Genomic DNA, 56,031 nt, shown 5'->3' on the forward strand with positions numbered 1-56,031 from the left:
TCCATACAGAACGCTGATAATCTTCCGACCATGTGGTTTTGGTAGTGAACCAGCTTTTGGCGACGGTTTTGAAAGCGCGGGTGTTGTTACGCTTCTCTTGAATGGTTTTGTTGTCAGCCTGCTTTTTAGCGCTGGGGTCTACTCCAGCGGCTAACAGTTTTTTTGCCTCATCCCGGCGTTGTCTTGCATCAGCCAGTGAAACAGCAGGGTAGACGCCGATGGAAAACACCTTCTGTTTCCCTTCAAAACGATAACCTAACTGCCAGTATTTTGAACCGTTGGGATGTACCAGCAGGTAGAGGCCGAACCCGTCAGTCAGCTTCACCGCCTTTTCTGACGGCTTGGCATTTTTTACTTTAGTATCAGTAAGTGACATGACGGTTCCCTCTGATTGCTGGTAAAAACGCAATCGAACTACCATTACCAGTATTTTTACCAGCAAAAGGGTATGGCTTCGAGTGGTTTTTAGTGGACGAGGGTGAACCTGAAGAAGGGGATAACCAATTGATTAAAAGCAAAAAAGCAGACGTTAGTGAACGTCTGCTTTCTCTAAATTGGCTCCTCTGACTGGACTCGAACCAGTGACATACGGATTAACAGTCCGCCGTTCTACCGACTGAACTACAGAGGAATCGTGTGAACGGGGCGCATGATATCCGGCACCCGCAATGCTGTCAACGGCAAAATCGGCGTTATCGTCTGACTGTTTAGGCCGTGTACAATTCTGCCTTTATTCCGGTCAATAAATCACAGGGGCGTTGTAGTGTGTGCTGTCTTGCCAGTCTTTAAGTCGTCCCAGCGGATCCTGATGATAGAATCCCTGGAAACATTGATACAGTGCCGGGAACCGTTCCGATAACAGTTCTGGCGCGCTGAAGAAATATTCGGAAAGTACGGCAAAACATTCGACAGGATCCTGTGCGGCGTAGGGATCCATGCTGGCGGCATCTTCACCCACTAAATCAATTTCTTCCTGCAACGCATCCATCGCAGCATGCAAATGCTGTTCCCATGAAGCGATATCTCGCAGGGAAATCGCAGGAACGCCTGTGGCGATGCCACCGCTGCGAACGTCCAGTTTGTGGGCCACTTCGTGAATGACGAGATTGAAACCGGACAGATCAAACGAATCCTGAACTTCCTGCCAGTTGAGGATCACGGGGCCTTGATCCCAGCTTTGCCCCGACTGCACAATTTTACCGGTATGCACCAGCCCGATGTCGTCTTGCCATTCATCATTAACGATGAAAGGACCGGGATAAATGAGCACCTCGTGAAAGCCGTCCAGATATTCTATACCCAGTTCCAGTACCGGCAGGGAAAACAACAGCGCGATACGTTGCTGCATAACCTCGGTTAACACCAGTTCCTGTAACGGAATCAGGCGCTTTATTTTCAGAAACTGTTCAGCAATCGGTACCAGCTTCTTTCGTTCCGCGTCACTCAATGGGGCTAAAAGGGGAATCGACATTGCTGGTTGCCAGTGTTCCAATGTCTCCATAGGACATTCATTTGTCTTCCACGGCCATTTAATCATCGCTGTTGCTCGCTAAGTCATCACTTGAATTTAAAGGCGAGAGCTAATGCTGTTAAAATGCCGCAAAAGCGGGCATCATAGCAACCGCTTAAACGGAGAGATGCCGGAGCGGCTGAACGGGACGGTTTCGAAAACCGTTGAGGGAGCAATCCCTCCGAGGGTTCAAATCCCTCTCTCTCCGCCATTATTCAATCACTTATAGCCATTCTATTCTGTGATAAAAATCCCGGTGAGAAAATCATCTATCAAACCATTTTTTCTTCTGTAATCCTGATGCACTGTCGTTGATCTTCCCTTGTAATGCTGACAAATCGCGTTACCTGTACTAGGGTCATAAGTAATCATTACGTTACGGAGACTGATATGGGTTTTTGGCGAATCGTATTTACCATCCTTTTACCGCCTTTGGGCGTGTTGCTGGGGAAAGGGGTTGGCGGCGCATTTATTCTGAATATTATTCTTACCTTGCTGGGGTATTTCCCCGGACTGATCCATGCGTTCTGGGTTCAGACCAAAACGGATAGTATTTAAAACGAATAGTATTTAAAAATGAATAAAATTTAAGGAAGCATCCCGGGTACAGCATGATACCGGATGACTTATTATTTTAAACAATGGCAGGCGGGTGTCACCGGTGGTGAGGTCTGCTTTATTTTATTCTGCCGAATATTTATACCTTTCGATTGCGTCCGTTAATTCAATGTATTAAAACCTATTCGCTCCCGGATACGTCTGATCCCAATGGTATCGGGGTATCTCTTTATTATTTCCCCGTATTCAGAGGTTGTTCATGTCGGATACTCAATTTACCCGTTTGCCAGAACCGCCTTATTTTGCGGTTATTTTTTCATCTCAACGCACCGAAGGGGATAATGGGTATGACGCTATGTCGCTTCGTATGGTTGAATTGGCGATGGAGCAACCCGGTTATTTGGGGGCGGAAAGCGCACGCGATAGTCAGGGATTTGGCATAACCGTCTCTTACTGGGACTCGCTTGAAGCCATCAAGCGGTGGCGGAACCACTCAGAGCATCGTATTGCGCAGGAATTTGGTATCACAGAGTGGTACAAACGCTATGAGTTGCGCGTTTCTGAAGTGAAGTATGCCTACGGAAAACAGATGAAGTAATGTATTCCCGCCAGCGACCTGATTCTCTCTGGCGGGAGTAAAAACAGCGGATGTTGAAACGTGTGCGGATTTAGCCATTATTCTGATTTAACGACTATTCTGATTTAACAACCCGATTGCGTCCTTGCTGTTTCGCCTGGTAGAGCGCAATATCCGCTCGATTAATCATCGAATCCAGTGTTTCATTGTTCTGATACTCCGCGACGCCACCACTGATGGTAATTTGAATCGTGTCGCTTTCAGCCCGAACTTTCGCCGATTCAATCTTTTTACGCAACGAGTCGGCCCGCAGTAATGCGTTATCGAGGTTACAGTTGTCCAGCAGTATGACGAACTCTTCTCCGCCCCAGCGGCAGGCCTGATCGCTACGTCGAATGGTTTGCTGTATCAGGCCGGCAATATGTTGCAAAACCACGTCGCCAACGCCATGACCATAGTGGTCGTTTATCTGTTTAAAGTGGTCAATATCAATTAACAGAATGGCGACGGGCTGGTGATGAGATATTCGCCTGGCCAATAAACGTTTGAAAAAGTAATCAAAGGCCTGTCGATTCATAATGCCGGTCAGCTTATCCGTGGTTGCCATCTGCTCCAGGCGTCGCTGGTAGCCGCCGATAGTCAGCCATAGCAGAAATAAGAACAGCATACTAACGACAATACTGACGCCGAGGTTTTTCATCAGCGTGGCATAGAGGCGTTTCTCGCTGGGATGATTACTTTGCTCTACCATCAGATACCAGCCAAACTCGGGCAGCAACCGCGTGTTCAGGAAAACCTGTCTGCCGTTTGAGAAATATTCATATGCGCCGCCGGGAACCGTCAATATTGAGGTGGTCAACGAGGACAGGCCGGGCTGCTCCTGAATTTTCAATGGGCGATTGTAGGTGTTTCCATGCAATGCCACGTTACCCGTTTTATCAATAAAATAGATGGTTCGGTTGTAACGCTGCTCGTATTTTTCAATCAGGTTTTTTACCCGTTCAACGGGGATCCCCACTCCCGTAATTCCAATGAAATTATTGTTATAGTCCATCACCCGGTGATTGATAAAGATGTCCATGCGCGTACGGTCTTCAGGGTCAACGGAAATATCTATAGCATAGGGTGTCTCATCCGACAGCGTTCTGGCCTGAAAGTACCACCGATCGTCGGGGGATTGCTCTGAGACGGTTTTCAGAATGCGTTGAGGGTCGTAGTAACGTTTGGTGTTATCCGAAACGAAAAAAGAGAATATGGTATTGAAACGGTTATCGATTTCTTTCAGGTAACGGATCATCGCCAGTGGATCGCTTTCGCCATTGATAACCCAGTCACGCAAAAATGTGTCGTGCGCCATCAGTGATGAGATGAATATCGGCTTGAGCAAATCCTGCTGGATTTCGGAGTACACATTGTCGCTGGTGAGAGGCAGGGTGTTTTCTTTTATTTCTTCTTCCAGTGACTCTTTGGCAACTTCATAGCTGGTCCAGCTAATAACCAGAAACGCAGTGAGGAGCATCGCGGCAAACAGGATTATTGCCCGGGGTTTATTCAACCAGCGTGAGCTTGTCATTAGTCCGATCCGCAAGACATTGTCCTCAATGTAGTCATCAAATGATAAGGCAATTCAAAATCCATCGCTCATCTAACGAATATCGCAGAGCATCTTACTGAAGTTAAGCAGTCGCGCCAAGAAACATCAATGTGTTGATGTGCAAAGAAATGCGACCAATTAGCCTATGCGATGCGCCGTTCTTATTGAACCGGAGAAAAAATAGGCAGGAAGCTGCAACGATTTATTCGGAGTATTTGCGCCGAGATAAGATGAAGGCGCGTATTGCTACTTGGACGTTTTAATTATGAGAAGGGGGAAGCATGGTTAAAAAAGGGGACGCATGGCTGCGTGGTCCCTTTTTTATATTAAGATCTATGGATCAACGGATTATTTGAAAATACGAAAACGTTCTTCATCCGGGATATAGGTTTTTTCACCCGCGGGTTGTTCAATTGAACCGAATGGCAATTGAGCGCGCAGCTTCCAACTGGCAGGCAAATTCCACTGTGTTTTCACATCGTCGTCAATTAGCGGATTGTAATGCTGTAGCGATGCGCCGATTTTTTCCTGCGCCAGAGTGGACCACACGGCGAACTGGGCAATCCCGGTAGAATGCTCCGACCAGACAGGGAAATTATCCGCATACAGAGCAAACTTCTTCTGGAGATCTTCGATGACTTTTGTGTCTTCAAAGAATAAGGCGGTGCCCGCGCCGGCGGCAAACGAAGCCAGCTTCTGCTCTGTGGCCGCGAATGATCCTTCAGGAACAATCTTCTTCAACTGCTGCTTAACGATATCCCAGACTTTGGCATGCTGTTCACCGAACAGGATCACCACGCGCGAGCTCTGCGAGTTGAAGGATGAAGGACTTTGCTTAACGGCTTCGGTAATCAACGCGGTGACCGCATCCTCGGAAATGGGTAATTTATTCCCGATGGCATAGATGGAGCGGCGGGCTTTGATGGCTTGCAAAAAAGCATTACTCATGGTTCGTACCCCTTTACATGGTTGCTTATTTATACACTGTGGCACTGATATCTATTGCATACAAGAAAATAGTAGATTGATTTATATATGTAAATTTACTAACGATGGATGAATTCGAGATAATAACGCGGTTGTTATCTCCACCTCACCGTTGAGGCAGGCACGTATTTAAAACGTGCCTGTCTAAAACATGTCTGCCTAAAACGCGTTTGCCTAAAATAATGGAATCGGCCGGCCTTCATCATTCACTGCAACAAAATTGAACTGTCCTGATATCACCTTGGTCCGGCCTTCCGCGTACATCTGTTCCAGAAAAACATTAACATCAACGGTCAGGCTGGTTCTTCCCACCCGGCTGACCTGTCCGATAAGTTCGATAATCGTGCCGGAAGGAATCGGCGTATTAAAGTTAATCTTTTCTGTGGAAACCGTAACCAGTGGTTTATGGCAAAAACGGGTTGCGGTAATGAAAGAGATCTCGTCCATCCACGACAGCGCGGTGCCGCCAAACAAGGTGGAGTGATGATTGATATTGGTAGGAAAAACGACTTTGGCGACCTTGGTGATAGAATTTTGGATTTTTTCGTCAATAGAAAGCGGTTGGCTCATAGTATGTCTGACCTGCTTAAGCATCGAACGAACATTTTACACCTTAAATATACACAAAGTCATAACAATATGAATAAGATATCACTCAGGGGCCAACCGTCCCTGGTGGGCAAATGTGGAGCGCGGTTCTGTTTCCCGATGGAATTGGCGCCGATACGGTTAATTAACCGCCACACACCTCACAGGCGGGATTTTTCGGCAGCTTGATTTCGCGAAATTGCAGCGTCATGGCATCAAACATCAGCAGACGACCCGTGGCGACGTTGCCGTAACGGGTCAGTAGTTTGATGGCTTCCAGAGCTTGCAGACTGCCGATGGCGCCGACCAGCGGGGCCATCACACCCGATTCCACACAGGTCAGCGCGTTGTCGCCGAACAACCGGCTAAGGCAACGGTAACAAGGCTCATCCGGCTGGTAGGTAAACACGCTGATCTGGCCTTCCATACGGATTGCCGCGCCGGAAATTAACGGCTTTTTCAACTGAAAACCAAGGCGATTCAGCCTGTCGCGGACAGCAACATTGTCGGTACAATCCAGTACCGCATCGTGTTTTTCCATCAGGACGCCGAACGCTTCGTCATCCAGACTGGCGTTTACCGTATCTAAAGAGAGATGGGGGTTGAGTTCTGTCAGTGCGATCCGCGCTGATTCGACTTTCGCCATGCCAATACGTTCATCACGGTGTAATACCTGACGCTGCAAGTTGGAAAGCGAAACGGTATCAAAATCCAGCAGCGTCAGGTGGCCGACGCCCGCCGTAGCCAGATATTGTGACGCCGCGCAGCCAAGCCCGCCCAGTCCGACAATCAGTAAGCGCGATGCTTTCAGTTTTTCCTGTCCGTCAAAGTCAAAGCCGCGCAGCACAATCTGACGATTGTAGCGCAGCGCTTCGGCATCACTGAGTTCCGGCAGCATGATCAATGTCCCAACAGCGAATTGAACGGTTCTATTTCAACCCATTCACCTGCGGCGACCGGTCCTCGTTCGGCTTCCAGCACGATAAAACAGTTCGCGAGGCTGAAGGAACTGAAGACATGCGAACCCTGATGTCCGGTAGTTCTGACCTCCAGTTCACCTTGTGCGCTACGGTTGAAGATGCCACGCTGAAAATCTGTGCGGCCGGGCGTCTTTTTCAGTGCGCTGGTTGTTTTTACGCGGATACGGTCAGGTAAATGCCACTCTGTATACCCGCCTAAACGAGCCAGCAGGGGCTGAACCAGTTGATAGAAGGTGAGGGCCGCGGAAACCGGGTTGCCCGGCAGGCCGCAGAACCAGGCATGCTGTAACTTGCCGAAGGCAAACGGCTTACCGGGTTTGATCGCCAGTTTCCAAAAATGGATATCGCCTAATTCATCCAGCATCTGTTTTGTGTAATCCGCTTCACCGACGGAAACGCCCCCACTGCTGATAACCAGATCGGCGCTGCTGTCCGCCCGGTGAAAAGCGTTGCGCAGGGCGACAGGGTCATCGCCAATGATGCCCAAATCGTTAACCTCACAGCCGATTTGCTCCAGCATCAGGCGCATGGCGAAGCGGTTAGTGTCATAGATTTGTCCGGTCTGAAGCGGGGTGCCGACGGGCTGAAGCTCATCGCCGGTTGAAAAGATGGCCACTTTCAAACGACGGAACACATTGATTCGGGCGATCCCCAGCGAAGCCAGTAACGGCAATTCCGCTACGCTTAATTTTCTTCCTGCTGGTAGAACAACCGCGCCTGCACGGATATCCTCACCAGGCCGACGGATATTTTGCCCGGGCTTGACGTCATGGGTAAAGCGCACGCCGGCGTCGCTGACTTCTGCCTGTTCCTGCATGATAACCGCGTCGGTACCTTCAGGAATGGGGGCGCCGGTCATGATGCGGATACAGGTTCCGGCGGGCCATTCCCCGTTAAATGGCGACCCCGCAAAGGCTTTGCCCGCTACCGGTAGCGGTTCTGACGCACAGAGATCGGCGCAGCGAACGGCATAACCATCCATTGCAGAATTAGCGAAGAGGGGAACGTTTATGGGGGACGTTATCGCGTCGGCGCTAATCCGGCCGGCGGCATCATACAGCGAAACATTTTCTGTTTCCGATATCGGTGATACCTGAGCAAATATCGTGGCCAACGCCTGTTCGAGGGGCAATAAGCCTGAGGTCATGCTTTTCATCTGCACTCCATGATAGGTTTCGCCGGGGGAGGTCTGCGGGCGAAAACAGGGATCGTATGCCAATATTATGTCAGAGAACGCCGGCCCGGAGAATGTGCATGGGTCAAGGCGTTGGGTAATTGTGAGGGGGTATTACGCCGGACTTGGGGGTTCGCTGGGCTGTCGGTGCATTTATATCGTTATGGTTATTTTTATTAACTATATGTTATAAAAGATTTTTTATCAAAATGCCGGTTAAGTTTCCGCTTTACATCATACCCTGCGCTAAATATAGTCAAAAAACGCGGGTGATAATGAGGCGGCTTCTGGCGCCGAATGCGGTCATAGTCATGCGCACAGTAATGAGTATATTTAATATCAATGCGTTAATCATTCGTCCCTGATCGCACCGTCGTCGTCGCGGCCCTTGTTTATATGGAGATTCACTGTTAATGGTATTAACACGGCATCATGCTGCATCGCCCCTTATCCCTGTCCCTGCGCCCAGGATTTCCCTGCCTGACGAGCGGGTATTGGCGGTTCGCGATCTGAGCGTTTATTTTGAGCAGCAGGGACAGCGGACGGATGCGGTACGTGATTTAACCTTTGCTGTCGATCGCGGTGAGACGCTGGCTATTGTCGGCGAATCCGGGTCGGGGAAATCGGTGACGTCACTGACGGTGATGCGCTTGATTGAACAGGCCGGCGGCGTGATTCATCAGGGGGATATGCTGTTTCGCCGACGTAATGGTCAGGTTCTGGATCTGCGGGAAACCCATCAATCGCTGATGCGGAAACTGCGCGGCGCCGATCTGGCAATGATTTTTCAGGAGCCAATGACGTCGCTGAATCCGGTCTTTTCGGTCGGCGAGCAGATTGCCGAATCCATCCGCTTGCATCAGGGGAAGGATCATCGTGCCGCGCGGCGGGAGGCTTTACACATGTTGGATCTGGTCCGCATTCCTGAAGCGCGTAACGTACTGGATCGCTATCCCCATCAGCTCTCCGGCGGCATGCGGCAACGGGTCATGATTGCCATCGCGCTCTCCTGCAAACCGTCGCTGCTGATCGCTGACGAGCCGACGACGGCGCTGGATGTCACCATACAGGCCCAGATCCTGCAACTTATTCGCGTGTTGCAACGGGAAATGAATATGGCTGTCATCTTCATCACCCACGACATGGGCGTAGTCGCGGAAGTTGCTGACCGGGTGATGGTGATGTATCGCGGAGAAAGCGTGGAGACAGGGGACGTCAATCAGATTTTCAATACGCCGCAGCATCATTATACGCAGGCCTTGCTGGCGGCGGTGCCGACGTTGGGTTCCATGCGGGGGCAGGCGTTTCCGGCAAAATTTCCGCTGTTGAATCACGAGACGCCGCAGACTGTCGACAGTGCGCCGCAGAATACTATTCCCGTGAATGCTGCGCCTATTTTGCAGGTGCAGAATCTGGTTACCCGGTTTCCGGTGCGCAGCGGCCTGTTGAACCGCGTAACCCGTCAGGTTCACGCGGTTGAAAAAGTGAGCTTTGACCTCTATCCGGGGGAAACGTTGTCGCTGGTTGGCGAGTCAGGCTGCGGCAAATCCACAACCGGACGAGCGTTGCTGAAGCTGGTGGAAAGTCAGAGCGGAACGATTGTTTTTGGCGGCCAACAGATTAATCAACTGCAAGGGGCGGCGTTGCAGCATTTGCGCAGGGACATTCAGTTTATTTTTCAGGATCCTTATGCTTCGCTGGACCCGCGCTTAACCGTCGGATTTTCCATTATGGAACCGTTGCTGGTGCACCAGGTCGGGAGCAGACGGGAAGCGGAACAGCGTGTTGCATGGCTATTAGCGCGGGTAGGGTTGCAACCTGAACACGCCCGCCGTTATCCGCATGAATTTTCCGGCGGACAGCGTCAGCGTCTCTGTATCGCCAGAGCATTGGCGTTGAACCCCAAGGTCGTTATTGCGGATGAGGCGGTTTCCTCGCTGGATGTTTCCATTCAGGCACAAATCATCAATCTGATGCTGGATTTGCAGCGCGAATTCGGCATTGCGTTTTTATTCATTTCGCATGATATGGCGGTGGTTGAGCGGATCAGCCACCGGGTTGCGGTAATGTACATGGGGCAGATTGTGGAAATCGGCCCGCGTAGCGCGGTGTTCGAGAATCCCCGCCATCCTTATACCCGTAAGCTGATCGCTGCCGTACCCATAGCCGATCCTTCACGCCGCCATCGTGAACAGGTTTTACTGGTTGATGAAATGCCGAGCCCGATTCGGGCAATAGGCGATGAACCTACCATCGCGCCTCTGGTTCAGGTTGGCGAACGGCATTTTGTCGCTCATCACCCGATTGCCGGCGCTTACTGACAGGGACTCACAAGGAGAACGTAACACGATGAATGTTATTACTTTAAAGCGTAACTGGTTAGTCGCTGCCGGTGTCGCAGCGGCCATGGCGACAGCACCCGCCTGGGCGGCGAAAGATGCGGTGATTGCGGTGGGATCCAATTTTACCAGTCTTGATCCGTACGATGCCAATGACACGCTGTCACAAACGGTTGCCAAGTCGTTCTATCAGGGATTGTTTGGTTTCGATAAGGATATGAAGCTGGTTAATGTCCTGGCGGACAGTTATGACACCAGTCCTGATGGTTTGGTTTATACCGTCAAACTGCATCCGGGCGTGAAGTTTCACGATGGCACGGATTTCAATGCCGATGCGGTCAAAGTGAATCTGGATCGCGCCAGCAACCCGGAAAATCGTCTGAAACGCTATAACCTGTTCAGAATGATTGATAAAACCGAGGTCGTTGATGCCCAGACGGTGAAAATCACGCTGAAATCGCCGTTTTCGGCATTTATTAATAATCTGGCGCATCCTGCGGCCGTGATGATTTCACCTGCCGCGCTAAAACAGTATGGCAAAGAGATCGGCTTCCATCCGGTAGGGACCGGGCCATATCGTTTTGTGACCTGGAACCAGACGGACTATGTCAAAGCCGAGAAATTTGCCGGTTACTGGAAAGCGGGACTACCGAAGCTGGATAGCATCACCTGGCGTCCGGTCGTGGATAACAATACGCGAGCCGCGCTGTTGCAAACCGGCGAAGCGCACTTTGCCTATCCGATTCCGTTTGAGCAGGCCAGCGTGCTGGAGAAAAATGACAAACTGGCGCTGGTGGCATCGCCTTCGATTCTGCACCGTTACATCAGCCTTAATGTGACGCAGAAGCCGTTTGATAATCTCAAAGTTCGTCAGGCGATCAATTACGCCATCAACAAAGACGCGCTGATTAAGGTGGCCTTCTCTGGCTATGCCACGCCGGCGGAAGGGCCGCTGCCGCCCAGTATTGACTATGCGGAGAGGTATCAGCCGTGGCCTTACGATCCGGCGAAAGCCCGCGAGCTATTGAAAGAGGCGGGGTATCCGAATGGTTTCACCACCACGCTGTGGTCATCGCATAACCACAGTACGGCACAGAAAGTGTTGCAGTTTACGCAGCAGCAGCTGGCGCAGGTGGGCATCAAAGCGGAAGTGACGGCGATGGATGCCGGTCAGCGTGCGGCGGAAGTTGAAGGAAAAGGCGTGAAGGAAACCGGCGTGCGCATGTTCTATACCGGCTGGTCCGCCTCCACCGGCGAGGCCGATTGGGCGTTGTCTCCGCTGTTCGCCACGGCATCCTGGCCGCCAGCGTTGTTTAATACGGCATTTTACAGCAATTCACAGGTTGATGAGGATTTGACCAACGCGCTGAAAACGACCGATCGGACGGAGAAGCAGAAACTGTACAAAGACGCACAGGATAAAATCCGGGCCGATGCGCCATGGGTTTTCCTGGTAACGGAAAAGCTGGTTTCGGCTAACAGTAAGAATCTGACCGGATTCTATGTGATGCCGGACACGGCATTCAGCTTTGACGATGCGGACCTGAAAGAATAAGCCGATGATTTTCCGCGTAATCAGGGAGGCCAGACTGGCCTCCCTGCTCTTTGACATCGGGGGAGGATAGGTGGTGGGAACCAATCCATGCTGAATTATTTTATCAAACGATTATTGGGGCTGATTCCCACGCTGTTGATCGTCATGGTGCTGGTGTTTCTGTTCGTCCATTTGCTGCCGGGCGATCCGGCGCGCCTGGCGGCCGGACGGGAAGCGGATGCGACGGTGGTCGAGTTGGTCCGTCAGGATCTGGGTTTGGATAAGCCGCTGCCAGAGCAGTTTTGGCATTTTTTTACACGCAGTCTGCAAGGGGATTTGGGTACGTCAATGGTATCCAAAAGACCCGTGGCGGATGAGATCGCCACCCGCTTTATGCCGACGTTCTGGCTGACCGTCAGCAGTATGGTCTGGGCAGTGATTTTTGGCATGGCAATTGGCGTGGTGTCGGCCGTGTGGCGCAATGGCTGGCCGGACCGGATCGGCATGACGCTGGCGGTGTCCGGGATTTCGTTTCCCGCCTTTGCGCTGGGTATGTTGCTGATGCAGGTATTTTCCGTTGAGCTCGGCTGGCTACCCACCGTCGGCGCGGATACCTGGCGGCACTATATCCTGCCTTCTATTACGCTGGGCGCCGCAGTGGCGGCGGTCATGGCCCGCTTCACCCGGGCGTCTTTTGTCGAGGTGATGCAGGAAGATTATATGCGTACGGCGCGGGCGAAAGGCGTACGTGAATCGTTGGTGGTGGTAAAACACGGCTTACGCAATGCGCTGATCCCGGTCGTAACCATGATGGGGCTGCAATTCGGTTTTCTGTTGGGCGGCTCGATTGTGGTGGAAAAAGTATTTAACTGGCCGGGACTGGGGCGGTTGTTGGTCGATTCAGTGGAGATGCGTGATTATCCGGTGATTCAGGCCGAAGTGTTGCTGTTTTCGCTGGAGTTTATTCTGATCAATTTGCTGGTCGATATGCTGTATGCCGCGATCAACCCGGCGATTCGTTATAAATAAGGAAAGGGAATGAGAAACTGGCGACGTAAGGCGGCGTTATCCACTCTGCCGGTGCTCAGAGAGAATCAGGTTCGCACGCCGTGGCGCGAGTTCTGGCGGCGCTTCCGTCGTCAGCATGTGGCTTTGCTGGCGGGCATGTTTGTGGTTTTGCTGATTCTTATTGCCGTGCTGGCGCCTTACCTGATCCCCTATGATGCCGAAAACTATTTTGATTACGATCGGTTGAATGAAGGACCGTCCGCGGTGCACTGGTTGGGCGTGGATTCGCTGGGACGGGATATTTTCAGCCGTATCCTGGCGGGAACGCGTATTTCGCTGGCGGCAGGGATCTTCTCCGTGCTGGTCGGGATGCTGATCGGCACGTCTCTGGGGATGTTGGCGGGTTACTACGAAGGCTGGTGGGATCGCATTATTATGCGCATCTGCGATGTGCTATTTGCGTTTCCCGGTATTCTGTTGGCGATTGCCGTGGTAGCCATTATGGGCAGCGGGATGGCAAATGTGATTGTCGCCGTGGCGATCTTCAGTATTCCGGCCTTTGCCCGCCTGGTCAGAGGCAATACGCTGGTATTGAAACATCAGACTTACATTGAGGCGGCCCGCAGTATTGGCGCATCCGACTGGACCATTGTTTTCCGGCATATTCTGCCCGGTACGGTGTCGTCGATTGTGGTGTATTTCTCCATGCGCATTGGCATGTCGATCATTACCGCGGCCAGTTTATCCTTTCTGGGGCTTGGCGCTCAGCCGCCGACGCCGGAATGGGGGGCGATGCTCAATGAAGCGCGTTCCGATATGGTGATTGCGCCGCACGTGGCGATTTTCCCCAGTCTGGCCATTTTCCTGACGGTACTGGCGTTTAACCTATTGGGCGATGGGCTGCGTGACGCGCTGGATCCCAGGATAAAAACCTGATGGACAGAACGTTGCTAAACGTTTGGTCTCCCGGAGACAACGGCCTGCAAAAGCGCAGCTGATTGCGAAACGGCGCCAAAGATCCCACCCTCGTTGAGGGTGATATCGATGGTGGCCTGATGCAACAACGGATCACCGGCAGCACAGCAATCGGCGAGCAGCAGACAATCGTAACCGCGATCGTTGGCTTCACGCATGGTGGAGTGAACGCAGACATCGGTAGTCACGCCAGTCAGTATTAACTGATTAATCCCTTTGCTACGCAGTATCTGATCCAGATCGGTGGCGTGAAACGCACTGTTACCCGGCTTGTCGAGCAGAATATCGCCGTGTAGCGGAGCCAACTCAGGTACGATATCCCAGCCGGGTTTTGCCCTGCATTGTCTGTAGTTTCGTTCCTGTCATGTTAGCCAGCGGGTGTGACGCCGATGCATATAGCAGATCCTGCTCCTGATACAAAGGTTGGTATTCCAGCTCTTGCAGACAATGGGTAAAAATACCGATGCCGATATCAGACTGGTTATCCAGTACCGCCTGCTCAATCCGAGCTGGCGCGGTAATATCAATGAAAAACTCGACCTGATTATGTTCTCGCTGGGAAAAACGTTGCAGAGTAGCGGTTAGCGGGCAGGTATCGTCAGTAAGCAGATTATCGATCTGAGCGATGCGGATAGGGCCACTCAGTTGCCTTCGCATTGCCAGGGTATCTTGCTCGAAGTGTTTGGTTACCGTAAACAGCTCCAGCGTCCGGCGATGTATGGCTGTACCTTCATCCGTCAGGGCGAAGCCGGAACGCCCTCGTTCGCATAAGCGGAACCCCAGTCGGCCCTCAAGTTGGGTTATCTGTTTACTGATGGTCGAGGCATCTCTCCCCAGTGCAGCCTGGGCATTACTTATTCCCCGGGCGTCAACCACGGCTAAAAATACGCGCAGGAGCCGGAGGTCAACATCGGTTATATTCATAACAAAAATGACATCATTGGCAATGGGGATTGGCTGGTTATCTTGCCATAGTTGTATCGCCGGGGGATAGTCTGCGTCAGCCATTCCGGCATAAACAGGCGTGATTGTCTTTGAATAAAACCAGTGAAAAAGTTTGCTTAAATATAATAAACGGTGATCAGGCATCTCAAACCCGGCAAGCCGGGTTTGAGATGTTGGTGCTCAGAATTAGAACGAGGTACGTTTGTAGCTACGATATTGCGGCTGCCAGAAGTTGTGCGCAATCGCTTTCGCCAGAGCATCACCGGACGTCACGACTGCGACGCCTTGCAGCTGTGCGGCTTTACCCACTTCCAGCGCGATGCGTCTGGAGACGTCCTGAATATCCGCGATGTCCGGCAGTAGCGCCCCATCACCGCTGTTGGCCATGGGGGAACAATCGGCCAATGCGCGGCTGGCCGCCATCAGCATGCCATCGGTAATGCGTTTTGCCCCGGAAGCCAACACGCCCAACCCAATACCCGGGAAAATAAAGGAGTTGTTGCATTGGGGAATCGGGTAAACCTTATCCTTATAGGTTACCGGGTTAAACGGGCTGCCCGTTGCCACCAGCGCGGCACCGTCGGTCCAGCGAATAATATCTTCCGGACGCGCTTCCACACGGGAAGTCGGGTTAGATAACGGCATGACGATCGGGCGGGCGCAGTGTTTGTGCATTTCACGGATAATTTCTTCCGTAAACAGACCCGGTTGACCGGAAACCCCAATCATGATGGTTGGTTTGGCGTTGCTAACCACTTCCAGCAGAGAGATCGCGTCGCTGGTCACGTCCCAATCAGTCAACCGTTCGCTTTTCTGCACCAGTTTGCTTTGGAAATCGAGCAGGTTCGGCAATTTATCGGTCAGCAGACCGAAACGGTCAACCATGAAAACGCGGGCGCGGGCCTCATCTTCGCTCAACCCTTCGGATTTCATCTGCGCAATGATTTGTTCGGCGATGCCGCAACCGGCGGAGCCCGCACCGAGGAACACCACGGTTTGATCGCGCAGCTGGCTGCCGGCCGCACGGCTGGCGGCAATCAGGCTGCCCAGCGCCACGGCGGCGGTGCCCTGAATGTCATCGTTGAAGCTACAGATTTCATCACGATAGCGGTTTAGCAGCGGGGTTGCATTTTTCTGGGCGAAGTCTTCGAACTGCAACAGCACGTTCGGCCAGCGGCGTTTGACCGCCTGAATGAATTCGTCAACGAACGCATAGTATTCGTCATCGGTAATCCGCGGATGGCGCCAGCCCATGTACAGCGGATCGTTCAGACGCTGCGGATTATTGGTGCCCACATCCAGAACAACCGGCAGGGTGTAAGCCGGACTAATGCCGCCACACGCGGTATACAGCGACAGTTTACCGATCGGAATTCCCATCCCGCCGATACCCTGATCGCCCAAACCCAGAATACGTTCACCGTCAGTGACAACGATGACTTTTACATTCTGCTTGGTGGCGTTTTGCAGCATATCATCGATATGTGCGCGGTTTGGATAGGAGATAAACAACCCGCGCGCCCGACGATAGATATCGGAGAAGTGCTCACAGGCTTCACCCACGGTTGGCGTATAGATAATTGGCATCATCTCGCTCAGGTGAGCGTCCAGCAGGCGGTAGAACAGCGTTTCATTCGTATCCTGAATGTTACGCAGGTAGACGTGCTTATCAATATCATTCTTGAATTCCTGATATTGACGCCAGGCTCGTTCGGCCTGTTCTTCAATGGTTTCGACAGCTTCAGGCAATAGACCATGCAGGTTAAAGTTGGCGCGTTCTTCTTCTGTAAATGCACTGCCTTTATTCAGCAACGGAAATTCAAGCAAGATAGGGCCAGCATAAGGGATGTAGAGGGGACGTTTACTTTCGTATTCTAATTCCATGACTTTTTTACTCTTCGGGTAACAGAAACGAATTCAGTTTAATAACCAATAAAAACTGAAGCGGATCTTAAATTACCCGAGGAATATGTACAGAAAATGTTAATTAAAATAGTTACAGATGGCTTGCATCTGAGCACTTAAATAAGGTTAATCGATTCACCTCTAAAATTTGACCGCTATTCGGCAATGAAACGGCGGACAACGTCGGTGCATCCGAGTTCATCCAGCATGATTTGCGAGATGGTCCATTGGCTGATGGCGGCATCCCGACGTTCGACGATGGCGGCGCGACGGATATCGGTTTGCGCTTCACCGGAAAGATTCATCAGATTCAGCGCCGCTTGCAGCGGCGGCAGGCTGGGGTTGAATGCGGCGTTTTCCGCATAGCGGCCGGTATAGAGATGGCCGTTCACCGTTTCCAGCGCGATGCCGCTGATGGCATGGCTATACGGCGCATGGCTGCGGTTGGCTGCTTCCAGTGCCTGCAACGTTAGCGCATCCGCCTTCTCCAGCCGATAGCCGTGGTTCACTTCATCCAGCAATAACGTCTTGATTTGCAAATCAGCCGGACCAAATGCGTCAGGTAGATAGTGGCTGAGCAGGGCAGGCTGGCGTCCCGGTAGCTGGATGCGAAGTGAAGGCGCGCTGTTCAGTTCATTCATGAATTGCCGACAGTGGCCGCACGGCGTGTAGTTCACCGTGATGGCGCTTAATCCTGTTTCATTACGCAACCAGGCGTGTGCAATCGCGCTTTGTTCCGCGTGTACGGTTTGCTGCAACTGCACGTGAGCAAACTCCATATTGGCGCCGAAATAGAAATTGCCACTCAGGCCTTGTGCAATGGCGCCGACCTGAAAATGGGAAATGGCGGCCTGCGCGCAAGCCGCCGCTAACGGTAATAAGGCAAACGCCAGCGCATCTCGCTCCATCTGGCTGGCACGGCACAGGCTCTCTACCTCATCGCTCGTCAGCATGGCGGAGAACGCCGCCCGATTCAGGATCGGCGCGAGCGCAGACTGTAGGTTGGCGGGTAATTGTTGAAAGGCGTTATCAAAACGTGGATGCATATCGGCTTGCTCTTTTTACCGGTCAATAAACCTATGTTAGGGAGCAGAGTAGCAGTAAATTGTGATATGTATCACTATGTGAATGAAATTGATGAAAATTAAATGTTAAATGCGAGATGTATCTCAAAAATTTAGTCCGGCTAAATGTGACATTTAAGGGGACATAATCATACGATAATGCGTTGCTGACGCGCGGTGTCCAGTAGTGCTTCAACATCTTGTATGAGTTTTACTGTTTCTTTTACCACCGCGAGTGCACTGATGCCCGATTTGCTGGCGGCGATTTTCCAGGTTACCCGGCGGGATTTACCCAACTCTGGATAGCGTTCAATGAATAGCTGGCGAAGATCGTCAATGTTGCAATGGTTGTGTGATAAATACTCTTCAGCCCATATCAACAGAACGGTAAAGGTAGAATCGGTACCATTTTCACGGGCTATGTGTATATAAAGCGGCCAATACCCATCTCTCCTGAGAGATAAGCGACAATAAGGCTGGCGTTGAAACACTCATCCACGCTCGACTGACTTGCAGATGTTCCTCTGTCAATTGAGTCAGGTGTTTTCGCAAACTGACCTGAATGCCTGCTATGCCGCAGCTCCAGCAGTTGTTCATCCTTGAGAAAGTCGTAAAAATCCTGTTCGCGTATTTCCATCTTTTTCCATTGATTGCATGCGGTCACTTGCTGAAAAACTGCAATAGTATGGGGAAAACAAAAGGCGCGATCAGCGAGGTGATAATCCCGCAGATGACTAATGCCAGTGAACTGAATGCCCCTTCCTGAAAATCCACTTCGACACAGCGCGCCGTGCCTAAGGCGTGTGAAGCGGTTCCCATCGACAGGCCACGCGCCGCTTTGGTTTTGATCCCGATGCGATTGAACAGGCTGTGTCCTAACACGGCCCCCAGAATACCGACAAAAATTACGCAGACGGCGCTGATGGCGGGAATACCGCCGATAGAACTGGCGACGGCCATGGCAATTGGCGTGGTGACGGATTTAGGCAATACAGACGCGGCAATCTCCGGCGATGCCCCCATCCACAGCGCGACCAGCGTACCGGACACGATGGCGGTCAGGCTGCCGATAAAACAAACGCTGATAATCGATTTCCAGCGGGCGCGAATCTGGTGAAGCTGCTCGTATAAGGGAAAAGCCAGCGCGACGACCGCAGGTTGCAGCAGGTCGTTGAGCACTTCGCTGCCCTTGAAATAGCGATCGTATGGAATGTGCAGTAGCAGCAGGAGCGGGATGATGATGACCATTGAAATCAGCAACGGATTCAGCAACGGCATTTTGGTCCAAATCGCCAGCTTGCGTGCGACAAAAAAGACAAACAGAGTCAGCGGCAGAGACCACCATAAATAGGCCAGCATTATTCTTTATCCCCACCTTGCAGACGGCTGTCTACGATGATCTTTTCACGTTGCATGATCTGTGTGCTGAAACCGACGACGATCATCACGATAAACGTGCTGATTATACAGGAAACGACAATCGGGCCGAACTGCTGGCTGAGCAGGTCATAATAGTTCATGACGCCCACGCCAATCGGTACGAACAACAGCGCCATATAGCGGATTAACAGGTGGCAACCCGGCTTAACCCATTCGGCAGGCAGGATTTGCGAGGCGAGCAGAGTGAACAGAATCAGCATACCAATGATGCTGCCGGGAATGGTCAGCGGGAGTAACGCGGATATCGCATTGCCTGCCAGCAGGCAGAGATAAATCAATGCGAAAGCGCGTAAATACTGCCAGCATAGTATGATCGTATTACGCATGGGGAATTCCTGATTAACTGAGGGGCTTATCATAACGCTAATAGAATTAGCGTGCCACAGCTCACAGGTTTTCCGTGCGAGATGTCCGTCTTACCCTCTCCTGATGTGATTCAGACGTCATTGCTAAACAGGCTGGCGTCCGCAAGCGCTTCACCGATAGCAGTGATAAGCAGATGCAACTGCGCAGGTTGAATGATAAAGGGAGGCATCAGGTAAATCAGCTTGCCGAATGGACGGATCCAGACGCCGCGTTCAACAAAAAATCGCTGTAGCCGTGCCATATTCACCGGCTGGCGGGTTTCCACGACGCCGATCGCGCCCAGCACCCGGATATCGGCGACCCGTTCAGATGCGGCGAAAGCCATAAGCCCTTGACGTAGCTGTTGTTCAATCGTTTTTACCTGCTGCTGCCAGCGATTTTCCGCCAGCAGCGACAGGCTGGCATTGGCGGCGGCGCAGGCCAGCGGATTGGCCATAAAGGTCGGACCGTGCATAAAGCATCCCGCCGCGCCGTTACTGATGGTTTCGGCAACCGGGCGGGTGGTCAGCGTGGCGGATAATGTCATATAGCCGCCGGTTAACGCTTTCCCCAGACACAGAATATCCGGCGCGATCCCCGCGTGCTCACAGGCGAACAGCTTACCGGTACGGCCAAATCCGGTCGCAATTTCGTCCGCTATCAGCAGTATGCCGTACCGGTCGCACAGTTCACGTACCTGTCGCAGATACGTTGGATGATAAAAACGCATGCCGCCCGCGCCCTGTACGATCGGCTCCAGAATGACGGCGGCGATCTCGTGCGCCTGTGCGGCCAGTGTGGTGCGCAGCGGGGCAATATCGGCGTCCTGCCAGTCGGCGTCAAAGCCGCATTGTGGCGCGTCCACAAACAGATGATCGGGGAGGTAGCCCTGATACAGACTGTGCATGGAGTTTTGCGGGTCGCACACCGACATCGCGCCAAAGGTATCGCCATGATAGCCGTGGCGCAGGGTAAGAAAACGCTGGCGCACTTCGCCACGCGCCTGCCAGTATTGCAGCGCCATCTTCAGCGCCACTTCAACGGCAACCGACCCCGAATCAGCCAGAAAGACGCACTCCAGTCCGGCCGGCGTGATTTCCACCAACTGGCGGCAAAGCGCAATGGCCGCCGGGTGCGTAATGCCCCCGAACATCACATGCGACATTTGCGACAGCTGATGCTGCACCGCCTGATTAATCACCGGGTGGTTATAGCCGTGAATCGCCGCCCACCAGGAGGACATGCCATCGACCAGTTTGCGCCCGTCATCAAGTTGCAGTTCGACGCCATTGGCTGACACCACCGGATAACAGGGGAGCGGATGGGTCATTGACGTGTAAGGATGCCAGATGTGGCGCTGGTCAAATGCCAGGTCTTGCGGAGTCATAATGTTTTATGTAAACCAATTTGAGTTTGATTTGGTTGACAGTATATCGGGTTAATTTAAACTGATAAAACGATTTTATTTTGGAGATGCCGATATGGCTGACCGCATTTACTGGACGCTTGAGCAAGCACAAAACCTATTCAATAAACCTTTTCTGGAGTTGATGTTTGAGGCCCAGCAAATCCATCGACAACACTTCGATCCCCGCCAGGTGCAGGTGAGTACGCTGCTGTCGATTAAAACCGGCGCCTGTCCTGAAGACTGTAAATATTGTCCGCAAAGCTCCCGCTACCGTACCGGGATTGAAACGGAACGGCTGATGCAGGTGGAGCAGGTGCTGGAATCGGCGCGTCAGGCAAAAGCGGCAGGCTCGACCCGTTTTTGTATGGGCGCGGCCTGGAAGAATCCCCATGAACGCGACATGCCTTATCTGGAACAAATGGTGCTGGGCGTCAAAGAACTGGGGATGGAAACCTGCATGACGCTCGGTACGTTAAGCGGCGATCAGGCGGCGCGTCTGGCTTCCGCCGGTCTGGATTTTTATAACCATAATCTGGACACCTCACCGGAATTCTACGGCAATATCATCACCACGCGCAGCTATCAGGAACGTCTTGATACGCTGGATAAAGTGCGCCACGCAGGGATCAAAGTCTGTTCCGGCGGGATTGTCGGGCTGGGCGAAACCGTGCGCGATCGGGCTGGATTGCTGGTACAGCTGGCCAACCTGCCGACGCCGCCGGAAAGCGTTCCGATCAATATGCTGGTCAAGGTGAAAGGCACGCCGTTGGCCGATAACGACGATGTCGATCCGTTTGATTTTATTCGCACCATTGCCGTCGCGCGTATCATGATGCCGTCTTCCTATGTTCGGCTATCCGCCGGGCGCGAGCAGATGAACGAACAAACGCAGGCTATGTGCTTTATGGCGGGGGCCAACTCCATTTTTTATGGTTGCAAACTGCTGACCACGCCGAATCCAAAAGAAGATAAGGATCTGGCGTTATTCCGTAAGCTGGGGCTGAATCCTCAGCAGACCGAAGTCGAGTATGGCGACAACCAACAGCAGCAGCGACTGACGGATCAGCTGATTCATAGCGACAGCGAGCAATTTTACAATGCGGCGGTTTAAAAGCGTACGGTCGTGTAAACCGCGTCTGTCATCGGTATTGCAGGGCAAGATAACGCGGAGCGACGAAAGATGAGCTGGCAAACCCGTGTTGAACAGGCGCTGATGCAGCGGCAACAGGACGATGCGTATCGCAAGCGGCAGATCAATCAGGGGGGCAGCGGACGCTGGCTGAGACAGGGCGATCGCTGTTATCTGAATTTTTCCAGTAATGACTATCTGGGGTTGAGCCACCACCCTGAGATTATCCGGGCCTGGCAGCAGGGCGCGGACCGATACGGCGTCGGCAGCGGCGGTTCCGGCCATGTGACGGGATATACCGATGCGCATGCCGCACTGGAAACTCAACTGGCCGACTGGCTGGGGTACCCGCGTGCCGTACTGTTTATTTCCGGCTATGCGGCGAATCAGGCGGTTGTCGCGGCCTTAACCCAACCGGGCGACCGCATTCTGGCTGATAAACTGAGCCATGCTTCCTTGCTGGAGGCGGCGGCACATTCACCGGCGACGTTACGGCGTTTTCAGCATAATCAGGCAGATAGCCTGCAACAGCTGCTGGAAAAACCCTCAGAAGGCCAAACGCTGGTGGTGACCGAAGGCGTATTCAGCATGGACGGTGATAGCGCGCCGTTAGCGCAGTTACATGCGCAATCGAGAGCGCACGGTGCGCTGCTGATGGTGGATGATGCCCACGGCATTGGCGTGTCGGGGGAAGAAGGACGCGGAAGCTGCTGGCAACAGGGCGTAAAGCCGGAACTGCTGATTGTGACGTTCGGCAAAGCCTTTGGCGTTAGCGGCGCGGCCGTGTTGTGTGACGAACCGCTGGCGGAATACTTCTTGCAGTTCGCCCGTCATCTGATTTACAGCACGGCCATGCCCGCGCCGCAAGCTTGCGCACTGAGCGCCGCATTACACTATATCCGTAACGAACCCGCACGGCGGGATAGGTTGCAATGCAATATTGCTCAGTTTCGTGCCGGTTTTTCGGCGTCTTCGTACCAACTGATGAATTCTCTGAGCGCCATTCAGCCGCTGGTGGTGGGGGAGAATGCCCGCACGTTGGCGTTAACGGCGGCGCTGCGTGAGCAGGGGCTATGGGTGAGCGCGATGCGTCCTCCCACCGTGCCGCCCGGCAGTGCGCGTTTACGTATTACGCTGACGGCCGATCATCAGCCGGAAGATATCGAACGACTGCTGGCGGTGCTGCATCATGCTCGCTGATACATACCATAAGCAGGCGATTGCGCAGGCGTTCGGACGGGCGGCTGCCAGCTATGATCGTTTTGCCGAATTGCAACGCACCTGCGGGGAGCGCCTGCTTGATTTAATTCCGCCGCACGGGGGGACCCAGGTTCTGGATGCGGGCTGCGGGACGGGTTATTTCAGCCGCTATTGGCAACAGCAGGGGAAACGCGTTACCGCATTGGATCTCTCTCCGGCCATGCTGAGCCATGCCAGCCGACATCAGGCGGCTGAACGCTACGTGCAAGGTGATATCGAACATCTGCCGCTGGAAGATGGCTGCGTGGATATTAGCTATAGCAATCTGGCGGTGCAGTGGTGTGATGATTTACCCCGCGCGCTGGCTGAGCTGTATCGGGTCACGCGATCGGAGGGGATCATCGCGTTTTCTACGCTGGCGGAGGGGTCACTGAGCGAACTTTCTCATGCCTGGACGCAGTTGGACGGCACCCGTCGTGTGAATCATTTTCTCTCCGCTGGCGCGATCGAAGCGGCTTGTCAGCCTTATCGTTATCAGCTTCGTCAGGAGCGTATCACGTGTTACTTCCCGGATGTGCTGACGTTAATGAAGTCATTAAAGGGGATCGGCGCGACCTGGTTGCATCAGAGGCGCGCACCGGGGCTGTTGAGCCGTTCCCGCTTAAACGGATTATCGTCGGTTTATCCGCGGCGCTCAGAAGGCTATCCGCTCAGCTACCAATTGATTTACGGAGTGATCTATCGTGATTAAACGCTGGTTTGTCGCGGGTACGGATACGGAAGTCGGCAAAACTATCGCCAGTTGCGCACTGTTGCAGGCCGCGAATCACGCCGGATACCGTACCGCCGGTTATAAGCCGGTGGCGTCCGGCTGCGACATTACCCCCGACGGCGTGCGAAACGGCGATGCGTTGGCGATTCAGGCCAACAGCAGCGTGGCGCTTGACTATCAGGCGGTGAATCCGATGGCGTTTATTGAGCCGACGTCGCCCCATATTATCAGTGCCGAGGAACAGCGGCCGATTCATCTGACCGTGTTGTCCGAGGGGTTACGGATGCTGGAGACGCAGGCTGACTGGCTGCTGGTGGAAGGCGCTGGCGGCTGGTTTACCCCGCTGTCGGCGCGAGAAACGTTTGCTGATTGGGTTTGTCAGGAGCAATTGCCGATCATTCTGGTGGTGGGGATTAAGCTGGGCTGCATTAATCATGCATTATTGACAGCCGGCGCGATTGCACAATCGGGATTGACATTGAGCGGCTGGATTGCCAACGACATCGCGCCGCCGGGCAAACGGCACCAGGAATACCTGAGCAGTTTACAGCAGCGGCTGTCTGCCCCCATGCTGGGAGAAATACCGCATTTGGCGGAACCTCAACGGCAACCTCTGGGACAGTATATCGATCTGACACGCTTGAATTAATCGCTTTTATGCAGGCAAAGCGCAATGAGTCTCTCTTATGCGGGACTCATTGCGTTAATGGCAAACGCCGATCTTTATCGCTAAGATTGGTAATAAGCGTGCTAATTGCCGTCTTCAATAGAAAAAAGCATCTTGAAATTTCTGGTAAGCCCTTGCTACGCCTGTATAGCGGCGTCTGTTTTTAGTATTTTTCCGTCTAATACTTATAAGATAAATCGCACAAAGAACGTGAAAAAAATCCATATCAATCACGATATAAGATGAAGGTAGTATTTCAGCAACTCAGAGCGGGTGCGGTGTTGTGAGAGTTATCCACCATTTCTGTGGATAACTGTGTGCATTAGGGATAGAAAAATCGCGCCAGACGAGAGCCGGCGCGGGTTGTCGCCAGGTTGGCGCTATTCTCTGCTTTTTAATTAATTCTTTAAAAATCATTGCATTAATTAAAATCAAGTCTCTTATTAAGGCCTGGCGCGTAGTTGCATAAATTCACAACACTGGTAATACCTCTAGGTTACAGGAATCGTGAGATTGGGGATAAATAATCCTGATATCTGCTAGCCGATTATCCCCGAATGTGCTAGCCGATGTCTTTGTTTGATAATCATCCAATCCGGCAATAATTTTCTTGATGCTGTTTTTATATCCAGTATCATGGCGGAAGTAAAGTTCGCGATTGTTTCCCATAATAGTTAAGTGTCAAGGAAGCGCCATGGCGTTCCCTCTGCTTGCCATTGATCGTCCATTCATGAGTAGCGTGTTTAACTATGAGTAAAGTCTTTAAACTGAAGTCCGAATTTCAACCGGCAGGCGACCAGCCTGAAGCCATTCGCCGTTTGGAGGAAGGGCTGGAAGATGGGTTGGCGCATCAGACGCTGTTGGGTGTGACGGGTTCCGGCAAAACGTTTACCATCGCGAACGTGATTGCCGATTTGAATCGTCCAACCATGGTCCTGGCGCCGAACAAGACGCTGGCCGCACAGCTTTATGGTGAAATGAAAGCGTTTTTCCCCGATAACGCGGTGGAATATTTCGTCTCCTACTATGATTACTACCAGCCTGAAGCCTATGTTCCAAGCTCCGATACGTTTATCGAGAAAGATGCGTCGGTGAATGAACATATTGAGCAGATGCGTCTTTCGGCGACCAAAGCGCTATTGGAACGCAGGGACGTGGTGGTCGTGGCCTCGGTTTCCGCGATTTACGGCCTGGGCGATCCCGATCTCTATCTGAAAATGATGCTGCATCTGACGCAGGGGATGCTGATTGACCAGCGCGCCATTTTACGGCGGTTGGCGGAGTTGCAGTACACCCGTAACGATCAGGCGTTTCAGCGCGGTACTTTTCGCGTGCGCGGCGAAGTGATCGACATCTTTCCTGCCGAATCGGATGACGTGGCGCTGCGTGTCGAACTGTTCGATGAGGAAGTCGAGCGGCTATCGTTGTTTGACCCGCTGACCGGACAGGTTATCCAGACAATGCCGCGTTATACCATCTATCCTAAAACGCACTACGTGACGCCACGCGAGCGTATTTTGCAGGCGATGGAGGATATCAAGGTTGAACTGGCCGACCGCCGCAAGGTGCTGCTGGCGAACGATAAGCTGGTGGAAGAACAGCGTCTCAGCCAGCGCACGCAGTTCGATCTGGAAATGATGAACGAGTTGGGCTATTGCTCCGGTATCGAAAACTACTCCCGGTTTCTGTCCGGGCGTGGTCCCGGTGAGCCGCCGCCGACGCTGTTTGACTACCTGCCTGCCGATGGGCTGCTGGTGGTGGATGAATCACACGTGACCATACCGCAGATCGGCGGGATGTACCGCGGCGACCGGGCGCGTAAGGAAACGCTGGTGGAATACGGTTTCCGCTTGCCTTCCGCCCTGGATAACCGCCCGATGAAGTTTGAGGAATTTGAAGCGCTGGCGCCACAGACGATCTACGTTTCCGCTACGCCGGGTAACTACGAGCTGGAGAAATCGGGCAACGAAGTGATCGATCAGGTGGTGCGTCCGACGGGGCTGTTGGATCCGGTGCTGGAGGTCCGTCCGGTTGCGACGCAGGTGGACGATCTGCTGTCCGAAATACGCCTGCGTGCCGCGGTGAATGAGCGCGTGCTGGTGACGACCTTGACCAAGCGCATGGCGGAGGATTTAACCGAGTATCTGGAAGAGCACGGCGAACGCGTGCGTTACCTGCACTCGGATATCGATACCGTCGAACGGGTGGAGATCATTCGCGATTTGCGTCTTGGCGAATTTGATGTTCTGGTGGGGATCAACCTGCTGAGGGAAGGTCTGGATATGCCGGAAGTGTCGCTGGTGGCGATTCTTGACGCCGACAAAGAAGGTTTTCTGCGTTCGGAACGTTCGCTGATTCAGACCATTGGCCGTGCGGCGCGTAACCTGAATGGCAAGGCGATTCTGTACGGCGACAAAATTACGCCGTCAATGGCTCGCGCGATTAGCGAAACAGAGCGGCGCCGTGAAAAACAACAGGCCTACAACCTGAAATATGGCATTGTGCCGCAGGGGCTGAACAAGAAAATTGCTGATATTCTGCAAATTGGTCAATCGAGTAACGGCAGAGGCCGAGGGCGTGGCAAGAAAGCCGCCGAACCGTCGGCCAGCTATGCATTGCTGACGCCGAAGGCGCTGGATCAGAAAATTCGCGAGCTCGAAAGCAAAATGATGATGCACGCGCAGAATCTGGAATTTGAAGAAGCGGCCAGTCTGCGTGATGAGGTACAGGCGCTGCGCGCGCAATTTATTGCCGCTTCCTGATAGCGGTCATTCACAGCAACTTTTTAAGAGGTCATTATGGATATCGCCATACCCGGTGTGCAGGTGCTGTTTATCGCAGGCTTTGGTCCCATCGTTACATCGGTCCCGGCCAGCTATGCGCTCTATGTTGAAACACTCGGTCTGCCATTAAAGCCGCTGGAGGGCAACCCTGATTATCTGGTGACGGATGCGCTGGAAGGGGTAAAACACTTTTCGCTGTGGCCGCTCGAACAGGCCAGCCAATCCTGTTTCGGACAGGATCCGTGGCCGTCAGATTTACCGGTGCCGCAGAGCTGGCTGGAGTTTGAGGTTGCCGATATGGACGAGGCAACGCAGGCGATTAAACAGCAAGGCTATGCGCTGCTGGTGGAAAACCGGCTGGAACCCTGGGGGCAGCGGGTAACCCGTTTTCTCAGCCCGGAAGGGATGCTGGTCGGGGTCACGCATACCCCCTGGCTGCGCGAAACCGTTGGGTAAACACCTCAAAACCCCACCGCCTGACCATCCCGCCGGCTGTCGCTGGCGGCGATATAGCCGCGCTCGACATCATCAGATAATCGCCAGATAAACTGACCGGCACCGAAGTCCATATAGGGATCGTTAACCGATTTCAGCCGATGGCCGAGCTGGGCCAGCCGGTTCACAGTATCCGCTGGCATGGTTGATTCCAGATCCAGCGAAAAATCGCGGCTCACTTTCTTTGCCGCAGCCTGAAGGGCCGAGCAGCGTCAGAATTTCTCCCTGAATGAGCGCTAAATCAATGTCGCGTAACACCTGAAGCGAACCGAACGCTTTACTGATGCCTTTGGCTTGCATCAGCGTAGCGTTCTGTTCCGGCATAGTGTTTTGTACTGACATAGTGTTTTGTACTGACATAGAGTCTTGTACCTGCATGGTGTCCTGAACCAGAATGCTCATTGCTGTAGCCTCCGTTCCAGTATGGGCAACACGGCGCCGTCCCGGCTCAGCGTGGCGTAAACCTTTTCCAGCGTCATCGCCTGAAAGGTTTCGATATGGCGGCGGGCAATCAGTTCAACCCGCTTGCTGTCGCCCTGGCTGAAAGCTTCGATCATCGCATTATGATCGTGCTTGATTTCCGGTTTGGTTCCCTGCACGTTAAAACCGAGCGCGACCAGACGTGACATTTCATCCATCAGGCTAGATAGCGTACGGATCAGATGGTTGTTGCCGGAGGCATGAGCGATAGCCAGATGAAAGCGTTTATTGGCGTTCATGAATATATTGATCTGCTTGGACAGCGGGGCGTGAATCTCTTCCCGGCAGTCGGCCTCCAGACGGCGCAGTAAATCGATATCCACCCGGCCCACGGCCAATCGGGCGGCCAGCGGCTCCAGTTGCGCGCGGATAGTAAAGATCTCTTCCACGTCCTGAACGGTGATCGGCGCAATCTGATAGCCCTTACGCGGACGCGACTGGATCAGGTTTTCGTGGCACAGCCGCGCCAGCGCCACGCGGCAACTGCTTTTACCTATCTCATAACGTTCCATCAGCATCTGTTCGGTAACCATGGCGCCAGGCAATAGCCGGCAGCATAAAACGTCATGGCGAATGCGGAGCCAGGCTGTGTCGCCTTGCGACAAGGTGGCGTTTTTTTCTGATGAACGCGTAACCATTTGAGAATCCTTAATACGTACTGTGAGCAGCTCACAGAGGAAAACTAGGATGCTTAACTGAAAGTAGTTTATGAAGCAGGCTAATAATTAGCCAATAAGAAATTTGGCTTTGGATATGAGGAAAAAACATCAACTGGGCAGCCTACGGCCGGGAAAGTCAGTGAGGGAGGCGGTTTCTTATACGCAAATTTGCTGATGAAAAACTAGGCAAGTTCAGCGCAATTTCGTGCACGGGAAGAGAGATATTGTCATGCGCCGTGTTTCTTTCTGAAGGGGGGCTGAAAGACAGAATAAGGGGAGGATGTCAGGTACCTCCCTGGCTGCGGGGCTGAATTATCCCAGCCTTTGTAACACGGTCTCTATCGCCTGACGCAGTAGCTGACGGTCATGGTGATGCGGCACATCTTCTGCGGCCAGCGCCTGCTGTACCACCACGCGATCGTGTATCTGGCTGACGTTGACTTGCGGGCTGACGATAACGGCATCAATGACCTGCCGGTCAATTTTTTCTTCCATCAGCTCCAGTTTTTCTCTGAGTGACAGTCTGGCGGCGGCCTGACTCTGTTCCTCACCTAAATTGCCGATGTAAACCATAGGGGCCTGGGCCCGACGCAGCGCACGCGTGAGATCGGTGAGCAACAGCAGCGGCATCAGGCTGGTCAGAAAGCTGCCGGGGCCGATCAGAATCAGGTCGGCTTCCGCAATGGCGGTGAGCGCTTCCTGCGTCGCCTGCACTGGCGGGAACAGCGTCAGTTCCTGTGGCAGGTTCGATAGCAGATCGATAGCGACTTCGCCGTAAACGGGGTTTCCCTGCTGATCCGTTGCCTGCAAATCAACGGGCTGTTCGGACATCGGGATCAGAAAGGCATCAACTTTTAGCAGATTACGAACCAGGTTGATCGCTTCGAGCGGGCGGACGCTCAGATGATCGAGCGCTTTCAACATCAGATTGCCCAGGTTATGCCCGGCCAGTTCGCCATTACTGTTAAAACGGTATTCAAACATGGCGGAAGCAATACTGGGGGTGGTAATCAACTGGTTCAGACAGTTGCGGGTATCGCCCCAGGCGATACCGCCTTCCGAGCGGCGGATCCGGCCAGTCGAACCGCCATTATCGGTTGTTGTGACAATGCCCGTTAGCCGCGATCCCAGAGAAGAAAGGGAAGACATGACACGGCCCAACCCGTGCCCGCCGCCAAGGGCGACAACCCGGTCAAGGTCGGCCAACGTGCGATTGCGCATAGTAATCCTTAATTGCTGAAATAACTGAACTGAAATGATAACGGAATTGAAACGATCTTTGCTGCGGTAAGGTAGCCGATTTTTACTTAAAAGGCGAAAAATCCAATCTCAGGTATGATTTAAGACAAGTTATGCCGTTGGTTTTACGGTATGTTATTCAACATAAGATATTGAAAAATCGTTATATATTAGTTTATATACCGGTTTTTTAAGTGACTGCCCGCCATGATTGGCGGTAGACTGAATAGTGAAATCACGATTCCCGTTCTGCATGGACTGGCGTATTGGCCGGTGCGCGGTCGGGAATCAAACTCCTAGCCTTGGTGCCTAAGTGATGCGTCGACAACGCATGATACGGTGCCCTGGCCGTGACCTGATTGGTCGCCAGGGTGCGAGGTAGAAATGCCTGCATCTCCCGTATTTGGAAAGGTGTTTATGGTGAGTCAACTGACTGATGCGTTTGCGCGCAAGTTCTACTATTTGCGCCTGTCGATAACCGACGTCTGCAACTTTCGTTGCACCTATTGTTTGCCGGATGGCTATAAGCCAAATGGCAATACTCCCCATCATTTTTTATCACTCGACGAAATCCGCCGTGTCAGCCGGGCGTTTGCTGAACTGGGAACGGAGAAAGTCCGCCTTACCGGGGGAGAGCCTTCTCTGCGCCGCGATTTTGTTGAAATTCTCGCGGCGATTCGTGAAAACCCGGCTATCCAAACGTTGGCGGTGACCACCAACGGCTACCGCTTGGCGCGTGATGTCGCCCAGTGGCGTGAGGCTGGTCTGACGGCGCTGAATGTCAGCGTGGACAGCCTGGATGCCCGACAGTTTCATGCCATCACCGGGCAGGATAAATTTCGTCAGGTAATGGCGGGGATTGATGCCGCGTTTGCGTGTGGCTTCGCTAAAGTGAAGGTCAATACCGTACTGATGCGCGATGTCAACGATACCAGTCTGCAAACCTTTCTTGCATGGATCAAACATCGCCCGATTCAACTACGCTTCATCGAGTTGATGGAGACCGGAGAGGGCGGTGCGCTGTTTCAGCGGCATCATATTTCCGGTGACGTGATCCGCCGACGTCTGTTGCTACAGGGTTGGGAGCAGCAGACCCGGGGCCGCAGCGATGGGCCGGCACAGGTGTTCCGGCATGCCGACTATCAGGGCGAAATCGGGCTGATCATGCCTTACGAGAAGGATTTCTGCCTGAGTTGTAATCGTCTGCGCGTGTCGGCCACGGGCAATCTGCATCTTTGTTTGTTTGGTGAACAAGGGATCCCATTGCGCGACCTGATGGCGGACGAGCGGCAACTGGAGGCATTGAAAATGCGTATTTCCGGTGGGTTGTCAGCCAAGAAACGGACCCACTTCCTGCATCAGGGCAACAGCGGCATCACGCAGAATCTGTCGTTTATTGGTGGCTGAAGCCCCTTAACGTCTATCCGTCAGGAGTTTGGTATGAGTAAAGTCAGCAGCGAATTTATTCCTCTCAATATTGCGGTGCTCACGGTATCTGAGCGACGTACGGAAGCCGACGATACGTCGGGCGACTACCTGCGCGAAGCCGCACAGTCTGCCGGGCACCAGATTATTGCCAGCGGTATCGTCAAAGAGAATCTGTACCGGATCCGAGCGCAGATCTCGGCCTGGATCGCCAGTGACGATGTGCAGGTCATTCTGATTAATGGTGGAACCGGGTTTACCGCCGGCGATCTGGTGCCGGAAGCGATCGGCGTATTGTTCGATCGTGAAATTGAAGGGTTTGGCGAACTGTTCCGCATGGTGTCGTATGAAGATATCGGTACTGCCACGTTGCAATCCCGGGCGGTGGCCGGACTGGCCAATCAGACGGTAATTTTTGCCATGCCGGGTTCGACCCGCGCCTGCCACACTGCCTGGGAGCGCATCATTCAGGAACAGCTGGATGCGCGTCAAAAGCCCTGTAATTTCCACCCCCATCTGAAAAAGTTGGCCTGACTATGTCGCAACGAATCATGGCACAACCCGCGATGCCACAGTTAACCCATCTTAACGCCGCGGGTGAAGCGTCTATGGTGGATGTCTCCGCCAAAGCAGAAACCGTGCGTGAAGCCCGGGCGGAAGCCTTTGTCGAAATGGCGCCGCAGACGCTGGCGATGATCATGGATGGCAGCCACCACAAGGGCGACGTCTTTGCCACGGCGCGCATTGCCGGTATTCAGGCGGCGAAACGTACCTGGGAACTGATTCCGCTTTGCCATCCTTTACTGCTGAGTAAGGTGGCGGTAGAGCTTGCGGCGCAGCCTGAGCATAATCGCGTGCGCATTGAATCGTTGTGCCGTCTCACCGGTAAAACCGGCGTGGAAATGGAAGCGCTGACGGCGGCATCGGTGGCGGCGCTGACGATTTATGACATGTGCAAAGCCGTGCAGAAAGATATGGTGATTGGCCCGGTGCGGCTGCTGGCGAAAAGCGGCGGCAAATCCGGGGATTTCCAGGCGGAGGCTTCATGATTAACGTACTGTTTTTTGCACAGGTACGGGAACTGACCGAAACGGATAACCTCGCCTTGCCGGCGGAGTACTCCACGGTTGACGCGTTGCGGCAGGGGCTTTGTCAGCGAGGCGCTCGCTGGGCGCTGGCGCTGGAATCCGGCAAGCTGCTGGCGGCGGTGAATCAATCGCTGGTGGAAATGCACCATCCGCTACAGGATGGTGATGAAGTCGCTTTTTTCCCGCCGGTAACGGGAGGTTGAAGATGACGGAAACCCGTATTCGCGTCGGCGAAGAAAATTTCAGCGTCGGTGATGAATATCAATGGCTGGCGCAATGTGATGAAGATGGGGCGGTCGTCACCTTCACGGGGAAGGTGCGCAACCACAATCTGGCCGCTGATGTCAGCGCATTGACGCTGGAACACTATCCCGGCATGACCGAAAAGGCGTTGGCGGAGATTGTCGAGCTGGCGCGTGAACGCTGGGCACTGCCCCGCGTTAGCATTATTCATCGGGTGGGGGCGCTCTATCCGGGGGATGAAATCGTGTTTGTCGGCGTAAGTGCCGCTCACCGCAGCGTCGCATTTGATGCGGCGCAGTTCATTATGGACTACCTGAAAACCCGCGCGCCGTTCTGGAAAAGGGAAGCGACGTCAGAAGGGGAGCGCTGGGTCGAAGCGCGGGATAGCGACCGGCAGGCGGCGAAACGCTGGTAGCGGGCGACCTCAGCTGAACTAAGATTTATGTGTTACGATAAAAGCAGGTGAGACACGGTCTCTTCAGGTTGCAGGCAGTAAAGCCTGAGATATCGGGTCTCTTACGTATAACTCAATGCAAAGGTAAAATCATGGATAGGTATCCACGCTCGAGTGATTCGATTGTTGAACGCGCTCAATCCGGCCTTCAGGCCTATATGGCACAAGTCTATGGTTGGATGACCTGCGGGTTGCTGCTGACGGCGTTTGTTTCCTGGTATGCCGCCAACACGCCGGCGGTGCTGAATTTTGTTTTCTCCAGCCAGATTACGTTCTTTGGTCTGATCATCGCGCAACTGGGGCTGGTTTTCGTCATTTCCGGCATGGTGCAGCGTCTGAGCGGCGGTGTGGCAACCAGTCTGTTTATGCTCTATTCCGCATTGACCGGGTTGACGATTTCCAGCATTTTCATCATGTATTCCGGTGAGTCCATCGCCAGCACTTTTGTGATTACCGCCGGGATGTTCGGCGCCATGAGCCTGTATGGCTATACCACCAAACGGGATCTGAGCGGCTTCGGCAGCTTGTTGTTTATGGCGCTGATCGGCATTGTATTGGCTTCGCTGGTGAATTTCTGGCTGAAAAGCGAGGCGCTGATGTGGGCCGTGACCTATATCGGTGTGGTGGTGTTTGTTGGCCTGACGGCCTATGACACCCAGAAACTGAAACGGATGGGGGAACAACTGTCTGTTGATGACAGGGATAATTTCCGCAAATATTCGATCGTCGGCGCGCTGACGCTGTATCTGGACTTCATCAACCTGTTCCTGATGCTGCTGCGTATTTTCGGCAACCGCCGTTAAGCCCGTCGTTATTACGATATCCGAAACAGAGGGTAATGCTCTGTTTCGGCATGTCGCCGCCATGAATGTTGTTTCTTTCAGAACCGGCTCTAAATACCGGTTTATTTGATACTTAGCCATTTTTTCTCCAGCGCATCGATTTCCATCACTCCTTAGCCGCTGAAGGCGATAGCAACTTTCTTTAACTCATTCCTTTCGTAAACAATAGCGCAATAGTGCGTCCCTGATGCTTTGTCGGGTGCTTAACAAAAGCATGCCCAGCACACCATCATCCGTATCGTTAATGCGATAAATGATGCGTAGCTGTTGTTTGGGATCAACGTAATCATGGTAACGGGTTAAGCCAAATTCGGCTGTTTCTTCACAAATTGGCGCGCTCGCGGGATGAGCGGCAATGCGCAATTCAAAATGACGGATAAAGCTTTCCAACGTCTTTTGTGAGGCTTCAGGGCTGATATGTCTGGCCAGATAATGGAAGCGGTCATGAAGAAGACTTTCGAAGACCTGGGTATAGTCAATCTTACTGTTCGTCACGCTTGGCAAGCCCTTGCAGACCCTGAAAAAGATCGGCAGAGGAAACGATTCTGCCTGCCTTAACATCTTTTTCTGCAAACGATAAAAGGCGCATCAAGGCCATCTGTTCTTGTTGCATTTCAAATTGAACCGGATCCTGAACAACATAAAGTGGTTCGCCGTTCTGAGTGACGATCACCGGCTCGGATACATCCATTCCTGCCAGTTCTTTTTTGAATGCGGAAACCGTGGTAACCCGCAAATGGGATGAATGAGACATATCATTTCCTGCTAAATCGCGTGAGTGATGAAGATAAGCATAGATCAGTCCAGTGTCGATGTCCAAATATGGCCTTAATATGGCTTTACGCAATATTGCGCCGGAAAATCGCATAAGCGGCGGTACCAGTGGTGGCGGTGATCACCAGTAACGGCCACAGGCTTCCCCAGATGATGGAGAAGTCGGCATCTTTCAGGTAGATCTGCTTGGTAATATCGGTGAAGTGGCGAATCGGGTTAATCCAGGTCATCTGTTGTAACCATTCCGGCATGTTTTCCACCGGCGATACGTAACCGGAGAGCAGAATTGCGGGCATAAGAAACACAAATACACCGATGAATGCCTGCTGCTGCGTGGAGCAAAGCGAGGAAATCAGCAGGCCAAATCCAACCAGCGATAAACCATAAATCAGCATGGTGGCGTAAAACAGTAATAGCGAGCCGGCAAAAGGGATTTGATAGGCGAATATCCCAGCCAGCAGAACAATGGTGGCCTGAAAGGTGGCGACGATCAGCGCCGGGACCGCCTTGCCGACAAAGATCTGCCATGTGGATAGCGGTGAAACCAGAAGCTGTTCCAGCGTACCTTGCTCGCGTTCGCGTGCGACCGACAGTGCGGTAACGATGAGGACGCCGATGGTGGTGATCATGGCAATCAGGGACGGCACCACAAACCATTTATAGTTGAGGTTCGGGTTGTACCAGTGGCGAATAACCAGTTCGCTATTATTTTGCCTCGGCCGATCGCCCAGCAACTCCAACTGATAATCGCGCACGATTTGCTGTACATCATTAGCGGCGATCTGGGCGCTGTTAGAACGGCGTCCATCCAGAATAATCGGCAGCGAGGCGGGATTACCGCTGGCAATATCGCGGGAAAATTGCGCGGGGAAACGGATGAGCAGCAGCGCTTTCTGATTATCCAGCGTCGGGATAATCTCCTGCGGACTATGCAGCATCACGATGTTGGAAAAGGACTGCGCTTTGGCGAAACGCTGCGTCAGTTCAACGGAGGCGTGGCCGTTATCCTCGCTGTAAATAGCAATGGTGGCATTCGTCACGTCCAGCGTCGCGGCAAAGGGAAACAGACAAACCTGAATAATCACCGGCAGAATCAAAATAGACCGCGTTTGCGGCTCACGCAGCAGCGACTGTAATTCTTTGACAATCAATGTCCACAGACGATGAAACATGCGAACTCCCTAATCCAGCCTGCGCCGGGTTTTCCAGGCCGTCAGACCGATAAAGACGATGGCTGAAGCGATAAGAAACATCAGGTTAACCAGCAACACGCTGCCAATATTGCCTGCCAGGAACAGCGTTTGCAGCGTACTGACAAAATAGCGGGCAGGAATAATGTAAGACACGGCACGAACCAGCGCGGGCATACTGTCGATCTCGAAAACAAAGCCGGACAGCATGACGGCGGGCAGGAACGCCGCATTCAGCGCCACCATGGCCGCATTAAACTGATTTCTCGTCAGTGTGGAAATCAGCAGCCCCATACCCAGCGTACTGATCAGAAACAGACTGCCGATGCCAAACAATAGCAACAGCGATCCCCGGTACGGCACATGCATAATAAAAATGGTAACCACGAGGCACAGCGCCATCACCATCATGCCGAGGACATAGTAGGGGATCAGCTTGGACAACAGCAGCTCGCTGCGGGTGACCTGCGTCGAAAGCAGGGCTTCCATGGTGCCGCGTTCCCATTCGCGGGCGATCACCAGCGAGGTGAGAATGGCGCCAATCACCGTCATGATAATGGTGATGGCGCCGGGCATGATAAAGTGCTGGCTGATGGCGGCAGGGTTAAACCAGTAGCGTTGCTGAACCTCAATCAGCTGTTCGAATTCTTCTCCCCGATCGCTGGCGCGTTGTTGCTGCCAGATAAGCCAGACCCCCTCGGCATACCCGCGAACGAAATTGGCCGTATTGGGTTCACTACCGTCGGTGATGACCTGTAGCGGCGCCTGCGATGCGGTTCGGGCCATGCGTTCGGCAAAATCATTGGGAATGACGATCAGACCGCGGATGGTGCCTGCCTGCATCATCTGAATCAGTTGTTGCCGGTTATCGCTGATGGTGGGTTCAACGAAGGGAGACGCGATGAAAACATTTGCCAGATTGCGGGCGTCCTCGCTTTGCTGTTCCATCAGAATCCCGACGTGTAAACGGCTGGAGTCCAGATTAATGCCGTAGCCAAAGATAAAGAGCAGCAGCAGCGGGATCACCACCGCGATCAGCCCGCTGCTGGGATCGCGCAGAATCTGACGGGTTTCCTTCAGGCACAGGGCGTGCAGGCGACGCCAGGAAAAATGGATACTGCCGCGCTGACTAGTCATTACCCGCCTCCCGATCGTAATCCTGTATCAGTGCGATAAATGCCTGCTCCATGGTGGGAGAGGGGATTTTTTCATCCGCCGCCTGCTGTTTTAAATCATCAGGCGTACCGCTGGCGATGAGTTTGCCGCGATAAACCAGTCCGATGCGATCGCAGTATTCGGCCTCATCCATAAAATGGGTGGTGACCATCACGGTCACGCCCCGGTTGACCATCCCGTTGATATGTATCCAGAACTCCCGGCGAGTGAGGGGATCGACGCCCGAGGTCGGTTCATCCAGAAACAGGATATCCGGCTCATGCATCAGTGCGCAGGCCAGCGCCAGCCGCTGTTTGAATCCTAACGGCAGAGCATCGGGCGTCTGACGGTAAATGGGGCTGAAGTTGAAGGCCTCGGTCATTTCGGCCATTTTATCGCGCTGAGCTTTGCCCGATAATCCATAAACGCCAGAGAAGAAACGCAGGTTCTGCTCAACCGTCAGATTGCCGTAAAGAGAGAATTTTTGTGCCATATAGCCTAAATGTTGGCGCGCCTTGCCCGAACTGGTTTTCAGGTCCATTTCCAGCACCAGCGCTTTACCGGCCGTCGGGACCAGCAATCCGCACATCATTTTGAATGTGGTGGATTTCCCGGCTCCGTTCGGCCCCAGCAAACCAAAAATTTCACCGCGCTTAACCTTGAAGCTGACGTGATCGGTGGCGGCGAAATCACCGAATTTTTTGGTTAACTGCTGGGCTTCGATCACGGTTTCTTCACTGTTGGCCTCAATCTTGGGCATGATCTTCGCCAGTGACGATTCACTGGCCGGGCCGCCGCCCAACAGATCAATAAAGGCATCTTCAAATCGCGGCGCCGTCTTTTGCAGGCTATCTTCTGGCAGATGGAGGGCGGATAACAGTTCATCTTGCGCCGCGTCTTGTTTCAGAATCAGCCGCACGTATTGGCCCTGAATAACACCGTCGCTGACCTGTGGCAGACGCAACGCCTGCTGTAGTAATTTTCGGTGGCTACCGGTACTCGCGCTGACCAATACGCTGCGCCCGGTCATACGTTCGGTAAGCTCACGCGGTTCGCCACGATACAGCAGTTCGCCTTCATTCAGCAGCAAGACATCGCGGCACTGTTCGGCTTCATCAAGGTAGGAGGTGCTCCACAGAATCAGCATGCCGTCATCAGCCAGCTCATGCACCATTCGCCAGAGTTCGCGACGGGAAATAGGATCGACGCCGACGCCGGGTTCATCCAGCAGCAGTACCTGTGGCTGACCCACCAGAGTACAGGCCAACCCCAGTTTTTGTTTCATCCCGCCGGACAGTTTGCCGGCCAGCCGCTCGGTAAAGCGGGTCAGATCGGTAAACGACAGCAGACGTTTGAACGTCTGCTGCCGCACCTCGCCGGTAATACCCCGTAAGTCGGCATACAACGTCAGGTTTTCCATGACGGTAAGGTCTTCATACAGCCCGAATTTCTGCGGCATATAGCCCAGAATCGCATGCAACTGGCGATCTTCTTTAATGGGATCCAGACCGATAACCTTCATGGTGCCGTGACTGGGGGTTAACAATCCTGCCAGCATTCGCAGCAGGGTGGTTTTACCGGCGCCGTCCGGGCCAACCAGCCCCGTCACCGCGCCGCTGCGAATCTGTGCGGTGAGGCTGGCGAGCGCCGGTTTATCCTGTCCGGGAAAGCGTTTTTCCAGCGCATTGAGTTCGATAAGCTGGAGGGTGTCATTCATGGCGCGGCTTATCCTGCGTTTCCTGGGCAAAGCGCAGCGTGACCGGCATGCCCTGGCGAAGCTGGTCGTCGGCATCGTTGACAATAATCCGCAGGCGATACACCAAATCGGTACGCAGATCCTCCGTTTCGACGTTTTTCGGCGTGAATTCGGCGCTGGGTGAGACAAAACCGATCTTACCGTGGTAAGGCGTGTCCGGACGGCTATCGGTGTAAATCAGGATCTCGCTGCCGGGAACGGCGCGGCCTAAATCCCTTTCGCTGACATAGGCGCGGATCCAGACCGGGTTGGTCAGTGACAGAGTAAAGACGGTACTGCCTGCGCTGAGCATGCTGCCTGCTTCCACCGCTCGGGTCAGAATCACGCCGGCAGACGGGGAATACAGTTCGGTATCTTTTATATCCAGTTCGGCCTGCGCTTGTGCGGCCTGTGCCTGTGCCAGCGCGGCCTGTGCCGCTGCGATTTCCTGTGGACGATTGCCGCTTTCATACTGGCTCAGTTTGTCTTTAGCCGCCTGTAGCGTCGCCAGTGCCTGGTTGCGTGCGGTTTTGGCGTCTTCCAGCGCATCGGCGGAAATTGAGCGTTTTGCCCAGAGCCCTTGCTGGCGTTGATAGAAGCTGTTGGCGTAATCGTAAGCGGCCTGACTCTGCACCAGCTGCGACCGCACCTGTGCGATCTCTTCGCGACGATACCCTTCCTGTAATAATCCAAGCTGCGCCTGCGCGCTGGCAACATTGGCCTGCGCCTGATGCAGCGCGTTTTGGTAGGGGTCGCTATCCAGTGCTGCCAACTTTTGTCCCGGTTTGATGTCATCGCCTTCGTCAACATCCAGCGCGGTGAGCCGTCCTCCCACACGGAACCCCAGATTCACCGAGCGAATATCAACATTGCCATACAGCGTGAGCGGCTTATCCTGCTGCTGTCGATAGTGAACGATGCCGTATGCCGCGGCTGCAATCAGAATGATGATAAGGCTGACAATAGCCAGTTTTTTCTTATACATAGCGTATTATTCCTTCCTCTGTCGGGTATCATCCCGCTGTTGGGTATAGATATCCCGCAATCCGTTAAGAAGAATTTCAAGGTGTTCTACCAGAACCTGTTGGATAAGCGTGGCTTCTTCCGTACCGATATCCTGCCAACCCGCACGCAGTAAAATGGTCTCCCGGGCGACGCGGAACGACAATACTTCGCCAAGCAACGCATGAGTATGAATGACGGCCTTGCGATCGCTATCGTCCAGCCCGGTGTAGCGGGCAACCAGCTGTGTCATCATCCGGTGCATCGGTTCGATAACCTGCTGATGAATTAGCGGATAGGCCGCCGTGGGCGAAAGCTGTTCACGCGACATGATCCGGCTGAGATTCAGCGTTTCAGAGCGGGTCATCAGACGGCCGAGATAGAGCAAAGCCTGCCGCAGATAGTCCATGACCTGATCGGTTGACTGTTCATGCGGCGGACGCTGCATGAACGCGTCAATTTCCACCATCAGAGGACGATAGGTTTGACGGATATAGTCTGCAATCCAATTGGCAACCGCCAGATACAGTCCGTCTTTGGAATGAAAATGGTAGGCAATGGTGGCAATGTTATGTCCCGCACGATTGGCAATTTCACGTGTCGTCGCCGCCTGGAGACCATATTCGCCAAAAACATCCAGCGCTGCATGGATCAACTGCTGGCGGGTTTGGTCGCCCCGGCTAATTGGTTCGTTTGCCATACCCTCGTCCGGTTAATGAGTTAATCAATCATATGATTAACTTTAGGCTATTTTTTGCATTTTGATGTGATTTGATTCGCAAAAATAAGGCTATTTTCTGGAACAGGCGCTTAAGACCGTAATGGCAAGGGAAACGACCGGAATAGCCTCACCGCCGCAGGTGTACTGCTCCGCTCTGGCTTTACGGTTACGTCCTGAAAAAGAAAAACGCGGGACGAGGGAACCGTATCAGGATAAACATGGCTCATTACAGATAAAAATCCCATAACGTCCGGAATCTCTGCTACAATCGTCGGCAGTTACGCACCGTAGTTGTGCCCGTTCATCGTGGTTGTTGCTTATGTCGTTATTGTTGAGTTAATGGTGGCCCGGCAAACCCCGTCTTATCATCCCTCTGAAAACTACACCGGTCGTTATCCGGTCAGAGCGGATCTGGAGTTGTTTCCTATTATGTCATTTGATTCTCTCGGCCTGAGTGCCGACATTCTGCGCGCTGTTGAAGAACAGGGCTATCGTGAACCGACGCCTGTACAACGCCAGGCGATCCCGGTGGTGTTGGCCGGCCGTGATTTGATGGCCAGCGCACAAACCGGAACCGGTAAAACGGCGGGGTTCACCCTGCCTTTACTGCAATTGCTGAGCAGCCGCCCACCTCAGGCGAAAGGTCGTCGTCCGGTACGGGCGCTAATCCTGACCCCAACCCGTGAACTGGCCGCGCAGATTGATGAAAACGTCTGCGCCTATAGCAAATACCTGCGTTTACGTTCGCTGGTGGTATTTGGCGGCGTCAGCATTAACCCGCAGATGATGAAGCTGCGCGGCGGTGTGGATATTCTGGTGGCAACGCCGGGTCGTTTGCTCGATTTGGAACATCAGAATGCGGTTGACCTGTCTCAGGTTGAAATTCTGGTGCTGGATGAAGCGGACCGTATGCTCGACATGGGTTTCATCCATGATATCCGCCGTGTTTTGGCCAAGCTGCCGGCGAAACGTCAGAATCTGCTGTTCTCGGCCACCTTCTCTGATGAGATCAAAACGCTGGCGAACAAATTACTGACTAATCCGGCTTCTGTTGAAGTGGCGCGTCGCAATACCCCGTCTGAACTGGTCACGCAGCACGTACACTTTGTGGATAAGCGTCGTAAGCGCGAACTGTTGTCTCAGCTGATTGGCGAGAATAACTGGCAGCAGGTGCTGGTCTTTACCCGCACTAAACACGGCGCCAACCATCTGGCTGAATTGCTGGAAAAAGACGGCATCACCGCCGCGGCGATCCACGGCAATAAAAGTCAGGGCGCGCGTACTCGTGCGCTGGCGAACTTTAAAGATGGCGGCATTCGCGTACTGGTGGCGACCGATATCGCGGCCCGTGGCCTGGATATCGATCAGTTGCCGCATGTGGTCAACTATGAGTTGCCAAACGTGCCGGAAGACTATGTTCACCGTATCGGCCGTACCGGTCGCGCGGAGGCGACGGGGGAAGCACTGTCGCTGGTGTGTGTAGACGAACACAAGCTGTTGCGTGACATTGAACGTCTTCTGAACCGTGAAATTCCACGCATTGCCGTGCCGGGCTATGAGCCTGATCCGTCGATTAAAGCCGAGCCGATCATTAATGGTCGTCAGGGTAATCGCGGTGGCGGTCGTTCCGGTGCGCCGCGCGGTCAATCCGACCGTGGCCACGGCGATCGCAAACCTGCCGATGGTGCCCGTCAGCCACGTAAATCGTCAGGCAATAGCGCCGGCCCGTGGAGTAGTAATGACGGCCAGCGGCGTTCGCCGCGTCCGCAAAACCGCAGCAAACCATCTGCGGTGCGATAATCCAGACTGACTGTTACCCCCTCTCCCTTGCAACGAAAGTTGAGGGAGGGGTTAACAGTGAACCTCCTGACGTTGTCTTAGCCAGCGCTCTTTTTTATCGGCGACTTTACCGGCGCGGCGTGTGTTACCCGATGGTGCGGGCGGTAGAACATGACAGCGTTGCCTGCCAGAATCATCAGCAAACCAAAGATGGCATTTGCCTGCCAGTGGTAGTTCTCAAACAGAGTAGAAATGGATAGCGCAATCAGCGGAAACAGCAGGGTAGAGTAGGCGGCCTGACTGGCGCCGATACGCCCCACCAGAATGAAATAGGCGCTGAAAGCAATCACCGAACCAAATACCGCCAGATAAAACAGCGAGCCAAGGTAGCGAGTCGTCAGCTCCAGCGTAAAATCATAGCCTTGAAACAGACTGAATAAGCCCATCCATAGTGCGCCATAGCACATTCCCCAGCCGTTGGTCGTCATCACATCGCGTCCCTGCCGTTGATGCTCGGTACTGATCATATTGCCGAGTGAGAAACAGTAAGTCCCCAGCAGGCTCAAGCCTGCGCCCCAGAGAAAGTGTGGCTGCGAATCCATATCCAGCAAATCATGCCAGAATAATGCCACAATACCGATGAGTCCCAGCGGCGCCGCGATAACGACATTGCGTGTCAGACGCTGGCCGAAGAAGAGTCGGCTGTTGAACGCATTGAATAGCACCGCCATGGAAAAAATGACGGATTCCAATCCGCTCGAAATCCATGCGATAGCGTGGTAAAAACAAAGAAAGTTAATACCGAAAACGCAACCCCCCTGAACCATGCACAGCAGGTGTGCCCGTCTGGACAGAGGACGCAGGCGACGGGTGAGCGCCAGAAACGCCAGCAAAATGGTGGAAGCGAGCAGGAAACGCCAAAAAATGGAAACTTCGGCGGCAACCGTGCCCTGTTGCAGACTGATGGCGATCCAGGTAGTGCCCCAGATCAGCACGACGGAAAAATACAGCAAAATATTCATCAGCAGACTCTCATGGTTATCCTGTCTGGCAGTATGATATTTTTGTTTTGATGCTGGCTTTCAGCGAGTTGCGGTCGATAACATAATCTTGCGGTTTATTGAGAGGAGGCGGTGATGCATCAGTATCAAGTGTTCGATACGCTGCAACATTATAAAACTCAATTGCGTGATACCGTTGAGCTGACGTCTGGCGTGCGGCTGGCGTCCTGGTTCAACCGCTACGATCGCGTAACCGTGGAAAATGGCGACCATCACACCCTTAGCCTTTATATTGCCGATGGCTACGAGAGCTACCATAAAACGCCGGACGGCTGGCACAATGGCGGCGGTCCCGATCGCTTCTGTCTGATGCCGAAAGAGAGCGTATCAACCTGGGATATTCGCGGCGATCTCTCCTTTGTTCATCTGTACTGCGACGATATGCATCTGCGACAGTTGGCGGAACAAACCTGGGATCGCAGTCCGTCTTCCATCTGCACCGAAGAACGAACGTTCTGTGAAGATCCGCAAATCACCGTGCTTTATCGTCAGTTTCTGCTCAATAACAGCTGGAAGGATCCCGCCAGTCATCTGGTGCTGAGCAGCGCCGCCACGCTGTTGATGATCCATATGCTCAGACAATATACCCAGTTGCAGTGGACGATGCCGGATGTGCGCGGCGGTCTGGCGCCCGCGGTACGGCGGCGGATAAAGGAACAAATTGAGAACCGTCTCGGTGAGTCGCTGACGCTGGCGGATCTGGCGGTGGAAGCCGGGCTGAGTGAGTTTCATTTTGCCCGTATGTTCCGGCAAAGCGAGGGCATGGCGCCGCACCAGTATGTGCTGAAACAGCGGCTGGCGCGCGCCGAAGACATGCTGCGGCATAGCACGCTATCGATCACTGAGATTGCTCTGGCCTGTGGATTCAGCTCTGCCAGCCACCTCAGCCATCGGTTCAAAAGCGAGCGCGGTCAGACGCCATCGGCGCTACGTCGGACGCTGGCGCGCTGAGATTTTTACTTCTCTTCTCATTCACGTATCAATGACGCCGGCAGGCTGCGATTCGAACCGGTGTCATAGCGTGTTTGATAAATGACAACGCCGATGCAATCCTGTGTTTTTCCATTGCGTTGCGTTCATGATGAACAGTACCATGGCGTGCTGTTTTTAACCGAGTTGCGTTATGCGTGTTCTGCTTGCCCCGATGGAAGGTGTTCTCGATGCATTAGTACGGGAATTGCTGACCGAAGTTAACGATTATGACCTGTGCATCACCGAATTTTTACGGGTGGTGGATCAGCGCCTGCCGATTAAATCGTTCTATCGCCTTTGTCCTGAATTGCATTATGCCAGTCGTACCCCGTCGGGAACGCGGGTGCGTGTTCAACTGCTGGGGCAATATCCGCAATGGCTGGCAGAGAATGCGGCACGGGCCGTGGAACTGGGATCTTACGGCGTTGATCTGAACTGTGGCTGTCCTTCCAAACTGGTGAACGGCAGCGGGGGCGGCGCGACCTTGCTCAAAGATCCTGAACTGATTTATCAGGGAGCCAGGGCCATGCGTGAAGCGGTGCCCGCGCACCTGCCGGTCACGGTGAAAGTGCGTTTGGGCTGGGATTCCGGCGAACGTCAGTTTGAGATTGCGGACGCCGTGCAGCAGGCCGGCGTGAGTGAACTGGTGGTGCACGGACGTACCAAAGAAGATGGCTACAGGGCGGAGCGTATTAACTGGCAGGCAATTGGCGAAATCCGCAGGCGGCTGACCATTCCGGTGGTTGCCAACGGGGAAATTTGGGACTGGCAAAGCGCCCGGGATTGTCTGGCGGTAACAGGCTGCGACGCAGTAATGATTGGCCGGGGCGCACTGAACGTCCCGAACCTGAGTCGGGTGATTAAGTACAACGAGCCGCGAATGCGGTGGCCGGAAGTCATGGAACTGCTGCGGAAGTATGTCCGCCTGGAGAAGCAGGGCGATACCGGAATGTACCACGTAGCTCGTATCAAACAGTGGCTGGGCTATCTGCGTAAAGAGTATGCCGAGGCGACAGAATTGTTCAGCGGCATCCGGGCGATGAAAACGTCTGCTGAAATTGCACGGGCGATCGACGCGTCTGTTTATTAGCCCGTATTGGCGTGATCCGCCAGCGTGAATTGCGCTGTGGCGCGAAATCCCCTTTGTCGCGCAGGGCCGTGGTGCTTATGATGTCATCCAGTGGATGAAGAAACGTAAATTTGCGAAGGGAGTAGAAAACATTGCGTAATAATCCTGTCACCGAGATGCTGGCAACGGCCCCGACGATCGTGCTGGACGGCGCGATGGCCACCGAGTTGGAAGCGCGTGGCTGCGATTTGGCCGATCCACTGTGGTCGGCCAAGGTTCTGGTGGAAAACCCGGAGCTGATTTATCAGGTACATCTTGATTATTTCATCGCGGGAGCGCAGTGCGCGATAACGGCCAGCTACCAGGCGACGCCGCTGGGCTTTAAGGCGCGAGGCTTCAGTGAAGCGCAGTCGCTGGCGCTGATTGCAAAAAGCGTACAGCTGGCGGCTCAGGCGCGTGAAGATTACCTCAAGGCCAATCTTCAGGCAGGGAAACGGCTGATTGCCGGATCGGTTGGTCCCTATGGCGCGTATCTGGCCGATGGTTCGGAATACCGCGGCGACTATTCGCTGCCACAGGCCGATATGATGGCGTTTCATCGCCCGCGTATGGCGGCGTTGCTGAACGCCGGCGTCGATATTCTCGCTTGCGAAACCATGCCGTCGTTTGAGGAAATCAAGGCATTGGCTGAACTGTTGACGGAATTCCCGCAGGCTTCAGCATGGTTTTCTTTTACCTTGCGGGACAATGAACATCTGAGTGACGGCACGCCGTTGAGCGACGTGCTGTCATTATTGCAGGCTTATCCCCAGATAGTTGCCGTTGGCATCAACTGCATTGCTCTGGATAAGGTCACCGCTGCGTTGACGCATCTGTCTTCGCTGACGGCGTTACCGTTGGTGGTCTATCCCAATTCGGGCGAACTGTACGATGCAACCAGTAAAACCTGGAGCCGGCATGGTGCCCACGATGGCTCGCTGACGGCCCATTTGCCCGCATGGCAGGCCGCAGGCGCGAAGCTGATCGGGGGCTGCTGCCGAACCACGCCCGCGGACATCGCCGGTATCGCCCGCTGCTGTCAGCACGATCCTGCCATGATTAACGAAGAAGAATAAGATGGAAAATGAAACCCTTGCCCGTCAGTCTTATGCGCAGGTCAGACAACGGGTTACGGCGCCTGTACCCGTGACGTTATTGTATATTGGTGAACAGCAGTCGCTGGTTGTTTGTGGTAATGAGGCGGAACCCGCTGTCGTTTTGCCACTGGCGATGGGGGTTGGTAAGACGGGCGAGACATTTTTTAAACATCTTCCGCCGACGCCGGACGAAATGGAACGGGCCATCATGGTTGTTGAAGATGAGGTGATTCGTATTCGCCACGACCTGCCGGCCGGTTCATTGCTATTCTCCGTCGATCCCGGCGTAGCCGAGATTGCCCGGATTTCCGGCGTAAAGGAAGAGGCCGGCGGTTGGCAACTTTCTCAGGATGAAATGGAGCGAACGTTTAAGCGGCTGGAACAGGTGATATTTGGCAGCCCGGCCTCATGGGAGGGCATTCCATTGGCGCGCGATTTTGCCGCCAGATTGCTTATTCTGCGCGAATTCATGCACCATCATGGTTTTGATACGGTGGCGATAATGTCTTATCCGCCAGCGGCGGCGTGAAGCACTGGCGATTTTTGCCATCTCAGCTACCATTAACGGCCGATAACCAGTGAAAGGACGCGGCCGTTTTTTTTGTCAGGAAGATGCTTTACCGTATTGGCCGCGCAGGGGAAAGGAAACGCCGGCGCATTGGCGCGCCGCGGCAGGCGGTGTATGACTCTGTTGTGGGGGAGGGATTGCCATCCCAACCTTTTGATATCCATCCGTTCCGGGGATCCACCCGGTTGCCGCGTGACGAGGCTTATGCATGAGCCTTGCCCGTCAAGGGCCAACGCCCTGCGTTGTTCAAAACGACGGCGTTTTGTCCTGCATCTTGAAAGCTGCTGGGCAATACCCGGATTATTTGACTGGCGTCAGGTCATCGGAGGTCTTTTGCCATTGCAGGATTCCGAGGCAAGGTTATTATCTGATGTGTAGTTTGATGTTACCAGGATCAATCTGCGGGTTGCCGAATGTGTATTGGGGAAGCGTCCTTGCTCAATGTGTTGATAAAACGCGTTGCTGTTGAGGGTGGGCGTTCAAGAGTATTGGCAGGCAGTCCAGTAAGGAGGAAGAACATGGTTGAACATTTTACAGGGAAATATGAAGTTGAACTAAAATTCCGTATTCAGGATATTGTGGTTTTCCGGAGTACACTCTTTAGCCATCATCCTGAAGCATTTGTTTTTGAAAATAAAGAGCATGATATTTATTATGATGATGCTCAACAACGCCTACAGCAGCAAAATATCAGCATGTTACTACGGAGCATGGAACCGTCAGGAATTAAGCTATTGATTGTCAAAGGTCCTGGCGCGGGGCGCTGTGAAGCCGTTAATGTCGAGTCGTTCGAGAAAACGGATAGTATGCTGAAAACCCTGGGGTATAGATCGCTTTACGAAATCAATAAAGTACGCAGTATCTATTTTATGGATATTTTTCATATTACTTTGGATTATATTGAGCCGCTCGGCCATTTTGTCGAAATATCCGTGATGACGGATGACGAGACACAGTTGAAGGCGTTGAGAGATCTGTGTGTCGAATGCGCATTGCGGCTGGGGTTATCACTGGATAATATTGAAAATCATTCTTATCGACAATTACTTGGTTTTTAATCGGTTGCTATATCAGAATGAATTGTTATGGCAATGATGTCTTTTTTATGTTGTTGTGTTGTTAAATTAAATGCAAATTATCGATATTCTGCCGATAGATTCTGTTGGTCTGATTCCGTAAATTGACGGAGGGATGTATTATAGGGAAATACACATCCTTCCGATTTTGTTTTGTCTATTCCTGGTCGGATATATTGCCGTTTCTTGATTGTCTTTCGCGTTACAGTAACGCGTATTGCCCGCTATTTTTCCTGTTGCCGTGTTATTTTTATGCCTGAATCATCCCCGTGGTTACCGCTTTTCCGTATTGTGAAATCTATTCGATATAAATTTATAAATATATGATCGAGTTAAAATTTTTGTATGGCAATAAGAGTAGGATCAGTTCCTGACATTGTTTTGTTAGTGGTTACAGCGCAATTAATTTTCGTTTGTATCGAATCAGTGCCAGTAAAACCTGATCCAGGTAATTGCAATCGGCGTTTGGGATTTCGTTGGGATGGCCGTGATTTTGGCGGTATGAAAGCAGTAATAATGACGATCATTTCAATTATTTGGATTTCCGATTAAAAATAACAAAATATAGGTTCATATAATATGAAGAAGAAAATTCTATTATTGAGTGCTTTGGCATTTGCCTTTTCCTCTGCTGTTCATAGTGAAATGACCGATATTGTCATTATCGGAGCGGGAGGAGCGGGGATGTCGGCTGCCATTGAAGCTCACAATCAAGGGGCAAAAGTCATTTTGCTGGAAAAAATGCCGTTTGCCGGAGGAAATACCGCCCGCGCGGAGGCAGGCTTAAACGCGGCGGGGACTGATCTGCAAAAGGCCAGAGGTATTACGGACAGCCCGGAACTGTTCTATGAAGATACCATGAAAGGCGGTCGGAATATTAACAACCCGGAAGTGGTGAAAACCCTCACCGAGCATGCCAAAGATTCCGTGACCTTCCTGAAAGCGAATGGGGCGGATTTGGCGGATCTGACCCGGACCGGGGGATCGAGCGTAGACCGTACCCACCGTCCGGCAGGCGGTGTCGCGGCGGGCAGCTTCATTGCCACCGCGCTGATTAAAAAGGTTAAGGAACTGGATATCGATCTGCGTACCAATACGTCGGCAACCGACATCCTCAAAAACGACAAAGGGGAAGTGACGGGCGTTAAAGCGAAGGGAAAAGACGGTCAGGAATTCGCCATCGACGCCAAAAAGGTCATGATCACCAGCGGGGGTTTTGGCGCCAACTTTGACATGATCAAACAGTACGATCCTAAACTGGTCGATTTTAAAACCACCAATGCTCCGGGTTCGCTGGGTGAAGGCATTAAAATGGCGCAGGGCCTGAATGCCAAACTGGTGGACATGGAATACATTCAGATTCACCCGTCAACGGTACCGGGTAAAGGCATTCTGATTACGGAGGCGGTACGTGGCGATGGCGCGATCATGGTCAATGAAAGCGGCAAGCGTTTCGTCAATGAACTGCTGACCCGTGATGTGGTGTCACAAAGCATTCTGCAACAGCCGGGTGCGCATGCTTATCTGATTTTCAACGATGAACTGGTGAATCAGAATCAGGCGACGAAATCCTACTTTAAGCAAAAACTGGTGGCTGAAGGTGACACGCCTGAAGCGCTGGGCAAAGCGATTAACGTGGACGGCAAACAACTGACGCAGACGATCAATACATACAGTGCCGCGGTTAAAGCGAAAAAAGACGGTGAATTTGATCGTGACAGCATGAAGCTCGCGCTGGATAGTGGTAAATATTATGCCATTGAAATCACGCCGGGGATCCACCACACCATGGGCGGTATTGCCATTAACAACAAAGCACAGGTGCTGGATGTGAACGGTAACGTAATCCCTAACCTGTTTGCTGCGGGTGAAGCGGCGGGTGGGGTACATGGCGCCAACCGTTTGGGCGGCAATTCACTGGCGGATATTGTAACGTATGGACGCATTGGCGCCGCTGAAGCAGTGAAAGAAATCAAAGCAGGCCAATAATAAGTTATCAATAGATTTTCGTTGCAGGGAGCCACAATGAGGACGTTGATCACAGTGGCTCTATTATTTGTCATTTATTATTAATGCTGCCAACTGGGGCAGTGATGTCATTTATTTATGGGAAAATTATGAAGAAATTGATTCCGGCCATATTGGCCGCCTTGACGCTTTCGTTCTCATTGGCTGCGTATAGCAGCGATGTCGCACAATACAAAGACGGCACCTATACCGGAAAAGGGCAGGGAAAAGAGGGAGAAATCGAAGTCAGCGTCAGTATCAACGACGGGAAAATCGCCAATGCCGAAGTGGTGAATCATGAAGACACCGAAGCGTTGATGCTGGGGGTAATTGATAACGTTATCCCTGAGCTGATTGAAACACAGGATATCGATAAAGTTGATGCAGTGACGGGCGCGACATTGTCGAGCCAGGGCGTGATTGAGGCAATTAAGCAAGCGCTTGAACAAGCGAAAAAATAATATTCCGTTTGTTTTATCATCTTGCATCAGCCTGCATCGTCGGGGTGCGGGCTGATGCGATCCTGTTTGGATTGCCTCTTCTATTTACATACCGCTTTTTAAGGTATTGCACTCTCTTCAATGACGGCTTAATGTCCGCGCGGGTAATTCGTACGGAACCGTCTGGCAGTTTTTAAATTTGATGCTATTCCCCTGTGGCAAGTCAGGCTGATTAAGAATTTATCCTGATTTTTTGTAGTGGGGAAATAATATGTCATCAATGTCTTATTTATGTTGTCATCCTGTTAATTTTCTAATGCAAAAGGGAAACTGCCATTAATTTCTGGCAGCAGGAGATGATGCAACAAACCATCTCAATAATTGAACTCCATCTTGAAAATAACAAAATGCAGGTTCATCTATCATGAAAAGAAAAATCCTATTATTAAGTGCATTAGCGCTGGCCTTTTCCGTCGCCGCGCAGAGCGAAACCACCGATATTGTTATTATCGGTGCGGGCGGTGCAGGGATGTCAGCGGCAATCGAGGCGCATAATCAGGGCGCAAAAGTGATATTACTGGAGAAAATGCCGTTTGCCGGGGGGAATACCGCACGAGCCGAGGGCGGATTAAATGCCGCAGGCACCGAGTATCAGAACGCGAAAGGCATCAAGGACAGCCCGGAGCTTTTTTATCAGGACACCATGAAGGGCGGTCAGCAAAAGAACAACCCGGAACTGGTGAAAGTTCTGTCTGAGCATGCCAAAGACTCGATCCTTTTCCTGAAAGAGAATGGGGCGGAGCTGTCTGATGTGACCCGGGCGGGCGGTGCAAGTGTTGACCGCATCCATCGCCCGATGGGCGGACAGCCGGCCGGTAGTTTTATTGCTACCGCGCTGCTCAAAAAGGTGAAAGCGTTAAACATCGATCTTCGGACCCACACTTCAGCCACTGAAATCCTGAAAAATGACCAGGGTGAAGTATCAGGGGTCAAGGCGAAAGATAAAGACGGCAAAGAATTCACCATCGACGCCAGGAAAGTAATGATTACGACGGGGGGATTCGGCGCCAACTTCGACATGATTAAAGAATACGATCCTAAACTGGTCGATTTTAAAACCACTAATGCACCGGGGACGCTCGGTGAAGGGATCAAAATGGCGCAGAGTCTGAATGCCAAACTGGTTGATATGGAGTATATCCAGATCCATCCCACAACCGTACCCGGTAAAGGGATTTTGATTTCGGAAGGAGTACGCGGCGACGGAGCCATTCTGGTTAATGAACAGGGTAAACGCTTTACCAATGAGCTGTTAACCCGCGATGTGGTTTCCCAAAATGTTCTGAAACAGCCGGGTAAACATGCCTATGTGATCTTCAATGATGAGCTGTTAAAACAGAATCATACGATCGATACCTATTTTAAACAGAAGCTCGTTGCTGAAGGCGCTACGCCTGAGGAGCTGGCCAAGGCAATCAACGTTGATAGCAAACAGCTGGCGCAGACTATCAAAACGTACAGTGGTTATTTCAACGATAAAAAAGATGCTGAATTTGGTCGTGACAGCATGAAGATTGCGCTGGACAGCGGTAAATACTATGCCATTGAAGTCACTCCGGGTATCCACCACACCATGGGCGGGATAGCGATTAACACGAAAGCACAGGTGCTGGATGTGAACGGTAACGTAATCCCTAACCTGTTCGCTGCGGGTGAAGCGGCCGGCGGGGTACATGGCGCTAACCGTCTGGGAGGGAATTCACTGGCGGATATTGTCACTTACGGCCGTATTGGCGCGGATGAAGCGGTAAAAGAAATTAAAGCGGGAAAATGACGGCCTGTTCCCGCACTGACATGGGGTAGGCGGCGTTGGCTTACGTGATTTTTTTACAGGAAACAATAACGGCCGGCATGCTGATCGGTATGGCGGCCATTTTTCTTGGGCTTATCACCATCGACGGTCGGCTGCTATCGCGTTTTCACCACCGTGACGCGATAGCAAGTGAATCAAAACCTCAGGCCAATGGTGATTACCCAATCTGATCCGCGCACCGGTTTACCGATATATCGTCCGGGTGAATTCAGCGTGATTTCGTGCGCGGGGAGAGCGTTATTTTCATGCCTCGCCCGCGCCCGACAATTTACGCGTCAGAAAATCATTGACGGCGGCCATGCAGGCGGCGCGTTCCTCCACATGCGGCATGTGACTGGACTGTTCAAAAATGATCCATTCAACGTCACGGATATGTTCTGCAAACGGCGCTATCACTTCCGGCGCCGCTTCATCGTAGCGCCCGGAAATCAACAACGTGGGAACGGCAATGGCGGACAGCCGGTCAATAATGCTCCAGTCCTTCATACTGCCGATAACATGAAATTCTGTCGGACCATTCATCGCATGATAAACGGTGGGATCGGCGTCCATGGCGTCAAAGGTGCGTTTGACTTCCTCCGGCCAGGGATCGAGGCGACAAACGTGACGCTGATAAAATACCTGTGAGGCCGCGCGATAGACGTCATTGTCCAATGTCCCGGCGGTTTCATGTTCCAGCAGACAATCCTGTACTTCTTGTGGCAATTCGCTGCGCAGTCTGGCGGCGGCTGACAGCCACAGCGCCATGGACGCGGGAGAATTGGCGATAATCAGCGCCCTGAGCCCGGCAGGTTGCGTCACGGCATGTTCCGCACCCAGCATTCCCCCCCAGGACTGGCCGAGCAGCGCATAATTATCGGCGATGCCCAGATGGCGTAACAGGTTGTCCAGCTCGGCGAGAAACAGGGCCGGTCGCCAGAAATCAGCGGGTTTGTCGGGCAGGTGGGTCGAACGGCCGTTACCCAACTGGTCGTAATGGATCACCGCCCGGCCGCTTTGCGCGATATCCCGGAAGGCATCGACATAATCATGTGTGCATCCGGGGCCGCCGTGCGCCACCACCAGCGGCGTCAGCCCATGGTGTAAATCGCCGCAGATGCGATACCAGGTTTGGTACTCAAGATAAGGCGCGTAGCCTTCTGTAATGGTGTACATACGGTTTACCCTGTCGCTATTGGTGCTTTCAGGGTAAACGTGCGAATGACCGGACACAGCTAGTAAAAAAGATAGGTTTCTCTTCCCATTGTCAGCTATCCAGCAATCGGTAGTGCAGGGCACGCACCACGGCCTGAACGCGGTTGCTGGCCCCCAGTTTACGGGCCGCCGAATTAAGGTGCAGCGTGACGGTGGCAATGGAGCGGTGCAGCTTACGGGCGATCTCTTTAGCCGTCAGCCCTTCCGCCGCCCAGGCCAGACATTCCCGTTCACGTTTGCTCAAATGCACATGCTGGCAGGTTAGCACGCTGTCATCAAACAACGGGTAGATCTGTTCCTGAAAGGTGTGCGCCAGCAGGCCGAGTTCGGCTAATACCTGACTGATATCCTGTTCGTGTTCTGCGCCGGTGTGTATCCCCGTTACCGTAACGAATCCGCCATGCGGCAGATGCAGCGGCACTGTCGCGCCGCAGGGCATGTTGTTGTCGCGCATGTAATGCGTGACGGGATGGTGCCTATCGCTGATCACATTGCGTAATGACGTGTCATCTGGCCGCTGATAGGACCAGACAAACGGCGCACAGCTTTCCAGCGCGTAAATCTGCACCGGATCAACCTGATAATAGCCGCTCTCGCACCATAATTGGCGCATATCTTCCGGCACATTACGCATTCGCAGCACCGACGGGGTAATCAAATCCCCCTCGACGGAGCGCGGTACAGGGGTGTAATCATAAATCAGCGCATCGAAACCGAGCTGTGACGTTTGGGCAAACAAGTGTTCGAATGCCGCGTCCAGCGTGGCTTTCTGTGGCCGAGTGTCATTTTCTTTCACTACGAGTTTCATTTTCGCCTCTACAAGCTCGCGGCCCTTCCATTCGGGCATGGATCCTGCAAATCCTGAGAGTAAGCATGCAAATAAAATGCCATTAGCTGACGGACACAAACCTAGCATTTTTACTAACTACCCCTTTGTGGCGGCGGCGGTTAGCGTAGGAAGCAAGGAATGGCATTACCCATTACCGCTATGCCCCTTTCGGATCGTTGGAAAACGGCATTCTGAAATCTATCGGGCATGATGAGCTGGAGGAAATATGTGGAGCGAAATCAATGCCGACAGGCAACACGTCATTGAAGTTGATGGCTATAACGTCGTGGCGTATGAGTTTGGCGCCGGCGATGACGTGGTGCTGTGTCTGAACGGTGGGCCGGGATTACCCTGTGATTATCTGCGGGAAGCTCACTCCTGTCTGGCGGCGCACGGCTATCGGGTGATTGCGTTTGATCAACTGGGAACCGGGAAATCCGATCGTCCGACCGACGAACGGCTGTGGACGATTGAGCGCTATGTGCGTGAAGTGGAAACCATAAGGAAAACGCTGAATCTGGGCAAAGTGCATCTGCTTGGTCATTCCTGGGGCGGTTGGCTGGCGATTGAAGTGGCTTTGCACCATCAAAGTGCGCTGCGTAGTCTGATTCTGGAAAATACGGTTGCGGATATGCCGCATCTTATTCAGGAACTGAACCGGTTGCGTGCGGCGCTCGGTCCGGAAACGGTGGCGATGATGCAACGGCACGAAGCGGTGGGGACACTGGATCATCCGGCCTATCAGGCGGCGATCACGTTGCTGAACTACCGTCATGTTTGCCGGCTGGATGACTGGCCCGCACCGGTGACGCGTTCGCTGTCCGACTGCAACGCCGGACCTTATGTCACCATGCAGGGGCCGAACGAATTTCTCTATACCGGTAATTTACGCGACTGGGATCGCAGCGCCGATCTGGCCTGTATCAGTATTCCCTGCCTGATTACCACCGGACAGCATGATGAACTGACGCCCGCCTGTGCGTTGAAAATGAAACAAGGCTTGCCGCAGGCGGAGTTGCATGTGTTCCCCAATAGCAGCCATA

At 53.0% G+C, this 56,031-nt stretch carries 59 protein-coding genes, 2 tRNA genes and 1 riboswitch (1 of these 62 only partly in view); of the genes, 31 read left to right on the top strand and 30 right to left on the bottom strand.

Features of this window, described 5'->3' with window-relative positions; translation table 11 throughout:
- The 3 genes from DDT52_RS18405 to mtfA all read right to left on the bottom strand — a co-directional run.
- Positions 1-376: Arm DNA-binding domain-containing protein (locus tag DDT52_RS18405; protein WP_136157647.1), on the bottom strand; the 376-nt coding region annotated here is incomplete at its 3' end.
- A 179-nt stretch (positions 377-555) separates the two neighbouring features.
- A tRNA-Asn gene (locus tag DDT52_RS18410) sits at positions 556-631 on the bottom strand.
- A 108-nt stretch (positions 632-739) separates the two neighbouring features.
- Complete coding sequence (gene mtfA / locus DDT52_RS18415; protein ID WP_136157648.1) at positions 740-1,537, bottom strand: DgsA anti-repressor MtfA; 798 nt, start codon at positions 1,535-1,537, stop codon at positions 740-742.
- A gap of 94 nt (positions 1,538-1,631) precedes the next feature.
- Here mtfA and DDT52_RS18420 point away from each other — a divergent pair.
- The 3 genes from DDT52_RS18420 (at position 1,632) to DDT52_RS18430 (ending at position 2,666) form a co-directional block, all read left to right on the top strand.
- Positions 1,632-1,721, top strand: a tRNA-Ser gene (locus DDT52_RS18420).
- A gap of 179 nt (positions 1,722-1,900) precedes the next feature.
- Positions 1,901-2,068, top strand: a complete 168-nt coding sequence (locus DDT52_RS18425) for a YqaE/Pmp3 family membrane protein (RefSeq protein WP_109055383.1) — start codon at positions 1,901-1,903, stop codon at positions 2,066-2,068.
- A gap of 259 nt (positions 2,069-2,327) precedes the next feature.
- Positions 2,328-2,666: an antibiotic biosynthesis monooxygenase family protein gene (locus DDT52_RS18430; RefSeq protein ID WP_136157649.1), complete on the top strand. Its 339-nt coding sequence runs from the start codon at positions 2,328-2,330 to the stop codon at positions 2,664-2,666.
- Between the two features lie 94 nt (positions 2,667-2,760).
- Here the strand turns inward: DDT52_RS18430 and DDT52_RS18435 are convergent, their stop codons facing one another.
- From DDT52_RS18435 to moeA, 5 genes are all read right to left on the bottom strand, one after another.
- On the bottom strand, positions 2,761-4,218 hold the full coding sequence (locus DDT52_RS18435; RefSeq protein WP_425591565.1) for a sensor domain-containing diguanylate cyclase: 1,458 nt from the start codon (positions 4,216-4,218) through the stop codon (positions 2,761-2,763).
- Positions 4,219-4,587: 369 nt separating this feature from the next.
- Complete coding sequence (locus tag DDT52_RS18440) at positions 4,588-5,187, bottom strand: nitroreductase family protein (RefSeq protein ID WP_136157651.1); 600 nt, start codon at positions 5,185-5,187, stop codon at positions 4,588-4,590.
- A 213-nt stretch (positions 5,188-5,400) separates the two neighbouring features.
- Entirely contained in the window at positions 5,401-5,796 is a 396-nt protein-coding gene (locus DDT52_RS18445) for an acyl-CoA thioesterase (RefSeq protein WP_136157652.1), read from the bottom strand.
- A gap of 163 nt (positions 5,797-5,959) precedes the next feature.
- On the bottom strand, positions 5,960-6,712 hold the full coding sequence (gene moeB, locus DDT52_RS18450; RefSeq protein ID WP_136157653.1) for a molybdopterin-synthase adenylyltransferase MoeB: 753 nt from the start codon (positions 6,710-6,712) through the stop codon (positions 5,960-5,962).
- A gap of 2 nt (positions 6,713-6,714) precedes the next feature.
- Positions 6,715-7,950 carry a molybdopterin molybdotransferase MoeA gene (gene moeA, locus DDT52_RS18455; protein ID WP_136157654.1) on the bottom strand — a complete coding sequence of 412 codons (1,236 nt, stop codon included), beginning with the start codon at positions 7,948-7,950 and terminating at the stop codon, positions 6,715-6,717.
- Between the two features lie 431 nt (positions 7,951-8,381).
- On the opposite strand from moeA, the gene gsiA reads away from it, so the two are divergent.
- From gsiA to gsiD, 4 genes are all read left to right on the top strand, one after another.
- Entirely contained in the window at positions 8,382-10,289 is a 1,908-nt protein-coding gene (gene gsiA / locus DDT52_RS18460; RefSeq protein WP_136157655.1) for a glutathione ABC transporter ATP-binding protein GsiA, read from the top strand.
- Between the two features lie 28 nt (positions 10,290-10,317).
- Positions 10,318-11,862, top strand: a complete 1,545-nt coding sequence (gene gsiB / locus DDT52_RS18465; protein ID WP_136157656.1) for a glutathione ABC transporter substrate-binding protein GsiB — start codon at positions 10,318-10,320, stop codon at positions 11,860-11,862.
- Positions 11,863-11,949: 87 nt separating this feature from the next.
- The gene (gene gsiC / locus DDT52_RS18470; RefSeq protein ID WP_136157657.1) at positions 11,950-12,870 is read left to right on the top strand and encodes a glutathione ABC transporter permease GsiC; all 921 of its coding nucleotides are present in this window, start codon (positions 11,950-11,952) and stop codon (positions 12,868-12,870) included.
- Between the two features lie 9 nt (positions 12,871-12,879).
- Positions 12,880-13,785, top strand: a complete 906-nt coding sequence (gene gsiD, locus DDT52_RS18475; RefSeq protein ID WP_136157658.1) for a glutathione ABC transporter permease GsiD — start codon at positions 12,880-12,882, stop codon at positions 13,783-13,785.
- A 14-nt stretch (positions 13,786-13,799) separates the two neighbouring features.
- Here gsiD and DDT52_RS18480 read toward each other — a convergent pair whose 3' ends face one another.
- The 9 genes from DDT52_RS18480 to bioA all read right to left on the bottom strand — a co-directional run bounded on the left by DDT52_RS18480 (position 13,800) and on the right by bioA (position 20,910).
- A complete protein-coding gene (locus DDT52_RS18480) occupies positions 13,800-14,129 on the bottom strand; it encodes a cysteine hydrolase family protein (RefSeq protein WP_247595593.1) in 330 nt (109 codons plus the stop codon).
- 1 nt (position 14,130) lies between these two features.
- A complete protein-coding gene (locus DDT52_RS18485; protein WP_168709806.1) occupies positions 14,131-14,748 on the bottom strand; it encodes a LysR family transcriptional regulator in 618 nt (205 codons plus the stop codon).
- 207 nt (positions 14,749-14,955) lie between these two features.
- The gene (locus DDT52_RS18490; RefSeq protein ID WP_136157661.1) at positions 14,956-16,653 is read right to left on the bottom strand and encodes an NAD-dependent malic enzyme; all 1,698 of its coding nucleotides are present in this window, start codon (positions 16,651-16,653) and stop codon (positions 14,956-14,958) included.
- A gap of 176 nt (positions 16,654-16,829) precedes the next feature.
- Complete coding sequence (cdd, locus tag DDT52_RS18495) at positions 16,830-17,720, bottom strand: cytidine deaminase (RefSeq protein ID WP_136157662.1); 891 nt, start codon at positions 17,718-17,720, stop codon at positions 16,830-16,832.
- A gap of 167 nt (positions 17,721-17,887) precedes the next feature.
- Positions 17,888-18,118, bottom strand: a complete 231-nt coding sequence (locus DDT52_RS18500) for a hypothetical protein (protein WP_136157663.1) — start codon at positions 18,116-18,118, stop codon at positions 17,888-17,890.
- Between the two features lie 38 nt (positions 18,119-18,156).
- On the bottom strand, positions 18,157-18,375 hold the full coding sequence (locus tag DDT52_RS18505; protein ID WP_136157664.1) for a hypothetical protein: 219 nt from the start codon (positions 18,373-18,375) through the stop codon (positions 18,157-18,159).
- Positions 18,376-18,398: 23 nt separating this feature from the next.
- The gene (locus DDT52_RS18510; protein WP_136157665.1) at positions 18,399-19,097 is read right to left on the bottom strand and encodes a CidB/LrgB family autolysis modulator; all 699 of its coding nucleotides are present in this window, start codon (positions 19,095-19,097) and stop codon (positions 18,399-18,401) included.
- Positions 19,097-19,504, bottom strand: a complete 408-nt coding sequence (locus tag DDT52_RS18515; RefSeq protein ID WP_136157666.1) for a CidA/LrgA family protein — start codon at positions 19,502-19,504, stop codon at positions 19,097-19,099. The genes DDT52_RS18510 and DDT52_RS18515 overlap by 1 nt, the downstream gene beginning before the upstream one ends.
- Positions 19,505-19,614: 110 nt before the next feature.
- Positions 19,615-20,910 (bottom strand): adenosylmethionine--8-amino-7-oxononanoate transaminase, encoded by a 1,296-nt coding sequence (bioA, locus tag DDT52_RS18520; RefSeq protein ID WP_136157667.1) that lies wholly within the window; start codon positions 20,908-20,910, stop codon positions 19,615-19,617.
- A 94-nt stretch (positions 20,911-21,004) separates the two neighbouring features.
- On the opposite strand from bioA, the gene bioB reads away from it, so the two are divergent.
- The 6 genes from bioB (at position 21,005) to DDT52_RS18550 (ending at position 27,938) form a co-directional block, all read left to right on the top strand.
- Complete coding sequence (gene bioB, locus DDT52_RS18525) at positions 21,005-22,042, top strand: biotin synthase BioB (protein ID WP_136157668.1); 1,038 nt, start codon at positions 21,005-21,007, stop codon at positions 22,040-22,042.
- 69 nt (positions 22,043-22,111) lie between these two features.
- On the top strand, positions 22,112-23,260 hold the full coding sequence (bioF, locus tag DDT52_RS18530; RefSeq protein ID WP_136157669.1) for an 8-amino-7-oxononanoate synthase: 1,149 nt from the start codon (positions 22,112-22,114) through the stop codon (positions 23,258-23,260).
- Positions 23,250-24,011 (top strand): malonyl-ACP O-methyltransferase BioC, encoded by a 762-nt coding sequence (gene bioC / locus DDT52_RS18535; protein ID WP_136157670.1) that lies wholly within the window; start codon positions 23,250-23,252, stop codon positions 24,009-24,011. The genes bioF and bioC overlap by 11 nt, the downstream gene beginning before the upstream one ends.
- The gene (gene bioD / locus DDT52_RS18540) at positions 24,004-24,681 is read left to right on the top strand and encodes a dethiobiotin synthase (protein WP_136157671.1); all 678 of its coding nucleotides are present in this window, start codon (positions 24,004-24,006) and stop codon (positions 24,679-24,681) included. Before bioC ends, bioD begins: the two co-directional genes overlap by 8 nt.
- 767 nt (positions 24,682-25,448) lie before the next feature.
- The gene (uvrB, locus tag DDT52_RS18545) at positions 25,449-27,461 is read left to right on the top strand and encodes an excinuclease ABC subunit UvrB (RefSeq protein ID WP_136157672.1); all 2,013 of its coding nucleotides are present in this window, start codon (positions 25,449-25,451) and stop codon (positions 27,459-27,461) included.
- Positions 27,462-27,497: 36 nt separating this feature from the next.
- Positions 27,498-27,938: a VOC family protein gene (locus tag DDT52_RS18550; protein WP_136157673.1), complete on the top strand. Its 441-nt coding sequence runs from the start codon at positions 27,498-27,500 to the stop codon at positions 27,936-27,938.
- A 123-nt stretch (positions 27,939-28,061) separates the two neighbouring features.
- On the opposite strand, the gene DDT52_RS18560 is transcribed toward DDT52_RS18550, so the two are convergent.
- From DDT52_RS18560 to yvcK, 3 genes are all read right to left on the bottom strand, one after another.
- Entirely contained in the window at positions 28,062-28,379 is a 318-nt protein-coding gene (locus tag DDT52_RS18560; RefSeq protein WP_136157674.1) for a hypothetical protein, read from the bottom strand.
- Positions 28,376-29,095 carry a GntR family transcriptional regulator gene (locus tag DDT52_RS18565; RefSeq protein ID WP_136157675.1) on the bottom strand — a complete coding sequence of 240 codons (720 nt, stop codon included), beginning with the start codon at positions 29,093-29,095 and terminating at the stop codon, positions 28,376-28,378. The genes DDT52_RS18560 and DDT52_RS18565 overlap by 4 nt, the downstream gene beginning before the upstream one ends.
- Before the next feature lie 333 nt (positions 29,096-29,428).
- On the bottom strand, positions 29,429-30,337 hold the full coding sequence (gene yvcK, locus DDT52_RS18570; protein WP_136157676.1) for a uridine diphosphate-N-acetylglucosamine-binding protein YvcK: 909 nt from the start codon (positions 30,335-30,337) through the stop codon (positions 29,429-29,431).
- Positions 30,338-30,636: 299 nt separating this feature from the next.
- Positions 30,637-30,785, top strand: a riboswitch (molybdenum cofactor riboswitch).
- Between yvcK and moaA the strand changes: the two genes are divergently transcribed.
- From moaA to DDT52_RS18600, 6 genes are all read left to right on the top strand, one after another.
- Positions 30,773-31,762, top strand: a complete 990-nt coding sequence (gene moaA, locus DDT52_RS18575) for a GTP 3',8-cyclase MoaA (protein WP_136157677.1) — start codon at positions 30,773-30,775, stop codon at positions 31,760-31,762. Its footprint overlaps the riboswitch before it by 13 nt.
- A 33-nt stretch (positions 31,763-31,795) precedes the next feature.
- The gene (gene moaB / locus DDT52_RS18580) at positions 31,796-32,314 is read left to right on the top strand and encodes a molybdenum cofactor biosynthesis protein B (protein WP_136157678.1); all 519 of its coding nucleotides are present in this window, start codon (positions 31,796-31,798) and stop codon (positions 32,312-32,314) included.
- A 32-nt stretch (positions 32,315-32,346) separates the two neighbouring features.
- Positions 32,347-32,829, top strand: coding sequence for a cyclic pyranopterin monophosphate synthase MoaC (gene moaC / locus DDT52_RS18585; protein ID WP_109055445.1), 483 nt, complete (start codon positions 32,347-32,349; stop codon positions 32,827-32,829).
- Positions 32,826-33,071 carry a molybdopterin synthase sulfur carrier subunit gene (gene moaD, locus DDT52_RS18590; protein ID WP_109055349.1) on the top strand — a complete coding sequence of 82 codons (246 nt, stop codon included), beginning with the start codon at positions 32,826-32,828 and terminating at the stop codon, positions 33,069-33,071. Before moaC ends, moaD begins: the two co-directional genes overlap by 4 nt.
- Positions 33,072-33,073: 2 nt before the next feature.
- The gene (moaE, locus tag DDT52_RS18595; RefSeq protein WP_136157679.1) at positions 33,074-33,526 is read left to right on the top strand and encodes a molybdopterin synthase catalytic subunit MoaE; all 453 of its coding nucleotides are present in this window, start codon (positions 33,074-33,076) and stop codon (positions 33,524-33,526) included.
- 131 nt (positions 33,527-33,657) lie between these two features.
- The gene (locus tag DDT52_RS18600; RefSeq protein ID WP_109055347.1) at positions 33,658-34,368 is read left to right on the top strand and encodes a Bax inhibitor-1/YccA family protein; all 711 of its coding nucleotides are present in this window, start codon (positions 33,658-33,660) and stop codon (positions 34,366-34,368) included.
- A 186-nt stretch (positions 34,369-34,554) separates the two neighbouring features.
- On the opposite strand, the gene DDT52_RS18605 is transcribed toward DDT52_RS18600, so the two are convergent.
- The 7 genes from DDT52_RS18605 to DDT52_RS18635 are packed head-to-tail and all read right to left on the bottom strand — an operon-like array spanning position 34,555 to position 40,963.
- The gene (locus tag DDT52_RS18605; RefSeq protein ID WP_136157680.1) at positions 34,555-34,902 is read right to left on the bottom strand and encodes a type II toxin-antitoxin system RelE/ParE family toxin; all 348 of its coding nucleotides are present in this window, start codon (positions 34,900-34,902) and stop codon (positions 34,555-34,557) included.
- Positions 34,889-35,227 (bottom strand): type II toxin-antitoxin system Phd/YefM family antitoxin, encoded by a 339-nt coding sequence (locus DDT52_RS18610; protein WP_247595594.1) that lies wholly within the window; start codon positions 35,225-35,227, stop codon positions 34,889-34,891. Before DDT52_RS18610 ends, DDT52_RS18605 begins: the two co-directional genes overlap by 14 nt.
- A gap of 19 nt (positions 35,228-35,246) precedes the next feature.
- A complete protein-coding gene (locus DDT52_RS18615) occupies positions 35,247-36,353 on the bottom strand; it encodes an ABC transporter permease (protein WP_136157681.1) in 1,107 nt (368 codons plus the stop codon).
- 9 nt (positions 36,354-36,362) lie between these two features.
- Positions 36,363-37,508, bottom strand: a complete 1,146-nt coding sequence (locus tag DDT52_RS18620) for an ABC transporter permease (protein ID WP_136157682.1) — start codon at positions 37,506-37,508, stop codon at positions 36,363-36,365.
- Positions 37,501-39,243, bottom strand: a complete 1,743-nt coding sequence (locus DDT52_RS18625) for an ATP-binding cassette domain-containing protein (protein ID WP_136157683.1) — start codon at positions 39,241-39,243, stop codon at positions 37,501-37,503. The genes DDT52_RS18620 and DDT52_RS18625 overlap by 8 nt, the downstream gene beginning before the upstream one ends.
- Positions 39,236-40,246 (bottom strand): secretion protein HlyD, encoded by a 1,011-nt coding sequence (gene hlyD, locus DDT52_RS18630; RefSeq protein ID WP_136157684.1) that lies wholly within the window; start codon positions 40,244-40,246, stop codon positions 39,236-39,238. Before hlyD ends, DDT52_RS18625 begins: the two co-directional genes overlap by 8 nt.
- Before the next feature lie 6 nt (positions 40,247-40,252).
- Positions 40,253-40,963: a CerR family C-terminal domain-containing protein gene (locus DDT52_RS18635; RefSeq protein ID WP_136157685.1), complete on the bottom strand. Its 711-nt coding sequence runs from the start codon at positions 40,961-40,963 to the stop codon at positions 40,253-40,255.
- 450 nt (positions 40,964-41,413) lie between these two features.
- On the opposite strand from DDT52_RS18635, the gene rhlE reads away from it, so the two are divergent.
- On the top strand, positions 41,414-42,784 hold the full coding sequence (gene rhlE, locus DDT52_RS18640; RefSeq protein WP_136157686.1) for an ATP-dependent RNA helicase RhlE: 1,371 nt from the start codon (positions 41,414-41,416) through the stop codon (positions 42,782-42,784).
- A 77-nt stretch (positions 42,785-42,861) separates the two neighbouring features.
- Here the strand turns inward: rhlE and DDT52_RS18645 are convergent, their stop codons facing one another.
- Positions 42,862-43,785 (bottom strand): DMT family transporter, encoded by a 924-nt coding sequence (locus DDT52_RS18645; protein WP_136157687.1) that lies wholly within the window; start codon positions 43,783-43,785, stop codon positions 42,862-42,864.
- Between the two features lie 114 nt (positions 43,786-43,899).
- Here DDT52_RS18645 and DDT52_RS18650 point away from each other — a divergent pair, with 114 nt between their 5' ends.
- The 10 genes from DDT52_RS18650 (at position 43,900) to DDT52_RS21000 (ending at position 53,135) form a co-directional block, all read left to right on the top strand.
- Entirely contained in the window at positions 43,900-44,775 is an 876-nt protein-coding gene (locus tag DDT52_RS18650; RefSeq protein ID WP_136157688.1) for a helix-turn-helix domain-containing protein, read from the top strand.
- Between the two features lie 172 nt (positions 44,776-44,947).
- On the top strand, positions 44,948-45,886 hold the full coding sequence (gene dusC, locus DDT52_RS18655; protein ID WP_136157689.1) for a tRNA dihydrouridine(16) synthase DusC: 939 nt from the start codon (positions 44,948-44,950) through the stop codon (positions 45,884-45,886).
- A 131-nt stretch (positions 45,887-46,017) separates the two neighbouring features.
- A complete protein-coding gene (mmuM, locus tag DDT52_RS18660; RefSeq protein ID WP_136157690.1) occupies positions 46,018-46,980 on the top strand; it encodes a homocysteine S-methyltransferase in 963 nt (320 codons plus the stop codon).
- 1 nt (position 46,981) lies between these two features.
- Positions 46,982-47,530, top strand: coding sequence for a hypothetical protein (locus tag DDT52_RS18665; protein WP_136157691.1), 549 nt, complete (start codon positions 46,982-46,984; stop codon positions 47,528-47,530).
- Between the two features lie 83 nt (positions 47,531-47,613).
- A complete protein-coding gene (locus DDT52_RS20995; RefSeq protein WP_168709807.1) occupies positions 47,614-47,781 on the top strand; it encodes a hypothetical protein in 168 nt (55 codons plus the stop codon).
- A 306-nt stretch (positions 47,782-48,087) separates the two neighbouring features.
- On the top strand, positions 48,088-48,627 hold the full coding sequence (cyaB, locus tag DDT52_RS18670) for a class IV adenylate cyclase (RefSeq protein WP_136157692.1): 540 nt from the start codon (positions 48,088-48,090) through the stop codon (positions 48,625-48,627).
- 597 nt (positions 48,628-49,224) lie between these two features.
- Entirely contained in the window at positions 49,225-50,634 is a 1,410-nt protein-coding gene (locus DDT52_RS18675; protein WP_136157693.1) for a flavocytochrome c, read from the top strand.
- Positions 50,635-50,762: 128 nt separating this feature from the next.
- Positions 50,763-51,113: an FMN-binding protein gene (locus DDT52_RS18680; RefSeq protein WP_136157694.1), complete on the top strand. Its 351-nt coding sequence runs from the start codon at positions 50,763-50,765 to the stop codon at positions 51,111-51,113.
- Positions 51,114-51,516: 403 nt separating this feature from the next.
- A complete protein-coding gene (locus DDT52_RS18685) occupies positions 51,517-52,926 on the top strand; it encodes a flavocytochrome c (protein ID WP_136157695.1) in 1,410 nt (469 codons plus the stop codon).
- 35 nt (positions 52,927-52,961) lie between these two features.
- Entirely contained in the window at positions 52,962-53,135 is a 174-nt protein-coding gene (locus DDT52_RS21000) for a hypothetical protein (protein ID WP_168709808.1), read from the top strand.
- 73 nt (positions 53,136-53,208) lie between these two features.
- On the opposite strand, the gene DDT52_RS18690 is transcribed toward DDT52_RS21000, so the two are convergent.
- Together DDT52_RS18690 and DDT52_RS18695 are read right to left on the bottom strand one after the other, a co-directional pair.
- Positions 53,209-54,120 carry a proline iminopeptidase-family hydrolase gene (locus DDT52_RS18690; RefSeq protein ID WP_136157696.1) on the bottom strand — a complete coding sequence of 304 codons (912 nt, stop codon included), beginning with the start codon at positions 54,118-54,120 and terminating at the stop codon, positions 53,209-53,211.
- A gap of 91 nt (positions 54,121-54,211) precedes the next feature.
- Entirely contained in the window at positions 54,212-54,967 is a 756-nt protein-coding gene (locus tag DDT52_RS18695; protein WP_136157697.1) for a LuxR family transcriptional regulator, read from the bottom strand.
- A gap of 247 nt (positions 54,968-55,214) precedes the next feature.
- Here DDT52_RS18695 and DDT52_RS18700 point away from each other — a divergent pair, with 247 nt between their 5' ends.
- A protein-coding gene (locus tag DDT52_RS18700; protein ID WP_136157698.1) for a proline iminopeptidase-family hydrolase crosses the window boundary here: on the top strand, positions 55,215-56,031 show its 5' portion. It continues 83 nt past the right edge of the window; the window shows 817 of its 900 coding nt (coding positions 1-817); the start codon lies at positions 55,215-55,217; its stop codon lies off the right edge, out of view.

Source organism: Brenneria roseae subsp. roseae (assembly GCF_003115845.1).
GTDB classification, from domain to species: Bacteria; Pseudomonadota; Gammaproteobacteria; order Enterobacterales; family Enterobacteriaceae; genus Brenneria; species Brenneria roseae.

Excerpts from the sequence above, each read along its gene's own strand:
- mtfA (WP_136157648.1), bottom strand. The coding sequence starts at position 1,537 with ATGATTAAATGGCCGTGGAAGACAAATGAATGTCCTATGGAGACATTG.
- DDT52_RS18425 (WP_109055383.1), top strand. The coding sequence starts at position 1,901 with ATGGGTTTTTGGCGAATCGTATTTACCATCCTTTTACCGCCTTTGGGC.
- DDT52_RS18430 (WP_136157649.1), top strand. The coding sequence starts at position 2,328 with ATGTCGGATACTCAATTTACCCGTTTGCCAGAACCGCCTTATTTTGCG.
- DDT52_RS18435 (WP_425591565.1), bottom strand. The coding sequence starts at position 4,218 with ATGACAAGCTCACGCTGGTTGAATAAACCCCGGGCAATAATCCTGTTT.
- DDT52_RS18440 (WP_136157651.1), bottom strand. The coding sequence starts at position 5,187 with ATGAGTAATGCTTTTTTGCAAGCCATCAAAGCCCGCCGCTCCATCTAT.
- DDT52_RS18445 (WP_136157652.1), bottom strand. The coding sequence starts at position 5,796 with ATGAGCCAACCGCTTTCTATTGACGAAAAAATCCAAAATTCTATCACC.
- moeB (WP_136157653.1), bottom strand. The coding sequence starts at position 6,712 with ATGCTGCCGGAACTCAGTGATGCCGAAGCGCTGCGCTACAATCGTCAG.
- moeA (WP_136157654.1), bottom strand. The coding sequence starts at position 7,950 with ATGAAAAGCATGACCTCAGGCTTATTGCCCCTCGAACAGGCGTTGGCC.
- gsiA (WP_136157655.1), top strand. The coding sequence starts at position 8,382 with ATGGTATTAACACGGCATCATGCTGCATCGCCCCTTATCCCTGTCCCT.
- gsiB (WP_136157656.1), top strand. The coding sequence starts at position 10,318 with ATGAATGTTATTACTTTAAAGCGTAACTGGTTAGTCGCTGCCGGTGTC.
- gsiC (WP_136157657.1), top strand. The coding sequence starts at position 11,950 with ATGCTGAATTATTTTATCAAACGATTATTGGGGCTGATTCCCACGCTG.
- gsiD (WP_136157658.1), top strand. The coding sequence starts at position 12,880 with ATGAGAAACTGGCGACGTAAGGCGGCGTTATCCACTCTGCCGGTGCTC.
- DDT52_RS18485 (WP_168709806.1), bottom strand. The coding sequence starts at position 14,748 with ATGAATATAACCGATGTTGACCTCCGGCTCCTGCGCGTATTTTTAGCC.
- DDT52_RS18490 (WP_136157661.1), bottom strand. The coding sequence starts at position 16,653 with ATGGAATTAGAATACGAAAGTAAACGTCCCCTCTACATCCCTTATGCT.
- cdd (WP_136157662.1), bottom strand. The coding sequence starts at position 17,720 with ATGCATCCACGTTTTGATAACGCCTTTCAACAATTACCCGCCAACCTA.
- DDT52_RS18505 (WP_136157664.1), bottom strand. The coding sequence starts at position 18,375 with ATGGAAATACGCGAACAGGATTTTTACGACTTTCTCAAGGATGAACAA.
- DDT52_RS18510 (WP_136157665.1), bottom strand. The coding sequence starts at position 19,097 with ATGCTGGCCTATTTATGGTGGTCTCTGCCGCTGACTCTGTTTGTCTTT.
- DDT52_RS18515 (WP_136157666.1), bottom strand. The coding sequence starts at position 19,504 with ATGCGTAATACGATCATACTATGCTGGCAGTATTTACGCGCTTTCGCA.
- bioA (WP_136157667.1), bottom strand. The coding sequence starts at position 20,910 with ATGACTCCGCAAGACCTGGCATTTGACCAGCGCCACATCTGGCATCCT.
- bioB (WP_136157668.1), top strand. The coding sequence starts at position 21,005 with ATGGCTGACCGCATTTACTGGACGCTTGAGCAAGCACAAAACCTATTC.
- bioF (WP_136157669.1), top strand. The coding sequence starts at position 22,112 with ATGAGCTGGCAAACCCGTGTTGAACAGGCGCTGATGCAGCGGCAACAG.
- bioC (WP_136157670.1), top strand. The coding sequence starts at position 23,250 with ATGCTCGCTGATACATACCATAAGCAGGCGATTGCGCAGGCGTTCGGA.
- uvrB (WP_136157672.1), top strand. The coding sequence starts at position 25,449 with ATGAGTAAAGTCTTTAAACTGAAGTCCGAATTTCAACCGGCAGGCGAC.
- DDT52_RS18550 (WP_136157673.1), top strand. The coding sequence starts at position 27,498 with ATGGATATCGCCATACCCGGTGTGCAGGTGCTGTTTATCGCAGGCTTT.
- DDT52_RS18560 (WP_136157674.1), bottom strand. The coding sequence starts at position 28,379 with ATGAGCATTCTGGTTCAGGACACCATGCAGGTACAAGACTCTATGTCA.
- DDT52_RS18565 (WP_136157675.1), bottom strand. The coding sequence starts at position 29,095 with ATGGTTACGCGTTCATCAGAAAAAAACGCCACCTTGTCGCAAGGCGAC.
- yvcK (WP_136157676.1), bottom strand. The coding sequence starts at position 30,337 with ATGCGCAATCGCACGTTGGCCGACCTTGACCGGGTTGTCGCCCTTGGC.
- moaA (WP_136157677.1), top strand. The coding sequence starts at position 30,773 with ATGGTGAGTCAACTGACTGATGCGTTTGCGCGCAAGTTCTACTATTTG.
- moaB (WP_136157678.1), top strand. The coding sequence starts at position 31,796 with ATGAGTAAAGTCAGCAGCGAATTTATTCCTCTCAATATTGCGGTGCTC.
- moaC (WP_109055445.1), top strand. The coding sequence starts at position 32,347 with ATGCCACAGTTAACCCATCTTAACGCCGCGGGTGAAGCGTCTATGGTG.
- moaD (WP_109055349.1), top strand. The coding sequence starts at position 32,826 with ATGATTAACGTACTGTTTTTTGCACAGGTACGGGAACTGACCGAAACG.
- moaE (WP_136157679.1), top strand. The coding sequence starts at position 33,074 with ATGACGGAAACCCGTATTCGCGTCGGCGAAGAAAATTTCAGCGTCGGT.
- DDT52_RS18600 (WP_109055347.1), top strand. The coding sequence starts at position 33,658 with ATGGATAGGTATCCACGCTCGAGTGATTCGATTGTTGAACGCGCTCAA.
- DDT52_RS18615 (WP_136157681.1), bottom strand. The coding sequence starts at position 36,353 with ATGTTTCATCGTCTGTGGACATTGATTGTCAAAGAATTACAGTCGCTG.
- DDT52_RS18620 (WP_136157682.1), bottom strand. The coding sequence starts at position 37,508 with ATGACTAGTCAGCGCGGCAGTATCCATTTTTCCTGGCGTCGCCTGCAC.
- DDT52_RS18625 (WP_136157683.1), bottom strand. The coding sequence starts at position 39,243 with ATGAATGACACCCTCCAGCTTATCGAACTCAATGCGCTGGAAAAACGC.
- hlyD (WP_136157684.1), bottom strand. The coding sequence starts at position 40,246 with ATGTATAAGAAAAAACTGGCTATTGTCAGCCTTATCATCATTCTGATT.
- DDT52_RS18635 (WP_136157685.1), bottom strand. The coding sequence starts at position 40,963 with ATGGCAAACGAACCAATTAGCCGGGGCGACCAAACCCGCCAGCAGTTG.
- rhlE (WP_136157686.1), top strand. The coding sequence starts at position 41,414 with ATGTCATTTGATTCTCTCGGCCTGAGTGCCGACATTCTGCGCGCTGTT.
- DDT52_RS18645 (WP_136157687.1), bottom strand. The coding sequence starts at position 43,785 with ATGAATATTTTGCTGTATTTTTCCGTCGTGCTGATCTGGGGCACTACC.
- DDT52_RS18650 (WP_136157688.1), top strand. The coding sequence starts at position 43,900 with ATGCATCAGTATCAAGTGTTCGATACGCTGCAACATTATAAAACTCAA.
- dusC (WP_136157689.1), top strand. The coding sequence starts at position 44,948 with ATGCGTGTTCTGCTTGCCCCGATGGAAGGTGTTCTCGATGCATTAGTA.
- DDT52_RS18665 (WP_136157691.1), top strand. The coding sequence starts at position 46,982 with ATGGAAAATGAAACCCTTGCCCGTCAGTCTTATGCGCAGGTCAGACAA.
- DDT52_RS20995 (WP_168709807.1), top strand. The coding sequence starts at position 47,614 with ATGCTTTACCGTATTGGCCGCGCAGGGGAAAGGAAACGCCGGCGCATT.
- cyaB (WP_136157692.1), top strand. The coding sequence starts at position 48,088 with ATGGTTGAACATTTTACAGGGAAATATGAAGTTGAACTAAAATTCCGT.
- DDT52_RS18675 (WP_136157693.1), top strand. The coding sequence starts at position 49,225 with ATGAAGAAGAAAATTCTATTATTGAGTGCTTTGGCATTTGCCTTTTCC.
- DDT52_RS18680 (WP_136157694.1), top strand. The coding sequence starts at position 50,763 with ATGAAGAAATTGATTCCGGCCATATTGGCCGCCTTGACGCTTTCGTTC.
- DDT52_RS18685 (WP_136157695.1), top strand. The coding sequence starts at position 51,517 with ATGAAAAGAAAAATCCTATTATTAAGTGCATTAGCGCTGGCCTTTTCC.
- DDT52_RS18690 (WP_136157696.1), bottom strand. The coding sequence starts at position 54,120 with ATGTACACCATTACAGAAGGCTACGCGCCTTATCTTGAGTACCAAACC.
- DDT52_RS18695 (WP_136157697.1), bottom strand. The coding sequence starts at position 54,967 with ATGAAACTCGTAGTGAAAGAAAATGACACTCGGCCACAGAAAGCCACG.